Genomic DNA, 55,577 nt, shown 5'->3' with positions numbered 1-55,577 from the left:
GTCCCCCTCACGCCTACCGAATATGGCATCTGCGAGTTTCTCGCCAAGCATCCCGGTCGCGCCTACAGCCGGTCGCAGATTCGCGAGGCGGTGCGGGGCTGGGAGAGCGAGGCGGATGACGCGGCCGTCTCGGTCCACGTGGGCAAGGCGCGTGCCAAGCTCCGGGCTGCGGGCGTCGACCCCATCGCCACCGTGTGGGGTGTCGGATATAAGTGGGAGGCGGGGAGATGAGCCGTCTTCGCGGTTTGGACGGCCGCATTCGCGTCCCGCTTGCCCTCGTAGTCGGTCGCTACTTCGTCCTCGTCCTGTTCGGGGCGCTGCTGACCGTGGGCGGACCTTGGGCACTGTTCTTCGGCGCGATGGCGCGCGGCGAGGTGCTCCCGGCGGACTGGGGCTCGACCCATGCGGACGAGACTGTCGGCGACATCGCTTCGGCGGGTCATCTTGATCCCGACTCGCTCTCCACCGCATACCGCGGGGCGCAGCTTTCGGCCGTGGGCAGCGTCCTCTTCTCGAACATGGGGGAGGAGGCACTCGCCAGCGCCCAGACGTCGGTCTCTTCCGCAGCTGCCGCCGGTGAGACGTCCGCCCGCCCCGGCCCCGACGTCTCGTCCGGCTCGTACGAGCAGGTGGCGGCCGTGAAGCTCGCCGATGGTACCTGGGCGGCAATCTCCTGGGACATGATGCCCCACTGGGCCGACCGCGCACGGGACGCGTCCTGGCCGAACCCCCAGGACCTCTGGCTCGCCTCGACCATCATCGGCACGGTTCTCATGGTCGTTCTCGTCGCCCTGCGCGCCGCCCGCGTGCTCACGCGCAAGATGGAGCCGCTCGTGGCGGCGGCAAATGCCGTTGCCGCCGACGACCTCGACAAGCCCGCCGGCACGAGCGACGTGGCCGAGGTCGACGACGTGCTCGTCGCGATGGAGCGCATGCGAGTCTCGCTGAAGCGGTCCCTTGAGGAGCAGATGACGGCTGAGGAGGCCCGGCACAAGCGCATAGAGACGCTCGCCCACGAGCTCAAGACCCCGCTCACCCTCGTCCAGGGCAACGCCGAGCTCCTCGCCGCAGATCTCGAAGAGGAGAGGCTCCAAGGCGAGCAGGCCGACGAGGCCCGCGCCATCCTCGATGCCACGCATCGGCTTGATGTGGCCCTCATCGACATCATCTCCGCCTGGCAGGAGGGTGAGCGGGACGGCGAGGGGCGGTTGGAACCCGATGCGGATTCGCGAGGCTAAGCTCGAAGTGCGCAACAGTGAAATAGAACCAATTGACGGGGATGCCTGACTGTCCCAGCCGACTCTTCATCCATATTGGATGTGGGTGTGCGCAGCGAGGGGACTTTACACCCTTGTCTCCCCGTCTTACCATAAACGTACGTAAAAGCGTACGCTTTTGGGAAGGGAGGCCGCATGACTTCTATTACGGCAACGGCGGCACGCAAGGACCTGTACAACGTTATCACGCGCGTCAACGAGGACTGCGCTCCGGTGGTCATCACGAACAGTCGCGGTAAGGGTGCTGTGCTCGTCGGAGAGGATGAGTGGGCCTCTATCGAGGAGACGCTCTATCTCATGGGTATTCCCGGCGTTGCCGAGTCGATTGTTGCGGGGAAGGCGGAGCCGGTCGAGATTTGCGCCACCGAAGACGCGCTGGACTGGTAGCCATGTGGCTTGTCGTGTTCACCAAGCAGGCCCAGAAGGATGCAAGGCAACTCAAGGCGGCGGGGCTTGCCGGCAAGGCGAAGGCGCTTGTCGCGGCGGTGCGGGAGGATCCCTTCAAGGTTCCTCCGCGCTATGAGGCCCTCGTTGGCAATCTATCTGGCCTCTACTCCCGTCGCATCAGCCTGCAACACCGCTTCGTTTACGAGACGATCAAAGGGGAGATTGAGAGGGGCGGCACTCTCTATGAGGGAACGGTCAAGGTCGTTCGCATGTGGACGCATTATGACGGGGTGCGGTAACGGTTGGACGCTGGACGCGACCCTCATCGACATCATCGACGCTTGGCGAGAGGATGAGCGGGGCCACGCCTGACATTTTTGAGGCTTCTGCCGTTCCTGTGCGTGGGGCCTAGCTGCTCAAGCCAACAGGTTGTTTACGCCAAGCTGGTGACAGACAGGGAGCGCCCCGCCAAGCTGTGAGTTGTCTAGGCTTACGGCGGGGACCCTCCCATGTCCCAGCATCCCAGCGCAAGGCTCACGCCCAAGGGGCGGGAGCGCATGGTTGAGCGCATCGAGGCCGGCGAGCCGGTGTCCGAGGTCGCGCGCCAGGTTGGCGTGAGCAGGCGGACCGCCGGCAAATGGCTCGCGAGGGCGAGGGCCGGCGAGCCGATGGCCGACCGCCCGAGCCGCCCCCGCACGCTGGCGAAGCTCACCCCGCCCGACGTCGAGGACGGGGTCTGCGAGGCCCTCGCGGCGTCGGCGATCGCCTTCTCCGCCTCGCGCGGGGTGGCCGTCGAGCGCGTCGTGGCCGACAACGGGCCCGGCTACCGCAGCCGCCTCTTCAACGAGTCCCTGGAGGCCCGCGGCGTCAGGCACAAGCACACAAGGCCTTTCAGCCCCTGGCAGAACGGCAGGGTCGAGCGCATGAACCGGACGCTCGCGCGGGAGTGGCGGTACGCCCGGGCGTGGGGGAGCGAGGCCTCCAGGGCGGAGGCTCTGGGGGCCTGCATGGGCCACTGCAATTGGGGCAGGCCGCACGGCGCCTGCGGGGACCTGCCCCGAGTCACGGATCCACGGCGTAAACAACGTCATGGCACGCAACAGCTAGGTCTGAAATCCGCTGTCACCCTAAGGTGTCAACCGGCCCAGCGGCGCCGGCTCCGTGCCCCTTCCGTGAAAGAATGTAACCGCGCCGACAGAGACGGCGCGTGCGAACGCATTCACAAGAAGGGGACACGATATGACTTCTCAGGTACTGGAACGTCCGGCGGGGACGGTCGAGGGGGCGCCGGCGCCGGCCGCCTCGGGCGAGTCCCTCGCCGTATCCACCCGCGGGCTCACCAAGCGCTACGGCGACGCGACGGTCGTGGACGACATGGACCTCGAGGTGCCCGAGGGCGCGGTGTACGGCTTCCTCGGCCCCAACGGGGCGGGCAAGTCCACCACGATGAAGATGCTGCTCGGGCTCGTGCACGCATCAGGCGGCGAGGCCGTCGTGCTCGGGCGGGAGATGACCCCGGACAACCGCCTCGAGGTGCTGCGCGAAGTGGGCTCGCTCATCGAGGCCCCCAGCTGCTACCCGCACCTCACGGCGCGCGAGAACCTCGAGATCGTGCGGCGGCTGCGCGGGCTGCCCGAGAGCTGCATCGACGAGGCCCTCTCGGTCGTCCGCCTGGACGACGCGAAGACCCAGGGGAAGCTCGTCGGGCACTTCTCGCTCGGCATGAAGCAGCGACTGGGAATCGCCGTCGCGCTCATGGGCCGCCCGAGGCTGCTGCTCCTGGACGAGCCTACCAACGGCCTCGACCCCTCCGGCATCCACGAGATACGCCAGCTCATCCGCGAGATGCCCGAGCGCTTCGGCTGCACGGTCGTCGTGAGCAGCCACCTGCTCTCCGAGATAGACCAGATGGCCGACTACGTGGGCATCATCAACAAGGGGCGCATGGTCTGGCAGGGAAGCATGGCCGACCTGCACGCCCGCGCGCGGCGCTGGCTCGCGCTGCGCACCACGGACAACGCCGCGGCGGCGGGGGTGCTGCCGGGCACGGTGGCCGACGGGGAGTGGCTGCGCATAAAGGCCGTGGACGACGCGACTGCGGGGCAGGTGACGCTCGGGCTCGCCAGGCGCGGCATCGGCGTCGTGCGGCTGGAGGAGCGGAGCGAGAGCCTCGAGGACATATTCCTCAAGCTCACGGGGATGGAGGCGACGCTCTGATGGGAATCGCCACCAACGCCGGCCAGCCCGGCATCGCCGCGTCCGTCGCGCTCGAGTTCGCCAAGGCCCGTCGCAAGCACCTGTGGCTGGCGAGCCTGGGCCTGCTCGCGTTCCAGTTCGCCTGGCTCGTCGCGGGCGCCTCCAACACCGTGCGCCACAACCCTGACTTCGACGGCATCCTCTACATGCTGCCGCAGCTGAACGCCATCGTCCTGCCGCTGCTCTGCGCCATCGTGGCCTCCACCGTCACCGACGTGGAGAACCGGGCGAACATGTGGAAGCTGCTGCTCACCATGGAGGACGCCCGGCGCGTGGTCGCGGCCAAGTGGGCGGCGTGCCTCCTGATCCTCGCCGTGGTCGTGGGCGTCCAGACGGCGGGCGTGGCGGCGGTCGCGTACGGGATCGGGTTCCAACAGAACCTGCCGGGGCCGGCCCTGCTCGCCCGCTACGCGCTCAGCACGTTCGTCGTGTGCGCCATGCTCATCACCATCGTGCAGGCGGTCTGCCTCGCCACCGCCAACCAGTTCGCGCCGATGATCGTGGGCGTGGGCCTGTGCTTCCTCGGGCTCTTCATCGCCTACCTGCCTCCGGTGTTCAGCTGGTTCGTGCCGAGCGCGTACTTCTTCGTGTGTCGCCTCGTCGACGGCGCCTACGACGCCTCGCAGCACATGAGGTTCTGGGCGGCGCCGTTCCCGGCCGCGGGGCTCGCCGTCTGCGTCGCCGTGACCGTCGCCGCGTTCATCGCCTCCAGGCGCGCCTTCGCCGCCCGCGAGCTGTAGGGAGGTTTGATCATGCTTGCATCCTGCATATCCGCCGAGTTCATCAAGATGCGCCGGGCGCCCGTCTGGGCCGCCTTCGCCGCGCTGCCCGCCGTCTCCGCGCTCATCGGGAGCGCCAACTACGTGGCCAACCTCGACCTCCTCACGCCCGGCTGGGAGAACCTCTGGACCCAGCACACCCTGTTCATCTGCTACTTCTTCCTTCCGGCGCTCATCGGCGCGGGCGCGAGCTACCTGTGGCGGCTCGAGCACATGGGCTCCAACTGGAACGAGCTCATGGTCGCCCCGGTGCCCGCGCGCGACGTGTTCATCGCCAAGCTCGTCGTCCTCGCCCTCCTGGACCTCGTCGCGTTCGCCGCCATGACGGCGTTCTTCGTCGCGAGCGGCATCGTCCTGCGCGTGCCCGGCGCCTTCCCGGTGGCGTCGTTCGCCGAGCAGGTGGTGCTGGGCTGGATTGGGAGCCTCGCCATCTGCGGCATACAGCTCGTCGTTTCCATGCTCGTGCGCAACTTCGCCGTGCCGGTGGGCGTCGGGCTGGGTGGCGGGATCTTGGGGATCATGGCGGCGATGGGCGGCCTTGGCTACGTCTTCCCGTACGCGCTCATGCAGTCCGGGATGAACAGCAACGCCCTCGTGGTGCTCGACGCGCCGCACATCGCCCAGATCGCCGTGTTGAGCGTCGTCTACGTGGCCTGCTCGGTCGCCTTCGCTTCGGCCTGGCTCCGCACGCGCGACGTCGTCGCGGCAAAGTAGCGCCCGGCGTGCTCGTACAATGTGGTGTCGGGATGTGAGGTGATGGGATTGGACGTGAGGCCATGCGGGCCGGGCCTTTCCGGCGCCGCCGCGCCGTTGGACGCGTGGGACGACGCGCCCCTTCTGCGGCTCGCCGCGCCCGTGCTCTGCGTGGCGTGGGAGGCGGCGATGTTCGCCCGCGTGGTGTTCGCGGGGGCGGACCCCTCGCTGTCGGCGCCCTCGTCCCAGGCCGCCCTGTTCGTCCTCATGGCCGTCGGCTGCGCGGCGCTGTTCCTGCGCTACCGCCTTCCGGTCGTCTCTGTGCTCTTCGAGTCGGTCGTTGGCCTGCTGGCCTCGGTGATGGGCGCGCTCGCGTACGTGTACTTCCTCCCGCTCGTCGCGCTCTACGCCTGCGTGGCCCGCGCGCCCCGGCGCGAGGCGGCCGCGGGCGGCGTCGCCGCCGTTGCGACCGTCGCGCTCTCCGCCGTGGTCGACGGGTTCGCGGGTGCCTCCGCATCGCCCTCCCCCTCGCTTGCGATGTCGCTCGCCGGCATCGGGTACCCGCTCATGCTGGTGCTCGGGGCGGCGCTGCTCTCGCGCTTCCGCTTGCAGCGCCTCCGGGAGGCGGAGGCGGCCGCCCGCGCCGAGGCGGAGCGCGACCGCGCGCTCGCCAAGAGCCGCATCGCCGCCGAGCTGCACGACTCCGTGGGACACGACCTCACGGCCATCGTCGCGCTCTCGGAGGGGCTCGCCGGCGCGACCGGGGACGAGCAGCTCGACCGGGCCATCGCGAGCATCAACGAGCTGGCGCGCTCGGGGCTCGCCGACACGCGCCGCGCCGTGCGGGCGCTGGCGGGCGAGGCGAGGAGCACGGCGGCGCCATCCGCTCTGCCGGGTTCCGCGCCCACCGAGAAGCCGGCCGAGCGGCATCGCTGGGACGAGATCGCCGCTCTTCTTGGGTCCGTCCGCGCCGCCGGCGTCACGGCCGCCCTCACGGAGACGGGCGTGCGCCCGGACGACCCCTCCCAGGCCGGCCTCGCCTTCCGCGTCTGCCGCGAGGGCGTCACGAACGCGCTGCGCCACGCCGCGGGGCTCTCGCGGCTCACGGTCTCGGTGGACCACGGCGGGGATGGCTCTGCCGACGTCGCAATCCGCGACGATGGAACCCCTGGCGAGGGGGCCGGGGGTCCGGGCACCGGCATGGGCCTCTCCCGCCTGCGCAGAGAGGTCGGGGAATCGGGCGGAACCCTCTCCGCCGGTCCGGTCGGCGAGGGCGGCTGGTGCCTCAAGGCGCATCTGCCGTCATTGGTGGGGGCCGGCGAAGGGGAGGGGGAGCCCGATGGCGACGAATAGCGGCATCGCGGGAGCGGCCGCGTCCGCGCGCATCCCCGTCATGATCGTCGACGACCAGCCCGAGACCCGCCTGGGCCTCGCGCTCATGGTGCGGCGCGACCCGGGCCTCGCCATCGTGCTCGAGGCGGAGGACGGCCGTCAGGCCATCGACCGCATCGAGCGGGCCGAGGAGCTCGGGCGCGACCTGCCTCGCGTCGTCCTCATGGACGTGCGCATGCCCGTCCTCGACGGCATCGACGCCACCGCCGCCATCACCCGCCGCTGGCCGAACGTCTATGTGCTCATGCTTACCACCTACGACGAGGACGACTACGCCTTCGGCGGGCTCGAGGCGGGCGCCTCCGGCTTCCTCCTCAAGGACGTCCGCGCGGGCGAGCTCTGCCGCGCCGTCCGCTCGGTGGCCGACGGCGACGCCGTGCTCACGCCCCGCGTCACGCGCGAGGTCCTCGCCCGGAGCGTGCGCGCCTCCGGTCAGGATAAGCGCGCGGCCGAGCTGCGCAGCGCGTTCCGCCGGCTGACCGACCGCGAGCGCGAGGTCTGCGCCCTCGTCGCCGACGGCCTCTCCAACGCCGAGATCGCCGAGCGCCTCACCGTCCAGCCCGCGAGCGCCAAGCGCGCCGTCACGCGTATCCTCGCCAAACTGGGCCTGCGCGACCGCACCCAGATAGCCGTCAAGTGGTACCAGGCCGGGCTATGAGGTGGCGCTTGAAAGCGAAAGGCGGTGCAGGCGTGAAAGAACGCCCGCGGCAATCGCCGCGGGCGCCCCTCGTCATGGACGACTCTCTTTAGCGGGGTTCGAGCCGTCGCTCCTAGCTCGAGAACGTCACCTCCCCGCCGCCCTGGAGCTGGTCCTCGGGCACCTGATATGCGGTTTCACGAGTGAGTCACCGTCGCCTACCCCTCGCGCGACCCCCGCGACCCCATCCCGCTCCTCCACCACGCCACGGCGAGCTGAGTGCGGTCGCGCAGCCCGAGCTTGGCGAGCACGCGGCTCACGTTCCTCCGGGCGCTCGCGGGCTCCATCACCATGCGCGCGGCGACCTCCTCGTTCGAGAGCCCCTCGGCCACGAGGGACGCCGTCTCGAGCTCGCGGGGCGATAGCGAGGAGAGCGCCTCCAGGAGGCGGACCCGCTCGGGGTCCTCGGCGGCACCTGGGACGGCGCGGGCGACGACCTCCCGCGTCACGCGGGGCGTGAGCACGGCGCCGCCGGCGGCGAGCTCGCGGACGGCCCGGCACAGCTCGCGGGCGGTGGCGTCCTTGAGCAGGAACCCGGCCGCGCCGGCGGCGAGCCCGCCCAGCGCGTAGTCGTCCCTGTCGTAGGTCGTGAGCAAAAGCGTCCGCACGGAGGGGAAGCGCGAGGCGACCTCGCGGGCGAGCGTCACGCCGCCCGTCCCGGGCATGCGCACGTCCGAGACGACGACGTCGGGCAGGGGCTCGCCGGCATCCTTCCGGCGCGCGAGCTCCGCAAGCGCCGCCCCTCCGTCGTCGGCGGTGGCGATCACGGAGAGCCCCGGGTCGCGCCCCACCATCATGGATAGGCCCATCCTCGCCGAGGCCTGGTCGTCAACGACCACCACGCGTATCATCCCGGGCTCCCTCCGCCGTCATCATCGGGGGTCTGCCCCCGCGGGCCCCAGCCCGCTTCGATCGGCCCGCCGCCCGTCCTCTCCTCCGCGTCGGCGACGAGGCCGGCGAGCTCGCGCACCGTCTCGCGGGTTTGCGCGAGCCCCGCACGCGCCTCCGCGTTGATGGCGGCGACCGCCGCATCGACCCGCTCGTCTCCGGTGCCGCCTCCCAGCCCCTCGCAGAGCGTCACGATGGCGGTGAGCCGCTGGCCCACCGAGTCATGGAGCGAGGCGGCCATGCGGGCCTGCCGCTCGGCCTGGTCGCGGCGCGCCTCGGCGGCCATGGCGCGCGCCCTGGCCTCCCGGGCGTCGTGCGCGCCGCGCAGGGAGCCGCCCAGAAGGAAGGCTGAGCCCGCGGTGAGCTCGCGCGCCGCGATCTCGGCCACCAGCGCGGCGGGTCCCGACCCGTCCGCGGCCACGAGGGCGCTCACCGCCATGGCCGCGCAGGCGATTGCGAGCCCGGCGAGCGAGCGCGGGAAGGGCGCGTGCCGCCCGGCCGCGAACGCCGCCACGAGGAACGGGGCCACCGCGTAGCTGTCGAGGCCCGCCACCGTGGCGGCGACGAGGGCGGCCGACTCGAGCGCGAGCGTCCCCAGGGGCAGGGCCGTCCGCCAGAGCAGGGCTGCGGACGCGGCCGCCACGGCGAGCGCGAGGGTCGCCGGGCTCGCCGCCCGCTGCACGACGTCGCCGGGTATCGCCGGGGCGATCGTTGCCGTGATGACGGTCGCCTCCCCGTAGAGCAGGCACGCGAGGGGCGCCGCGAGCAGACGGGGCGCGAGGTGCGGCGCGAGGCGCCGCCCGGCCTTGTCGACAGCTCTCATTCCCGCGCCCCCTCGGTCACTCCGTTCGCGCATCCAGTTCTTGTACCCGTCGGGGCGGGGCCGTGACCTACCACCTGCCGGTGAGGAGGTGGGAGAGGGGCGCAACCCCAGCCACCACGAGCAGCGTGCAGGCGATGACGACGAGCGTCCACCATGCGGGCGACAGCACGTAGTCCAGCCCCGTCTCCGCAGGACGCGGTCCGTCCCGCCGGCTCCCCCGTGCCCTATGAGCACAGGCCCGCCGCCGGCGAGGAGCGGACGGCCCCGCGGACTTGCGCCCAGCGCGCCGCGAGCAGGACGGCCCAGACCACGGCGCCTGCGGCCAGCGCCTCTGGCAGCGGCGCGTATGCCGCGGGCGCTCCCCAGAACATCCAGGTGAGGGCAAACGCGGCGAAGGAGGAGCAGGCGATGGGCACGAGCGAGAGCAGCACGGCGCCCAGGGCGACGAGTGCCGACTGCCACGCGACCGCCGCCGCCACGCCCCGGGGCGTGAGGCCCAGCGTGCGCAGCAGCGCCTGGTGCCTCCCCTCGTCCCTTGCCGAGAGTGCGAGTACGGCGACCGCGGTGGCGAGCGCGAACCCCGCGGCGAGGCCGATCAGTGCGTAGGTGTCTGTCATGTCGAACGAGCCCGAGAACCCCAGGCGCCGCATGACGGCCTCGAGGGTGCGGGCGGTCGTGAGCAGGATACCCCCTGCCCCGCCCACCGCCGCGGCGAGCGGCACCATGGCCGAGGCGTTGCGCGAGGCGAGCTCGGTCGCCGCCCGCGCCGCGAGCCGGCCGACGGGCGAGCGCACCGCGGCGGGTAGCACGCCGGCGACACGCAGGGCGGCACGGACGCCGCGCGCCCCGAAGGCCACCATCGCCAGCAACGAGAGGAGCCCGGCGAGGGCCACGAGGTTCGCCATGGCCTGGGAGAGCTGCCCGCCCGCTGATTCTGCCGCCGGGAGGCCGGCGAGGGGCGTTGCGAGGGCGCAGGCGACGAGTGCCCACCCGAGGATGGGGTGGCCGCCCCGCCCCCGCCTTCCTGCGCGGCCTCCCCGCAGCGAATCCACGGGCCTCACCCGTGCGGCGCGCACGGCGGCCGCGACGGAGCCGAGCATGCAGGTCGCGACGCTGAGTGCGAAGGAGAGGGCCCACGCGGCCGGGGAGGCGGAGAACGGCGGAGGCGTGAAGGAGCCGAGGCCGCCGCTGAAGCTCTCCGCCGCCATGCCGTCAAACGCGGGGACGAGCAGGGCGGAGAGCGGCACGGACGCGAGGCTCCCCGCGAGCGAGCCGACCGCCGAGGCGATGCCCACGAGCAGCAGGGCGGCGCGCCCCGCCTGCCCCGGCGTGGCGCCCATGAGCCGCCAGAGCGCGAACGTCGGGCGGCAGCGCTCCACCGTCGCGGCGCCCACCGCCGAGAGCGAGAAGAGGGCAAGCAGTGCCACCTCGGCGTACACGGTGACCGAGACCGCCTGGAACTCGAAGGCGGAGAGCCCCGCCGCGCCGGCGGCCGCGCCGAAGGCTTTCGACGACGTCCAGGCGAACTGGTTCGCGCACACGCCCACGAGGGCGGAGGTCGCGGCGATCACGAGCACGATCGGGACCCAGCTTGCGAGGTCCTCGCGGAATATCCTGAGCGCGTACCTACCCACGGCCGATCGCCCCTTCCCGCGTGCCGGCGAGCACCTGCTCGGGCGTGCAGTGGCCGGCCACGCGCGTCACCAGCCCGTCGCGGACGAACGCCACGCGGTCGGCCGTCGCCGCGGCGTCCACGTCGTGCGTGACCATGACCACGGTCGTGCCGGCGTCTGCCATCTCACGCAGGACGCCCAGGACGAGCGCGGTGTTCCTCGTGTCCAGGGCCCCCGTCGGCTCGTCGGCGAAGAGCACCGCCGGGCGGGAGAGCAGGGCGCGCACCAGGGCGGCGCGCTGCTGCTCGCCGCCGGACAGCCCTCCCGCGGGCGCCTTCGCGCGGTCGGCGAGGCCGAAGCGCCCGAGCAGGTCGCGGAGCCTCCCGCGGTCGACCTTCCCCCGCGCGAGGGCGATCGGCAGGGTCGCGTTCTCCTCCACCGTGAGGTAGGGGACGAGGTTGTAGCTCTGGAACACGAACGCCGCAGCCTGTCGCAGGAAGCGGGTGCGGGCGCCCTCGCCCATGGCGTACAGGTCGCGGCCCGCGACCAGCACACGACCCTCGTCCGGGGCGTCCAGCCCGCTCATGCAGTACAGGAGGCTCGTCTTGCCCGCCCCCGACGGCCCCACGATCGCCGTGAGCCCGCCCGCGGCCGCGAGCGAGCAGCCCCTGAGGACCGGGACGCGCTCCTCGCCCGTGTCGGCCCAGCGCTTGACGCCCTCGGCCCTCACCTCCGCCGCAGCCATGCGCGGCACCTCCCTTCGGGCGGGCGCTCCGCGCCCACCGACTCGTCCGTTCGACGCCACCCATGGAACCACCGCCCGTGCGCCCCGACGCCGCGCGCCAGTCGGTTGCCATCTCCAGATGGCAGTCTCGGTCTCGGTTCTGGTGCCACCACACCAGCGTGGGTGGGGGATACAGTTGCAAGTGGAGGTCATAAGCTGCGTCGAGGAAGGAGCCGAAAAATGAATCGCGCCGCATCTCCCTCGATTCTGAGAGCTTCTAGATTACAATGTTAAAAATTTGCATTAGATGAAGATCTTTCACATGGAGGCGTGATGATTATCCGTCAAAAGTACCTTGACCAGCTTCTCGCCTTTCGGGATCGAGACCTCGTCAAGGTCGTTACGGGGGTTCGTCGTTGCGGGAAGTCGACCCTTCTGGACATGATGCGCGAGCATCTGGCAAGGGAGGGCGTTTCCCGGGAGCGACTTCTCACGTTCAAGATGGAGTCCATGGAGTTTGATGGCTTGGATTATCGCGGGCTTTACCAGCTTGTTCGCAAACGGACAGAGGGAATCGTCCATCCCTATCTCTTTTTTGACGAGCTCCAAGAGATCGAGGGTTGGGAGCGCGCGATTAATTCCCTGCACGTTGACCTTGATTGCGATATGTATATCACGGGGTCCAACGCCTATCTGCTGTCGAGCGAGCTTGCCACGCTGCTCTCGGGGCGTTATGTGGAGGTCGAGATGCTGCCGCTCGTCTTCTCGGAGTTTCTCGATTTCCAGGGAGCGTCACTGTCCTCTCGCGCTGCGGCTGGGATGGATGTCTTCGAGTTGCCGGATGGTACGCTTACCACGGCTACCGGCCTGCTCGATCGCTATCGTCGTTACGGAGGGCTGCCATACCTGTCCCTGGGTGCGCCGGATGAGGCAGCGCATAGGGCCTACTGTAGATCCCTGTACGAGACGGTCGTCATCCGGGATATTCTCGAGCGCGATCGCAGGCGTGGCCGCAGACAGCTCACAAGCCCTGATTTGCTGGAGCGGACATGCCGCTTCCTTGCAGACAATATCGGTAACGAGAATTCGGTCAACAGTATTGCCGGAGCGTTGCGAGCTGACGGCATCAAGGCTGCGAACGGTACTGTTGACGCATACATGGGGGCGCTTGATGAGGCGTATCTCTTCTATCCTGTTCGGCGCTATGACATCAAGGGCAAGGATCTCCTGAAGACAGGTGGAAAGCGTTACATCGTGGACACGGGAATCCGCAACTATCTGCAGGGCTACCGTGATTCCGATCAGGGGCGTGTCTTTGAGAACATGGTCTACTTGCAGCTTCGCCACGAGGGTTTTGAGGTGAGCGTTGGAAAGCTGCGCTCAGGTGAGGTGGACTTCGTGGCGTCGGGGTCAGACGGGCGTGCGTACATTCAGGTAACCGAGGATATGACTGACTCGGCCACCATGGAGCGTGAGCTTAGGCCGCTGCGCGCCATACGGGATGCATATCCGAAATACGTAATTGCTGCCCGGGGGAGTTATCCAAGGGAGATTGACGGGATTCGTATCTTAGATGTTATGGATTTCTTTTTGCAAAGAAGGCCACTACTGGCCTAGAAGGAGTTTTTCATTAATCATAGAATCTAGCTATAAAGGAATCCCAATATGGTCATTTGCTTTTCCGGCGGCAGTAGGCAGTGGATATCTAGTTAGCTATGGAGATAATTACATCGTAGAGAATCGTTTCTCCGATTCGATATCAAAAACACAGTACAAATTCGTTCATGCTTTGATGTTATTAGCGTTTCTATGTCTATCTTCAATATTGGAATCAGGCTTCTTTCCGGAATCGGCGTTAACCGATACGGTGGACAGATCTCTTGGGTGCGCTGAAATCGGAGAATCGATTGGCTTGGTGCTTTTAGAGCGAAAGCTACTGAAGAAAACTCATGGCTCAATTTGAATGGGATAGAGATTCTGAGTTGCACACACTCAGTTTCATAATGGTCACTCGAGATACTGACGCTTTAGATTGAATGCTTGGGTCTATTTTGAAGGTCCCATGGCAACCATGTTGCCATGGGACCTGTTTTTTCAACTGGACGCCCTAGCTCGAGAACGTCACCTCCCCGCCGCCCAGGAGCTGGTCCTCGGGTACCTGTTTGGCGTCGGGCGGGATCTGCCCGGAGTCCGGGCCGCCGCCGACGGACTGGGTGTCGGTCACCTGGTCGCCGCCCGATCCCGTCGCGTCCCGGCTGGTGATGAACCATCCCGCGGCGACACCCCCGGCGACGAGCGCCAGGGCGACCAGCGCCGCGACCACGATTCTCTTTGCGTTGAACTTTCTCGTCCTCTCTTCCATTGCCTTTCCTCTCTCTCGTGAGTTCTTGTCCGAACTGTCCTGTCTATGTCATCCGGCCGCGCTGCCGGCTCGTCTTCCCGGCTGCGCTACCCGTGCCTGAGCGCCTCCACCGGCGAGAGCCTGGCGGCCCGCCAGGCCGGGTAGAGCCCGAAGACCACCCCGACTGCGGCCGACACCGCCACGGTGCTGCCGGCCACCGCCGCGGGCACCTGTGGCGTGATCGCCCCGGAGCCCGCCATCTGGGCCGCCATGCCGGCGAACCCCCAGGCGGCGGCGTAGCCCGCGGCCATGCCCGCCGCCCCGCCGGCGAGGCACACGAGCACCGCTTCGAGCAGGAACTGCGCCACAATGTCCGACCTCCTCGCGCCGAGAGCGCGGCGCAGGCCTATCTCGCGGGTGCGCTCCGTCACGCTCGTGAGCATCATGTTCATGATTCCGATACCGCCCACGAGTAGCGACACCCCCGCGATGCAGGTCAGCAGCAGCTGGAAGGAGCCCATGACGGCGTCGGACTGCTCCATGGCCGCCTTCATCGGCCACACCGAGGCCTTGCCCGACCCTCCCTTGCGCGCCTCGATGGCGGACGTGGCCTCGCGGGCGAGACCATCGACGTCCTCGCCCTCCCGCGCGAAGGCGAGGACGGAGGTGTAGAGGTCGGCACCTTCGGGCGATCCCACGCGCTGGCGCAGGGTGCGCAGCGGCATGATCGCCGACGAGAGCCCCGAGGCCGCGCCGGCGTCGGCGAGGACGCCCACCACCTCGAAGGGGGTGCCCGCGATGGTGACGCGGCGTCCCACGGCCGCGACCGGGTCGGCCGACTCGCCCTCCAGCTGTCTGAGCAGGCCGTCGGTGAGCACCACGACGCGCGAAGCCGACTCCCCGTCCGCCGCGTCGAGGAGCCTGCCCGCGGCGAGCCTCGCCGAGGCGGCCTCAAACCAGTCGGGGGAGACGCCGAGCACGCCCATGTCCTTCACGGCCTCGGTGCCCCACGTCGCAGAGGTCGTCGTGGAGACCGAGCCCGAGAGGATCTCGAAGCCCGGTACCGCCGCCTTGAGGGCGGCCACGTCGGCCTCGGTGAGCCCCAGGGCGTCGGCGCCCGCGTAGGCGATGGAGGCGGCGCGCGCCTGCGAGAGCCCGAGCCGCTCGGCCATGGCGGAGCGCACGCCCGTGACGAGCGCCGTCATGGCGATGACCGCGGCGATGCCGATCACCACACCGAGGGCCGTGAGCGCGGTGCGGCCCCGGTTGTGGGCGAGCGCGCGCACCGACTCGCGGCAGACGTCCGCGGGCCTCATCGCGGGCCCCTTTCCGCCGGCGAGGGCAGCGCCCGAAGCGCCTCCCTGCCATACGCGCGGCTGTCCGCGCCCCTGAGCCCCTCGGAGACCAGGCCGTCGCGCAGGGTGAGGGCCCGCCCGGCCCGCGCCGCCACGCCCGCGTCGTGCGTGATGAGCACGACGGTGCGGCCGGTGGCGGAGAGCACCTTGAACGTGCGCATGACGGCGTCTCCCGTGGCCGAGTCGAGGTTGCCCGTCGGCTCGTCGGCGAGCACGATCGCCGGGTCGGCCACGAGGGCCCGCGCGATGGCGACGCGCTGCATCTGGCCGCCCGAGAGCTCGCGGGCGAGATGCCCGGCGTAGCCCTCCGGCAGGCCCGCCGCCGCAATCGCGGCCATCGCCCGCTCCCGCCGCTCCCGCCGGGGCGCCCCGGCGTAGGCGAGCGGCAGGCAGACGTTGTCGAGGACGGTCTCGCGCGGCAGGAGGTTGAAGCTCTGGAACACGAAGCCGATGCGCCCGGCGCGCACCCAGGCGAGTTCCGCGTCCGTGAGCGACGACACGTCCGTACCCTCCAGCAGGTAGGTCCCCGCGTCCGTGCGGTCGAGCAGACCGAGCACGTTCATGAGGGTGGACTTGCCCGAGCCCGAGGGCCCCATGATCGCCACGAACTCGCCGGGCATGACCCTGAGGTCCACGCCGCGCAGCGCCCGGACGGGGCCGGCGGCGCTCGCGTAGGAGCGCGTCAGGCCGCGTGCCTCGATGGCCGGGACGGCCCCCGGCGCGGGGAGGTGCGCTGCGGCGGGCGCGCCGCTCGGGCGCGCCACCTCACTCGCCGCCCTTCGCTGCCGACGTGACCACCTGGTTGCCCTCCGTCAGGTCGCCCTCGACGGCCGCGCCGTCGTCGGTCTTCAGGAGGACCTTGACCTTGCGGGTCTCGGTCCTGCCCTCGGCACCGTCCTTGCCCGGCACCCACACCTCGACGGTCGAGTTCCCGTCCGCGTCGGTCCCGACCGCGCCCGCGGGGACGACGAGCGCGTCCTCCAGCGTCTGGACGGCGATGTCGGCGCTCGCGCTCATGCCGGGCTTGAGGCGCGGGTCGGGAGCGTCGACGAGCAGCCCCACGTCGTAGGTGACGACCGAGCCCGATTCCTTGCCCGCCGTCGCCTGCGTCGCCACGTCCGTCACCGTGCCCTCGAGCTTGAGTCCGTCGATGGCGGGGAACGTCACCTCCGCCTTCTGGCCCACGGCCACCTCCGGAACGTCCACCTCGTTGACGGCGAGGGAGACCCTGAGCTTGGTGAGGTCGCCGATCTCGGCGAGGGCCGTGCCGGACTGCGCCTGCACGGAGGTCCCGGGGGAGGCCGCGAGCGACATCACGGTGCCGGCGGCCGGCGCGCGCACCGTGCGGGCGTCGGCCTTGGCCCGCGCCGCCTCGAGCGCCTGCTCTGCGGCCGTCGTCTGGGCGTCCGCCTTCTCGCTGGCGGCGCGCGCCTGGTCGAGCGCGGCGGCGGACTCGTCGGTCCCGTCCTTGGCCGCGGCCCTGGCGCGCTTGAGGTCGCCCGCCGCGGCGCGCTGGTCGGCCTGGGCCGAGGCGAGCGCAGCCTGCGCGGCGTCGACGTCCTGGTCCAGCTGCGGGTTCGCGATGGTGAGCAGGACGTCGCCGGCGGAGACCTGCTGGCCCTCGGTCACCTTCACCTCGGCGACCGTCCCGTCCACGGGCGCCGTCACCGCCGCCGAGGACGCGGCGGCGAGCTTGCCCGTTCCCGTCACCGTCTCGGTGAGCGAGCCCCTCCTCGCCGCCTTCGTGTCGGGCGCCGCGCTGGCGTCGCTTGCCGGGAACAGCAGCGTGGCGGACAGCCACGCCGAGGCGCCGGCGACGGCCGCGGCCAGCGCGAGCGACGCCGCGACGCGGGCGGCCCGATGCCCGCGCGCCGCCGCCCCTCCCTTCCGAATCGTGTGCTCCATGTGCCGCGCCTTCCTTTCCTCTCGGCCTCGGTTGACGGCGGCCACTATGGGCGGGCAAGCTGAGACGAACCTTTGAGGGGCGTCTCAGCCCCGTCTCAGCGAGCCCGCGTAGCATCGCGGGCGCGCGGTTCCAAGCGGAAGGGGGAGGCATGAGGGTTCTCGTGGTCGAGGACGCGTGGCGGCTCGCCGAGGCGGTCGCCGAGATACTCAGGGGCGAGGGTTGGTCGGCCGACGTGGCCACGGACGGCGGGCGCGGCGCTGAGCTCGCCGCCGCGGGCGCCTACGACTGCGTGCTGCTCGACGTCATGCTGCCCGTCATGGGCGGCCTTGACGTGCTGCGCGGCATGCGGGAGGCCGGCGACGCGACCCCGGTGATTCTCGTCACCGCCCGCGACGCGGTGCCCGACCGGGTGGCCGGGCTCGACGCCGGAGCCGACGACTACCTCGTGAAGCCCTTCCACGCCGAGGAGCTGCTCGCCCGCGTCCGGGCCGTCTGCCGCCGGCCCCGGGCCATCGAGGAGGCGGGGCCGCTGCACGCCCTCGGCCTCGAGCTCGACGAGGGTTCGCTCGAGCTGCGCGCGGCGGGGGGCGCCGCCGTCGCGCTCAGGGCGCGCGAGTGCCAGCTGCTCGCCGAGCTCATGGCGAGGCCCGGGCGCGTCGTCGCCAAGCGCGACCTCATCGACCGCGTCTGGGGGCCGGGGACGGCCGGCGGAGGCAACCGCCTCGAGGTGCTCGTGCACGACCTGCGCCTGCGCCTCGCCGAGGCGGGGGCCACAGCGGAGGTCGCCACCGTGCGCGGCACCGGCTACGCCCTGCGGGAGGCTTCGGCCGGGGGCGCGCGGTGAGGGCGCGGGAGGGGCGGCGCGCCCTTCCTCCCGAGCTCGCGCGCCTGCGCCGCCGGATGGCCCTCGCCTCCTCGGCCCTCATGGCCCTCGTGCTCGCCGCGTCATTGGCCGGCGCGTGGCTCTGGTCGGCGCGCGGGTATGCCTCGGAGGCCGACGCGGCGCTTCAGCAGGCCGCGGGCGAGTCCCCGCTCGCCGGGGACGGGGCGGCCGCCGTGGCGGTGGCGGGCCCCTACCCGGTCGTGCGCCTCTCGCTGGCGGGCGGCTCGGCTGCCGACGCGACGGGGGGCCTTTCCGGCGCGGACGCCGCCGCCCTGGCCGCCGCCGTGCCGGAGGGTGCCGCCTCGGGGTCCGTCACGGCCCTGGGCCGGGAGTGGCGCTTCGAGCGCCTGGACACCGGATCCGTCGCGGGCGGGTCCGGCGCCGAGTCCTTCTCCGCCGGGGACGGCGCGGGCGGCACCGTCCTGCTCGTCGACGTGACCAAGGCCTCCTTCGCGCTGCGCTCGCTCGGCCTCGTGCTCGCCGCGGCGTGGCTCGCGGGATCCGCGCTCGCCGCCGTCGCGTGCCGCGCGCTCGCCTCGCGGGCCCTCGTCCCGGCGGCCGAGGCCTGGGAGCGCCAGGAGCGCTTCGTGGCCGACGCCTCCCACGAGCTCAAGACGCCGCTCGCCTCGATGTCGGCCACGCTCGACGCCCTCACGGCGAGCCCCGGCCGCACCGTCGGCGAGCAGGCGCGCTGGACGGGCTACCTGAGGCAGGACCTCGACGAGATGGACGGCCTCGTGCGCGGGCTGCTCGACGCGGCGCGCGGGCCGGCCGCGGACGGCGTCGGCACCTGCGACGCCTCCGCGGTCGCCTCGGGGCTCGTCGGGCGCGTCGCCGCCCGCGCGGCGACGCGCGGGGTGTCCCTCTCCGCGTCGGTCGCCCCCGGCACGGTCGTCGCGTGTGCGGAGGGCGACCTCTCGGCCGTGCTGGGTGAGCTCGTGGCCAACGCGGTCAAGTACGCCGACGAGGGCGGGTCGGTCGCCGTCTCCGCCGCCCGCCGTGGGCGGCGCGTCGCGGTCTCGGTGTCCAACACCGGCCCCGGGATCGCTCCGGCCGACGTGCCCCGCGTCTTCGACCGCCTCTGGCGCGGCGACGCCGCTCGTACGCGCGGCTCGGGCGCGGAGGGCTACGGCCTCGGACTCTCCATCGCCCGACGCCGCGCCGAGGCCCTCGGCGGCTCCATCTCCTGCGAGAGCGACCCCGGCCGCCTCACGACCTTCACCTTCGAGCTCCCGGCGAGGTGACAAACCGGTCAGGTCGATTTGTCATCTAAGGTGCACGTGCAGCCGAAGACGTCCGACCGGAATCTGAGAAGATATGTAGGCGGCCGCTCTCGGGGGCAGGTGCCTGGGCTCACCCCTACAATTGCCGATGAGACGTGCAATCGCTCTTGAGGTCCTGAGACAGAGGTTTCCAATGAGGGATATCGAGACATCTCGCCTGCTGCTGCGGGCGTGGCGCGTGAACGATGCCACGGAGGCAGCGTCGGTCTTCCGATACGCGTCAGATCCTCTGGTCGGCCCTCGCGCCGGCTGGCCTCCGCACGCGAGCGTCGATGAGAGTGCACGGATCGTCCGGGACGTCCTCGCCGTTGAGAACAACTGGGCGATCATCGTGAAGTTCGAAGGGGACGGTCCGGTCGGCAGCATCGCCCTCAAGCCGTTCAGCTCGCAGCTCCTGGACTGCTTTGACTCTGCTCCCGAGCTCCGGGAGCACTTCGGCAGGCTCGCGGGCGAGGGTGCGCTCGAGGTGGGCTACTGGATCGGTCGCTCCCTCTGGGGCAGGGGCTACATGACGGAGTCGCTCGGAGCGGTGCTCGAGTACGCATTCGGAACCTTGGGCGCCCCGGCCGTTTGGGGCCTGCACTTCGCCTCGAACGATGGTTCTGGTCGGGTGATGGAAAAGTGCGGTATGGCACCGGCGTTCGAACAGAGGGATGTGGCTTACCCGCTCGTGGGCGAGTCGCACGACACTGTCTGTCGCCTCGTCACCGCGGACCAGTGGGACTCGGTGCGGTAGCCTCGGGTTGAGCGCGAGTGGGCTGGTTTCTTCCGGCGTCTGGTTCCAGCAACTCCGTGACAATTCGACTTGATCGTGACAAATCGACCCGACCGATTTGTCACCCGAGCAACGGCATCAACCGCGCCCATGCCTCGTCGACGAACGTCGCTGCTGCACCATCCTCGCTCCCATGCACAAGCACCCACTCGAGCATGGTGAGCGCGCTTGAGGCGTAGAGCTTGGCGAGCAGCTCGACGGGCACGGTGGGCGTACCGTTCCCGGTGCCCCCACCGCCCACAAGCCGCTCCTCGAAGCCCTCCTCCAACAGGGCGCGGAACTGCGCCGCGAGGTCAGCCTCGGGGACGTGGATGGTCAGCAGGCAGGACAACTCGTCGCGCTCGCTCTCAAACCACGCGTACGCCCCGCCGACCACCGCCGCTACGTCCGAGGCCGCCGCGAACCGTTCCTCCATCATGGCCTGCGCTCGGGTCAAGACCTCCCCGACCAGGCAGCTGAGCAGCTCATACTTGTCCTCGTGGTGGTCGTAGAACGTCGAGCGTCCCACGCGGGCGCGGCGGCACAGTTCACCGACCGTCACGCGCTCGAATCCACGCTCGCGCACGAGCTCGAAAAATGCTGCGCGGATGGCCTCCTCCGACTTCTCCGTCCTTAGGTCTCCCACGCCTAGCCCCCATTCCAACCAATTTCGGACAAACTGTTCGATACCCTACATCCCATACGATACTGCTTGTGGCCAGCATGGCACTCCGGCACGAGAATCTCCCCGAAACCGAAACCGCCGGGAGGCATCATGTTCCACGCATACACCGGGGATGAGCAGTTCGATCTGCAGCTCAACCGCTTCACCCACCCCGAGCTCGACCCATCGGTCAAAGGCGACCTCGCCGAGGTCATCCCCCAGCTCCGCACCGCCGGGGACTGGTACCCCTGTTGGTCGGAGCTTGCCCGCCGGCGCGAGGTAGCCGGCGACCACGCCGTCGCCTCGGGCTACTGGGGCGCTGCGGCGTTCTACGAGCCGCTTGACTCCGAGACGAAGCGCACGGCCGTCGCGGGGTTCCGCCGCGAGTTCTACGCCGGGTGGGACGGCCCCGAGCTGGAGCGCCTGGAAGTCCCCTACGCGGGGTCGAGCCTGCCCGCCTTACGAATCCGCACCGCCGCCGAGCACTCGGCGGAGCCGCTCCTGCTGTTCGGCGGGTTCGACAGCTATATGGAGGAGATGGCGGGCTGGTTGCGCGCGCTGGGCGACTGCGGGCGCGACGTCGTCATCTTCGACGGGCCCGGCCAGGGGACGGCGCTCATGCGCGGCCTCGCCATGCCGCTCGCCTGGGAGCGCCCCGTGGGGGCAGTGCTTGACGCGCTGGAGATCGAGCGCTGCGCCGCGATGGGGATGTCGCTCGGCGGGCTGCTTGTGATGCGTGCGGCGGCGTTCGAGCCGCGCATCACGCGCGCCGTGGCGATGGACGTGTTCTATCGGATGTTTGACGCGCTGGAGATCCGCCTGCCCCGGCCCGCGGGCGTCGCGCTCGAGTCCCTCGTGTGGTGCCGCGCCTCAGGCGTACTCGATGCTGCCGTTAGCCGCCTCGCGGCGCGTGACCACGACATGGCATGGAAGCTACAGCAGGCCCTGGCCATCACGGGGACGGACAGCCCGCACGAGCTGCTCTACGAGCTCGAGCGCTGGAGCTTCGCGGGCCTGGGCCCGCTCGTGCGGCAGGACGTGCTGCTCTTCGCGGGCGAGCGCGACCAGTACGTGCCGCTTCGGCGGCTCGGCCAGGTGGCGCGCGAGCTCGTGAACGCCAACAGCGTGACGACGCGCGTCTTCACCGATGCCGAGCACGCGGCGGAGCACTGCCAGGTCGGAAACCTCCCGCTTGCCCTCGGCGTCGTGCGCGACTGGTTGGATGAGACGGAGGAGCGGCTGCCGTAGCGCTGTGGGCGACCTCTCGGCCGTGCTGGGCGAGCTGCTCGCCAACGCGGTCAAGTACGCCGACGAGGGCGGCTCGGGCGCGGAGGGCTACGGCCTCGGCCTCTCCATCGCCCGACGCCGCGCCGAGGCCCTCGGCGGCTCCATCTCCTGCGAGAGCGACCCCGGCCGCCTCACGACCTTCACCTTCGAGCTCCCAGCGGGGTAGGGGCAGCGTCTTCCGACCCCGGGAGAGTTCGCGTCCCAATCAGCTAATGACTTTCATCTTTCTCATATACCTGTTGACACAACACACTACATAACGCATAGTATAAGACAGCGACGGGTATTACAGCGAATGAGATGAGGTGACGCGATGGACCCGCAGATGAAGCGCGGCTTCGTGGAGGCGTGCGTGCTTGCCTCGGTATGCGGGGGAGAGTCGTACGGCTACGAGATCATCCGTAACGTGCCCCAGGCGCTGGGGCTCACGGAGTCGACGCTCTACCCGGTGCTCAAGCGCCTTGAGAGGGCCGGCCAGGTATCCGTTCGCTCGTCTGAGCACAACGGGAGGCTCCGCAAGTACTACCTGGCCACGGAGGCTGGGCGCGAGGCGCTCGAGCGGTTCCGGGCGGAGCGCGCAGAGGTCCGGGCGGTCTACGACTACATCGAGACGGCAATCACGACTGATGGAACGGGGAAGCAATCATGACGAAGGACGAGTATCTCTCCGAGCTGAGGGTGGGGCTTGCCGCGTTCTCAAAGGACGAGGTTGATCGTGCTGTCTCCTTCTACGAGGAGATGGTCGACGATCGCGTCGAGGCGGGTGTCTCCGAGGAGGAGGCCGTTGGGTCGCTCGAGCCCCCGGCGGAGGCCGCGGCGCGCATCATCTCCGAGATGCCCGCCGTCCCGCGGGCGGCGGCGCGGCTCAGGTCGCCCAAGACCCCGAGGTCGTGGTTTGTGGCGTTCGTCGTGGCCGCCGTGATCGGTTCGCCCGTGTGGATTCCCCTGACCCTCGGCGTGATCATAGCGGTCATCGGATGCTTCATTGGCCTCTTCGGTCTGCTTGTGGCTGTATGGGCTATTGCCGCGTCGATGCTACTCGGGGCTCCCATCGGCCTCCTGTACCTTGTGGCGGGCGTCAAGGCGGGGAGCGTCGCCGGCGCGCTGATGGGGCTTGGCTGTGGCGTCGCCGTTGCCGGCGTGGGGGTGTTCGGCATCCATCTGGCCGTTGCCGCTTCGAAGCTGCTGGTCAGGGCAATCGTCTGGTGCGCTCGCGCCGTCGCGTCCCCCTTCGTTCGCTCCGAGGTGCCCCGGTGGGAGTGGGGTTCCATGCATCCCACTTGGAATCTCGTGCACCTCGTGGCGGCTGTCATGATCGGTGCGGGGCTCGTGCTGGGCCTTGCCGGTTGGGGCTGCACGGGGTTCGACTCGGCGTTGGCCTCGTTTGAGATGGCGCGGACGACGGCGTCGGCCAACGAGTTCACGAATCCTCTTGGCTTGCAGTTGTTCTACGCTGGTGCCGAGCCGGACAATTTGCGGAGCTAGTCATCGCGTGGCGGGAGGGGGTGTCTCCTTAGTCCTTGTCAAGTAAGGCCTGGATTGTCGGGGCCGCCGTCGCGGCATGCTTCGCCCGTCCGGCGGGCGCACCTTCCGACTCCCCCCCGTCGCCCCGGCTATGTCCCGGGCCGCTCCTCGTAGGGTCTCGGCCTCCTCATGATCGAGTAGATGGCCTTGAGACGCTTCCTGGCTACGGCCTTCAGCGCCTTGTTGTGCCGCATGCCGCGGGCCCCGCACTCCTCGGAGTGGCGCCCGAAGCGGTTCTTCGTGCCCACCAGGCCGTTGCAGGAGAACATCAGCACTCACCGGCAGGTACGTTGAGCTTCATGTGCTGTCCCTCTCCTTTGCGGAATATCGTTCGGCGTTTCCGGAGGTTCCGGCAGATAGCCTGTTCAACCGCTACCTTGCCTATGGTGGCCTGCCCTACACGGTGAAGTTGGATGATCCGCAAGACCTGGCTGACTATCTGGGTGGCGCGTTCCCCAGCCGAGGAGGCCATCGAGTCGGTTCGACCTACCGCCCCCCACCGTCGATGACGGTGAACGGCAATAGATTGAGGAAGCCTTGAGAATGCGTGCATGGTTGTTTACCCAGTACTTGCCCCATACATACTGAAGAATAGGTTTGCCGTCGTCGCTGATAACGGTTCCATCTTCTCCTCGAAGTATACGAATCCCATCAAACAGATAACCTCCTCGTCGAGGGCTACATCCAGCACAACACCGGCATCGCCGATGGGCTCTCCAACGCGCCTCGTCAACGCAGCTTGGACGCTCGAGCGTCTTCGGCGGCGTTGGCGAGAGGTGTTGGGGGATCTGCTGTAGCGGGTTCAGATTGGAAGCCGACCCTCTCCATATCAAGCGGCATGCGTCGTCATTCGAAAACCGCGTAACGAATCATTCGAAAAACGCGTAAAATGAAATTAACTAGAGGAAGCGCAGGGTGTATATTGCACAACTGACAGATAAGCTTCTACGAGATAATTTGGAAACCTTTGGTGCCGTTTTAGTTGAAGGCCCAAAGTGGTGCGGAAAGTCGACGTCTGCCGCGCGCGGCAAAATCGGAATTGTATATTGCCGATCCAACCGGTGGATATCGGAACAAGCGACTTGCTGAGCTTGATGTTACTTCTGCGCTGGCGGGAGAGCGCCCGCGTTTGATTGATGAATGGCAGGAAGTGCCGTCCCTATGGGATGCCGTTCGTTACGAATGTGACAGAGCCCGGGGTGAAGCTGGTCAATTTCTCCTCACCGGCTCTGCGACGCCGCTCGACCTAAATAAGCCATTGCACAGCGGAGCGGGAAGAATTGGACGCGTGCGGATGGATACGCTCACGCAGTTCGAGCTTGGAAAAAGCAGCGGGGGCACTTCTTTACGTGCATTGTTTGAAGGAGCCAAACCAGAAGGGCTTTCGTCGGGAACAGTTTTGGATATCGCTTCAGTGGTGTGCCGGGGTGGATGGCCGGTCGCCGCAAGGCTTACGGATCGCCAAGCGATGATGATTGCGTCATCGTATATTGATGCCGTGGCGAGCGAGGATTTGAGCCGGATAGACGGTCGGACGCGCAAACCAGAGATGGTCCGGAGGCTCATCAGCGCGCTGGCTCGCAATGAGGCAACGCTGGCGGCGAAGAGGACGGTGGTGGCAGATACCGGAATGGCTGGACTGGCGCCGATCTCTACTTCAACGGTTTCCAGCTATATCGATGCGTTGACGAGGGTATTCTTCGTTGATGATATTTCCGCATGGAATCCCGCGCTAAGATCGCCGGTACGAATCAGGTCGGCAAAGAAGCACCACATTGTTGATCCATCATTGGCGGCGGCGGCGTTGGGAGCGACGCCGGAAGCCCTTGTGTCTGACCTAAAGACGCTCGGATTTATGTTTGAATCGCTTGTGACGCATGACATGTTGGTATATGCACGCCTCATGGGCGCCGAGGTCATGCATTATCGGGACGACTCCAATCTCGAGGTCGATCTGATTGTCCAACGTAAAGACGGTGCCTGGGGTGCGTTTGAGGTGAAACTCGGCTACATGCAGGAAGACCAAGCGGCTTCAAGTCTTCTAGCGCTTGAACGCAAGATGACGGAGCGCGGAGAAAAGCCCCCGGCAGTCAAGGCTGTCATTGTAGGCGTCGGTGGGATAGCTCGTATGAGATCTGATGGCGTTGTAGTTGTTCCCTTCGATACTTTAGGAGCATAGGGAGACGTAACGAACAAATAAGGCGACCCAGCTGGAACAGCGGGGCCGCCTTGCGTGCGTTGCTGCGTTAGTGGTGCCGTATTGGATGGACGCTTGGCGCGCGGGGGTTGTTATGCGTTCTGCTCGAACCAGGCGATGATGTCGCTGGACTCGTACAGCGGCTTGCCGTCAATGAACAGGCACGGCACCTGGCGCTTGCCGCCCTTTGCCTGCTCGGCATAGGCGCCGCCTGCCTCGCGCTCGCCCAGCTCTGCCAAGCCGGCAAAGAGAAGCGGCAGGCGGACCCTTCGCTAGGCCCCGGCCCGATTGTTGCCCGCAACGAGGCGTTGCGGCAAGCAACGGAAAGCGACATCGGAGCAAAGGCGGACGAAATCGCATCGAACTCCCAGTCTTTAGTCATCGGGGACGTTCTTTATCGACTAGTCAAAAGGGACACTCTTTCGGTACTTAGGGACGTTCCTTTTCTGCCGGCACTCGGGGACAGCCGCCTACACTCATATTGGCGTTCGCCCTCGCGCTGCTGTGCGCGGTCCCGGTCGTGCGCGTCGCGGATCGGTTCGAGGCGTAGGGGAGCAGGCTTGCCGCGTCTGGGCGAGTGCATCTCAGACGCGGCCTTCGTCGATATTGCCAGGGCACCCTCTCCATCTTGCGGACAGCTCTTAGCAATGCTCCAGTGCGCCGCTGGAGAAGAGCCTCCACGCCTTCCGAAACGACACGAGCCCGCCGCGCTGCGTCTCGGCGTTTTCATTCCCGCCGTAGACCACGGCGCGAGCAGAGGGGTCCAGACCGAGGTCGCGCTCTGATATGCCGGCCAGCGCGTCGAAGTACTTCGGCTTGTACGTGGCAGAGGATTTGATCTCCACGGCCTCCACGGCCCTGAGACCGCGCTGGACGAGGAGGTCGATCTCGTTCTTATTGCCGTCGCGCCAGAACGAGAGCTGCGGCGTCCCGCCTTCCGCATAGAAGGTCTTGAGCGCCTCGTCGATGATGGCGGCCTCGAACAGCGCCCCGTACTGCGGGCTCGTCATCAGCTCTTTCGGGCTGTCGATGCCTATGAGGTTGCAGGCGAGGCCCGTGTCGAGGAAGTAGAGCTTCGGCGTCTTGATGAGCCGCTTTCGCGCATTCGAGAAATAGGGCTCGAGCAGGTAGACGATGTGGCTCGTCTCGAGTATCGAGAGCCAGTCGCGCGCCGTCTTCGTGTCAACGCCGCAGCCTCTACTACCTGATTAACATAGATGCTACTCCCCGATTAACTTGAAGTCTACTACCTGATCTGCATGCGTCGTAGCGGCAAGTCGCCGGTGCTCAAGATGTTCCAGGACCGCCTGGTGCGAGGGAGCATCAACCCGTAAATTAGTCATCGGGGACGTTCTTTAACGACTAGCCAAAAGGGACACCCTTCCGGCACTTGGGGTGCAGTTCACTCGTCTGGCTGCGAAGACTGTCCCCGACGGCTAGTCGTTTAAGAACGTCCAACGACTACCCACATTCGCCGCAGAGCTCTTTGGCGACATCACCGCTCAGCGTGCCGGCGATGCGCGTCCTAGCACTGCAGCGAAGGCGCAGTCTCACCTGCTTGGAAAGCGAGATAAAGTAGGGATTGGTATTTCTAGCAGCAAGCCACTACGGGCGGCAGTTTGCTCGAGTCGAAGGTCTTGATCTGGTAGGTCATTTCCAGGTTGAGCCAGAACTCCGGGGTGGTCCCAAGGGCCTGCGAAAGAAGCCATGCCATTTCGGTCGTAATGGAGCGACGACCGTGAACGATGTCCGAAATCGCGGACTGTGGCTTATGGATGGCCTTGGCCAGACGGTATTGAGATATCCCCATGGGCTCGAGGAACTCCTCGACGAGGATCTCGCCAGGCGTGGAGATGTAGCTATTGATGGTAGTCACAGAACTCAATCCTCTCGGGTCCTTTATCGGTCCAAGCAAAACAGAGGCGCCATTGAGAGTTGACCCTGATGCTGTACTGTCCCGCCCGGTCGCCCTTCAGCTTCTCCAGCCTGTTATTCGGAGGAATTCGGAGATCCCTAAGATCGCAGGCGGCGTCAAGGATCTGGAGTTTCCTGTACAGAGCTTTCCGGCAGTCTGGCGGGACGCGACGAGGAGTGAAGCGTTCGGGATCTATCCAAAAGAGCTCGATGTCGGAGTCTTTGAATTTCATGGCATCTGATACTTCTGTCAAGCAGAAGTATACTCCTTTCCCTGGCGGTTTCAAAGAGGTGGGAGAGTATTTGCGTTTCCTTAGATCGAGGATGATCCCTATTTCGATTGTAGCGCCAAACGAGTAAAAACACAAACACATGTTCGAATTTACGATTAGTCATCGGGGATGTTTTTTAACGACTAATCAAAAGGTACACTCTTTCGGCGCTTAGGGACGTTCCTTTCCTGCCGGCACTTGGGGACGCAGTTCACTCGCCCGGCTGTGAAGACTGTCCCCGACGGCTAGCCGTTTAAGAACGTCCCCGATGGCAACCTGAGTCCTCAACGAAATTTGCTTGACGGGCCCCGCTATTGTCTTACTGTACTATCTAAGTAATACAATAAGACAAGGAGGTGATGCCTGTGCCATGGGACTTTGCGGACGGTTTGCCCATCTGGCGCCAGATTGCCGTGCGCATCAAGTCTGACGTTGCGGGCGGCAGACTCGTCCCGGGAGAGAAGATCGCTTCGGTGCGCGACCTGGCCGTTCAAGCGGGGGTGAACCCCAACACGATGCAGCGCGCCCTCGCACAGCTCGAGCAGGAGGGCATCCTGCGCACCGAGCGCACGAGCGGCAGGTACGTGACGGAAGATGCCGCAGTGCTCGAGGTCCTACGCGGGCAGCTCGCATCGGGGATCATTGCCGACCTCTACTGCAAGCTGCGCGCGATTGGTATGGATGACGATCAGATTGTGGCGGCGGTTGCCGCCTGGAAGGATGAAGGATAATGGCGCTTCTGGAATGCAAGACGCTGGCAAAGCGATACGGGGAGGTTGCGGCGCTCGACGGCATCGACCTCTCGCTCGAGGCGGGCAAGGTGATTGGCCTTTTGGGGCCGAACGGCTCAGGCAAGACGACACTCATCAAGCTTGCAAACGGCCTTATCAAGCCGACGTCGGGACAGGTCCTCATAGAGGGCATGGCTCCGTGCGTAAAGACCAAGGCCAAGGTGGCCTACCTGCCCGACCGCGACTTTTTGCCCGAGTACATGAGCACAGCGCAGCTGCTCGACTACTACGAGGACTTCTTCGCGGACTTTGACCGCGAGCGTGCTCTGGGCATGCTCGCGGACCTGGGGCTCGACGCATCGGGCCGCCTCAAGGAGCTGTCCCGGGGTACGCGCGAGAAGGTCCAGCTCATCCTCACGATGAGCCGACGCGCCCATGCATACCTGCTTGACGAGCCCATCGCGGGCGTCGACCCCGCGGCGCGCGACTACATTCTGCGCACGATCATCTCCAATTACTCGCCAGACTCGCTCGTGCTCATCTCAACGCACCTCATCGCCGACATCGAAAGTGTGCTCGACGACGTCGTCTTCCTCAAGCAGGGTCATGTGGTGCTTCACGAGTCTGCCGAAGACCTGCGCGAGCGCACCGGCAAGAGCGTAGACAGTCTTTTCAGGGAGGTATTCGCATGCTAGGCACACTCTTCAAGTACGACTTCCGCGAGGTCGGAAGAACCATGGGTCCACTCTATGCCGCGCTTGTCGCGCTGTCCGTTGTCATGGGGGCACTTCTTGGCGTGAAGGGAAACAAGGTCTACACCGCAGATGACGCTCTTTCTGTCGTCTTGATGGTCATGATGACTGCCTGGCTTCTCCTGTTCGTGGCGATAAGCGTCATAATGCTGATGCTCGTGGCGCACAACTACCGCGACACGCTCTTTGGGAGCCGTGGCTATCTCACCAACGTCCTGCCGGCACGTGCTGCTGAACATGTGGCCGACAAGACCATCAACGGGCTCATTTGGGCAACGTTCACCGCGTTTATGAGTATCGTCGCGTTCGCGATGTTCTTCATAACCGTCGTCATAACTGTCGTCCTCATTAACCCTGCTGCCAGACAGTCTCTTCTCGAGGGCCTCGGGTCGATCTCGCTCGGATCAGTCTTCTCGGCGCAGTCGGGGATGCTGGGGGTGGCAAAGTGCGCCGGCGTGGCAGCCATCTCCTTTCTCGTCTTCTCCGCTTCAGCCGTGTCATGGCTTTTTGCGGGCATTTCACTGGGCAGCATGGCGAGGAAGCACCCAGGACTAGCCAAGGCCGCCGCCTTCGCGACGCTCGCCCTCGTATGGCTGCTCGTGGCAAATGTGCTGGCCACAACGTATACACTCCTCCTGCTCGTGCAGGTGGCATTCACGGTTGTCTTCAGTGCGATGTCGGTGTACGTCTTGGATCGACATCTCGACTTGGAATAGCTCCATCCCGTGCGAATCCCCATGACCAACTCGCGAGGAGAGGGTGACTGCGTCGCGCGCATCCTGGTTGAGTTCGGCTAGGCCAGGGAGCTCGACGAGGGGTGCAGCGCATATACGACGAGATGGCGAGTTTCTTCCTGCATGAGCCCGTCTTCTCGGAGTCGAACGGCGCCTCGGTGCGCTCACGCTCGAGAACAGCGCAATCTCATGCGTTCTGCGCCGGGGGCGCCCCAGCTGAGGAGGCCATCGAGTCGGTTCGACCTACCGCCCCCCGCCGTCGATGACGGTGAACGGCGATGGCGTGCGCGCTTCCTCCACGCGCTTGCCCATGGCCCATCCGGGGGCGAGGAGGCCTCTGAAGTACCCGCATTCGTCGCAGAGCTCTTTGGCAACATCACCGCTCAGCGTGCCGTCGATGCGCGTCTTCGCACCGCAGCGAGGGCACAGTCTCATCTGCTTGGAAAGCGAGATGAAGTAGGGATTGGTGAGGGGGAGCCAGAAGTTCGCATCGGAATAGCGCCCGGCCCGCCGCCCGATCGCACGGCGCCCGGCCGATTCGATCGCCCTCCGATACGACGGCGCGCCATCCGAAAACCGAACGGTAGACTATGGGAAAACACACAATTCTGAGGAAGCACCAGGCCAGATGCTTCCGCTCTCAACTCGGGAAAGGTGGCCTTCATGCGCGCATTCATAGCACTCGAGCTACCCGAGTCGCTCACCGATGAGCTCGCGGCGTGCTCCCGCGAGCTGGCTGCATATGTGACGGGGCGCTTCGTGCCCCGCTTGAACTACCACGTCACCCTCGCCTTTCTCGGTGAGGTGGACGAGGCGGGTGCTGCGGCGGCGGTAGCGGCGTTGGACGATGCCTGCCAGGGGCTCGCTCCCATCGAGCTGACGCCACGGGGCCTCGGTAGCTTCGGCCATGGTCGCACCGCCACGCTCTGGATGGGGGTCGCAGAAACGCCGCAGATCAGCGATCTGTCCCGCCGTGTGCGCGAGCAGCTTTCCCAGCGTGGCCTTGCGTTCGATGAGAAACCCTTCCGGCCGCACGTGACCCTCGCGCGCCGCGTTCGATTCCAGCGGGAAACACTGCCCACCCTGCCGTTTCCGGCACCTGCCAAGGCGTCACGCGTATGCTGTTCAAGAGCACGCTAACCAAGGACGGCGCCCTGTATAAGCCGCTGTACACCATGGAGCTGGAGCAACGTCCCGCTGCGCCCGCACCAAGATGAGCGAATCGTTTGCTAGGATGGTCCATATTTCCATGAGAGCGGTCCGGGGGCGCAATGCAGAACGATAGTGGCTTTGACCTGCCAGAAGGCTTGGAGCTCCGACGCGAGCAAGACGGTCTGACGCTCGCGGGGTCTGGCATGGAGCTTCGTCAGGATTTTCGCGAGATGCTGCCGCGCGTTCGGCGGAACCGCCTTGGTCGCGAGCTGCTGGTCCGTGCGGCGCGGGTACGTAGCCTGGAGGGGGCACCAACATGCATGGACGCCACGGCGGGCTTGGGGGAGGACTCATTTTTGCTCGCCGCAGCCGGCTTTGAGGTGACGCTGCGCGAGCGCGACCCGGTGATCGCCGCTCTGCTGGAAGACGCGCTCGCCCGCGCGCTCGATGATCCGGACCTCGCCGATATCGCCGCCCGTATGCACGTGCGCGCGGGCGATAGCATCGAGGCCCTGCGCGCCCTCGCCACGCCGCCCGACGTCGTCTATCTGGACCCGATGTTCCCCGAGCGCCGAAAGAGCGCGGCGGTGAAGAAGAAGTTCCAGCTGCTCCACCGCCTGGAGCGGCCGTGCGAGGATAGCGAGGGGGAGGAGCTGCTCGCCGCCGCCATCGCCGCCCGTCCGCGCAAGGTGGTGGTGAAACGCCCGGTCAAGGGTCCGTATCTGGCAAACGTCAAGCCGAGTCATAGCGTTGCCGGCAAGGCCGTGCGCTACGACGTCATCGTGCCCGCACCGTGCTGCTAGCTCCCGCAGCGCAGCTCCCGCCCCGGCGGCGCCGAACCGGTCCAGCAACGCGCCGTCGTGGGGCGCCGCTTCGACGCGCCCCTGTGTGTCCGTGCGAGGGGTTATGCTTGCCCAATACGGATTGCGCGACGAACGCCGCTTGAAAGGAAGCTTCTATGAACGAGATTAAATGCCCCCACTGCGGTCAGGTGTTCCAGGTGGATGAATCCGGCTATGCAGACATTGCCAAGCAGGTCCGCGACCGTGAGTTCGCGCGCCAGCTGCACGAGCGCGAGGAGCATATGAAGCTCGAGAAGGAGCAGGCGCTCGAGCTCGCCCGCGCCGCCGCGCGAGAGAGCGCCCAGCGGGCCGCGGCGGATGCGGAGCGCGAACTCAAGGATGCAACCGCCACGCGGGACCAGAAGATCGCCGAGCTCACCGCCCGGCTCGATGCCGCCGAGCGCGAGCGCGACCTTACGGGCGAGAAAGCCGCTGCCGAGACCAAGCAGCAGCTCCAGGCTGACCTCGCCGCCCGCGATACCCAGATCGCCGCGCTCAAGGCCCAGCTCGACGCCGCCGACAACGAGTTCCGTACCGCCATGGAGAAGACGGTGCTCGAGGCCCGCCAGGAGGAGCGCGAGCGCGCGGAGGAAGCGCGTCGGCAAGCGGACGAGCTACGCCTCAAGCTGCGCGAGCAGGAGAGCGTCGCGGAGGCCGCCCGCGTGCGCGCCGTGGCCGCCGCCGAGCACGAGCGCGACGAGGCGCGCTCCAAGCTCGCGCAAGAGATCGCCGTGCGCACGGCGCGCGAGCAGGAGACCGCGGCGAGCCACGCCCTCGAGCTCGAGCAGGCCAAGAAGGCGAGCGACGAGCTCATCCGCTACAAGGACGAGGAGATCGAACGCCTGCGCGACATGAAGGTTCGCCTTTCCACCAAGATGGTGGGCGAGACGCTCGAGCAGCACTGCGAGACGGAGTTCAACCGCCTGCGTATGACGGCGTTCCCCAATGCGTACTTTGAGAAGGACAACGACGCGAGCGAGGGCAGCAAGGGCGACTTCATCTTCCGCGAGGAGCGCGACGGCGCCGAGGTCATCTCCATCATGTTCGAGATGAAGAACGAGAACGACACCACGGCGACCAAGCACAAGAACGAGGACTTCTTCAAGAAGCTCGATCACGACCGCACCGCCAAGGGCTGCGAGTATGCGGTGCTGGTCACGCTGCTCGAGCCGGAGAGCGAGCTCTACAACCAGGGCATCGTGGACGTGAGCTACCGCTACCCCAAGATGTACGTCATCCGTCCGCAGTTCTTCATCCCCATGATCACCCTGCTGCGCAACGCGGCCCTGGGCACGCTCGCGTACAAGCAGGAGCTCGTGGCCATGCGCCAGCAGAACATCGACGTCACGAACTTCGAGCGTAAGATGGAGGACTTCAAGACCGGCTTCGCCAAGAACTACGCCACGGCGAGCAAGAAGTTCAACGAGGCCATCAGCGAGATCGACACCACGATCCGTCATCTGGAAAAGGTCAAGGCCGCGCTCGTCTCTTCCGAGAACCAGCTTAGGTTGGCGAACGACAAGGCAGATGACCTCACCATTCGCCGGCTCACTTGGGGTAACAAGACCATGAAGGCCAAGTTCGACGAGGCGCGCGAGCAGGCAGCGGCCGCCGAGCATCCCGAGGCGGTGGAGCCCGCGGACGGATCGGATGCGGTTCCCGCCGATAGCTACGAGGTGGGAGACGATCAGGACTAGGATGGCGTGCCCGCACGCTTCCGGCCGAACCCGACCGCTTGCCGCAGCGGGTGCCGTTTGGGCTATACTCACACGCCAACGGTTCGCGGGAACTCGGAGGGGGATGGCCCATGAAGCGCGAGGAGCAACAGATGCAGGAGGTAGGGCATCGCCCCCTGATCGGCATCATGCCCTCGCTTAGGCCGGACGATGGCGCGCTCCACGTGGCCGGACGCTACGAGAACGCCATCGCCGCGATGGGCGGCGCCCCCGTCATGCTCCCGCTCGTCGATGACATCGAGGTCTTTCGCACGGTCCTGCCCCTGATGGACGGCTTTCTGCTCTCCGGCGGCAACGACGTGGACCCTGCCCAGTATGGTGAGGACGCCGAGTACGAGAAGCTTTCGTTCCTCACGCCCCGCCGCGACGCCATCGAGCGGCTCGTGCTCGCCTATGCTTTCGCGAACGACCTGCCGGTGCTCGGCATCTGCCGCGGTATGCAGATGCTGAACGTCTTTCTGGGCGGTACGCTCTACCTGGACCTGCGCGACCAGTTCCAGCCCGTCTCGGGTTCGCCTATCGGCATCACGCATGCGCAGCCCGCCGACTTTGGCACGTCCATCCACACGGTGCGGCTGGAGCACGGCACCCGGCTCTACCGTGCCCTTCACACGGATGTGCTCGAGGTGAACTCCATGCACCATCAGGGTGTGCGGCGTCTGAGCCCGTTGCTGGTTGCGAGCGCGTACAGTCCCGACGGGCTCATCGAGGGCATCGAGGCGCCTGAGCGCTCCTTCATGGTCGGCGTGCAGTGGCATCCCGAGTTCTTCCCCGGCCGGGAGCAGATGGGGACGATCTTCGCCGCCTTGGTAGACGAGGCGGGCATGGCGCGCGGCCTTCATCGGGCGGGGCGGCCCCTTGCCTTCAACAGCTTGGACCAGGCGGGCTGCTTCAACATGGAGATCTAACCAGAACCAAGTGCTTCATTAGCTCTACCTGCTATGTCACCGAACGGAAACAAATCAGGTTGACTTCACTTTGCTAAAGCGCAAAACTATGTCGCGTCCTACAAGGGAACCGCTACCGCGGCTCCAAAACGGGGGAGTATCTCATGCGCACCATCTGCATCAACATTGCGAGCATTATCAGCTAGCAGCGAGCTGCAGATGTTTGGCAGCTCGCTTCTTTGCGAGCGGCCATCGAAACCCGGGGGTCGCGACTGCGGCTCCCGGGTTTTTTATTCGCGCCGAGGTTCTCTCCGAACACGAAAGGAAGCACATCATGTCTTTCACCCTCACCCCGCGCCAGAACGAGCTCGCCGAGGCCCTCTACCACGCCTATGCCAAGAACGATGCGGGCGAGAACGAGCCCCTCACCATGGCGGATTGGACCGATGCCGTGGATGACGTCGAGGTTGCCTACGCCGTGCAGGACAAGGTCATGGCGAGCAAGGGCAAGGCGGTGGGCGGCTACAAGGTCTCGCTCACCAGCGAGGAGACCCAGAAGATGTTCGAGTCCGACTGCCCGCTCTACGGCGCCCAGCTCGCCGAGCGCTTCCACGCCGCGCCCTACACCGTGGACCTGGGCCGTCTGAACGAGCCGCTGGTGGAGGTGGAGTTCTGCTTCAAGGCCAAGGAGGACCTCTCCGCCGAGGACACGCTGGAGCAGCTGCTCGCCAAGTGCACCGTTGCCGGCGATATGGAGGTGCCCGACGCCCGCTTTAATGACTGGTTCCCCACGCTGCCCAAGTATCTGGTCGTCTCCGACTGCGCCGTGGGCGGCTGCGTGGTGTACGGCAAGGAGGTGGACGGCTCCGAGCTCACCGTGGACGGTCTCGCGGGCTATCACGCCAAGTGCTTCCACGACGGCGAGTTCGTGAAGGAGGGGGATACGTCCGAGATCCTCGGTAACCCGGTGAAGTCGCTCCAGTGGCTCGTGGGCAAGCTGGAGAGCCAGGGCAAGAAGTTCACCGCCGGTATGCGCGCCTCCGTGGGCACCGTCTTCGTGCCCGTGCACCTCACCAAGGGCACGTGGAAGGTCGAGTTCGACGGCCCGTTCGGCAGCTTCGAGGTCACGGCTGAGTAGCCTTCTCGGCAGCATCCATTCGCGCCGATGATGCGCCCCATGGCCCCAAACGCAGTAGGTAGGTTTGGGGCCATGGGGCTTTTGCTTGCGCCTGCGCGCCTGTGTACTTGCTGCGCGCTCGGAAGGAGTAGCTGCTGGTTGGTCCCGCCATAGGGCAAACACCAAACGGGAATATGATGAGGACTGCGCCGTTCGCGACGCAGCCCTCTGTTTTGTACGAGAAAGGAAGATCGCATGAAATACGCGGTGATCGGTGCCGGTGCTATGGGCCTTCGCTATGGCGTGCACCTGAAGGAGTACGCGGGCAAGGACGTCGACTTCATCGATACCTGGAAGCCCAACGTCGAGAAGATTCGCGAGCAGGGCGGCGTCTACGTTGCCCGCGACCACGAGAACCGCCATCTGGTGCCCATCGACGTCTACTATCCCGAGGAGTACACGGGCAAGCCCGATTGCTGGATCGTCTTCATGAAGCAGATGCAGCTCGACGGCATGCTCGAGCGTTGCGCCCCGCTCTTCAAGAAGGGCCAGCTCTGCTTTACCGCCATGAACGGCATGGGGCACTACGAGAAGCTGCTCAAGTACTTCGATCCTGCGCACCTCTTCGGCGGCACGGCCGTCATCGCCACCGTGCTGCCCGGTCCCGGCGACGTGGACTTCATGGGTGCCCTCGGTAAGGAGTACATGCACGTGTGCGCCTACGACAACGAGCGCACCGCGAAGGGCGACGAGCTGTTCGCCGACTTCACCGCGGCAAAGCTCGGTCCGGAGTGGAGCCCCGACATCATGAGCATGTCCATGGCGAAGGTCATGCTCAATTCCGTCTGCAACACGCTCTGCACCATGTTCGAGATCCAGATGGGCCCGATCGGCGCGGACGAGCATATGCGCCACGTTTGCACGCAGCTGGTGAACGAGGGCTTCGACGTCTGCGAGCTCGCGGGCATCGACCTCGGCATCAGCCGTGAGCAGGAGGTTGACGCCATTATGCAGAGCTTCGTCGACCTCAAGTACCACTATCCCAGCATGTGCCAGGACATGTTCAAGGGCCGTCCCACCGAGGTGGATTACATCAACGGCTACATCGTGAAGCTTGGGCGCGAGCATGGCTACGAGGCCGTGCGCCACGAGCTGCTCTGCAACGAGGTGCATTTTGCCGAGACCGCGCATCGTTGGCGCGCGGAGCAGGCGTCCTAGCGCCTGGATCGTCGCCCGAGAGAACGAAAAATGGACCCGAGACGATGCCGTCGCGGGTCCATTTTGTTGCCTGTTTGAGGCGAGGGGAGTTGGGGCTTAGCCGAAGTAACGCTTCAGCAGACCGGCGAACGCGCGGCCATGACGGGCCTCGTCACGCGCCATCTCGTGCACGGTGTCGTGGATGGCGTCCAGGCCAGCGGCCTTGGCGCGCTTGGCGAGGTCGGTCTTGCCGGCGGTGGCGCCGTTCTCGGCCTCAACGCGCATCTCGAGGTTCTTCTTGGTGGAGTCGGTCACGACCTCGCCCAGCAGCTCGGCGAACTTGGCGGCGTGCTCGGCCTCCTCGTGAGCGGCCTTCTCCCAGTACAGGCCGATCTCGGGGTAGCCCTCGCGGAAGGCCACGCGGCTCATGGCCAGATACATGCCGACCTCGGAGCACTCGCCGTTGAAGTTGGCGCGCAGGTCCTCGATGATGTCCTCGGAGACGTTGCCCTCATGGGCGATGCCGACGACATGCTCGGCGGCCCAGTTCATCGCGCTCTCCTCCTGCTTGGTGAACTTGGAGCCGGGGCAGCCGCACTGGGGGCACTTGTAGTCGGCGGGCAGCTCGTCGCCGTCGAACTCCTCAACGTAACCGCACACGGGGCATACGAACTTCATGGTGCACTCCTTCGCTTGAGGCGATTTTCGCGACGCGCCGGTCCCGTTCGGGTCCCTCTCCGACTTGTCGCGACTGAACAACGTTCAGTGTATGCGCGCGGGCGGACATCCGGCCCCTGCGGGAGTCGCTCCGTAAAATGCCCAAGATAAGTCATGTAGCGGTAACTTTTTGGACCCATCGCGGCTGCAGCCGGGCGCCCGTCCTGGGCTACAATAGCGGGCGCAACCGATTGAAAGGGACCCCCATGATTCGCGAACTGATTCACGACGACGCCATCCTCTCCACGCCGTGCGAGCCCGCTACGGCGGAGGACGCCCCGGTCATCCAGGATGTGCTGGACACCTTGGCCTCGCTTTCCGACGCCGGGTGCCTGGCAGCCAACCAGATCGGCGTGACGAAGGCGATCTGCGCCGTGGAGGGGGACGACGGCAAGCCGTTCGTCATGCTGAACCCCAAGCTCGTGTTCGGCCTGGGTCCGCAGCGCGTGCAGGAGAGCTGCCTCACCCGCGAGGGCGTGGTGAACGTCAAGCGCCACATCAAGATCAAGGTGGACTTCGACGAGCTGGTCGACGGCGAGCTCCGTCATCGCCGTCGCGAGTACGCCGGCTTTACCGCGCAGATGATCCAGCACATGATCGACCACTGCAACGGCAAGCTGGTGTAGGTCTCGCCTCGTCGCTAACCCTCGTTGTACGTCACGCCGAGGATGGCGCAGAGGATGCTCACGATGATCGCGCCGACAAACGCCGAGCCAAAGCTCGCGATGCTGATACCCGCACCCAGAAAGCTCACCGAGAGCCAGCTGGCGAGTTCGAGCATGAACGTGTTGATGATGAGCTGGAACACGCCGAGCGAGAAGAAGGTTATGGGCAGCGAGATGATGCTCAAAAACGGCTTCACGAGCGTGTTGACGATGCCGAGGAAGAGGCTCACGAAGAGAAAGCAGAGCCATGGCTCGGCGCCGAACGCACTGAGGCCCGGTATGAACCAGACGGCGATGGCGAGCGCGATGGCGGTCATGATCCAGTTGAGCAGAAAGCGCATGGCAGGCTCCTTAGGCTTCTTATAATGAACTTCAAACCGGGGAGAGTATTCCCCATGCGGCGCGGGGATTTCCCCGCGCCTTGTTTGGGAGGGATTATGGCGCAGCAAGGCTACACGTACGGCGATCCGCTCACCGCCCGGCCGTGGACGGCGGCGGACGGTTCGCGGGCCATCTCGTTCTTCATCTTCAACACCGACGTGCACGTGCATGCCTACGCTTCGGCCGAGGTTGCCGACCCGGCCCTGCTGGCGCTGCGGGACCGGTGCGTGTTCTTTGAGCACGCGCTTTCGCGCACACGCTCCGATTCCGATATCGCGCGCGCCCACGCCGCATCGCCGGAGCCGGTTGCCATCGCTCCCGAGACGGCCGAGCTCGTGCGCTTGGCCCTGGGCTATTGCGAGCGGAGCCAGGGGCTGTTCGACATCACCATGGGCACGGTCACGTCGCTCTGGAACTTCCATACGGGGGTGGTGCCGAGCAAGTTGGCCCTCTCCCGCGCACTCCCGCACGTGGGATATCGGAATATCGCGCTGGGTTGGGTTAGCGCCGGTGCCCCCACCCTCGCCATAACGGACCCCGAGACAGTGCTCGACCTGGGCGGCGTGGCCAAGGGCTACATTGCGGACGACCTTGCGGCCGGTCTGGTGGCGCACGGGGTGGATCGCTTCGTTATCAACTTGGGCGGCAACGTGCTCGTGCGCGGTGGCCGGCCGGCGGACGAGACCTCGCTTCCGCCCGTGCACGCTGGCGATCCATGGCGCATCGGCATCCAGAACCCGCTCGACGAGGCCCATAGCCGCGCGATCGTGGAAGTGCGGGACGGCTCGGTGGTGACGAGCGGCGTGGCGGAGCGGCGCTTCACACGCGGCGGCGTCACCTACCACCACATCCTCGACCCCAAGACGGGCATGCCCGCGCAGACGGACGTGGCGAGCGCGACCATCGTGGCCGCTTGCTCGCTTGATTGCGACGGGTGGTCCACCACCGCGCTCATGCTGGGCGCCGAGCGGGCGATCGACTTCATCGAGGGGATCAGCGGGATCGAGGCCGTTATCATCACGGATCGCGACGAGGTGCTCTGGACCGAGGGGATGGCGGAGCGGCTCTCGCTCGTGCCCACGCTGCCACGGTTGTAGCGCCGAGTCGGGCTGCGCGGGCCGGCACGCCTAGTGCGGGGCGGCAACCGAACCAGGCCTGCTGCAAGGGCCGCCCATCCGCCGATGCGCCGCAACCGGCGGCGGTTGTTGACTTGGTGTGCTCGAGCGCTTTAGCGTAGTGGTGTGATACACTTCCGCGAGCAGATTGGCAGTGAATAGAAGACCGGTTCTCTGGTCTTCTTGAGTATCGGTCTTGCCGTTTTCGAGGGAGTCTGGTGGTGTCTTGTGAATATCGAGAAGATGTTTGATCAGGCCGACGTGCAGCAGCTGGTCGATGCGTTCCTGACCCTTGAGGACGCCGACGACGTTCGCGCGTTCCTCACCGACCTCTGCACTCCGCGCGAGATCTGCGACTTTGCCCAGCGTCTCCAGGTGGCGCGCTATCTGGACGGGGGGGATCCCTATGTTGAGGTACAGGCGCGCACCGGCGCCTCGTCCACCACGGTCAGCCGCGTCTCCAAAGCCCTGAACGGCGAGTGGGGCGGTTACCGTCGCGTCCTCATAGAACTCGCCGACCGCGCGTAGCCGCGGCTGCAGCCGTATCGTTTCAAACAAGGCCCCGTGCCTCCAAGCATGAATGACATGGTTGGAGGCACGGGGCCGCTTCATTGCCGCGGGGCAGGACGCTTACATCAGCCTGAATAAATACCACACGATGCGGAACGGCAGCGTCATGATGCACCAAATGGTATAGAGAACAACAATCATACCGGTACCTCCTTATGACGTTGAGGGCTTATGTAAACGCCCTTCTGCTGGTTCGCAGCATAGCATGCGGCGCGGACGCCACTTCTGCGTGGTTGGATAGACGGTCAGTCAGCGCCGCTCCGGTACGCCCGCTCGAGAAAAACCGTCAATCTCGTCAGGTTCTGAGCGACTCGCTCGTGTTGAAGGTGAAGGGGGAGAGGGACGAGCCCTCTCCAATCCAACCGAGAGCGAGGCTACCATGCAGTATGCAACGGCGCGTAAGTACGAGGGGGTGAGGGGCGTGGACGATACGGCGGCACCCGCCGGGAGCGAGCGAACGGCACCCGCGACGCCGGCGTTCATCGAGTCCGAGATTGACCGCCTGGTCGAGGCCTATGCGGACCTCATCACCCGCGTGAGCTACACCTACCTGGGCTCGCGCGCGGACGCGGAGGACATCTGCCAGACGGTCTTTCTCAAGCTGTTCGACCTCATGGGCAGCGGCACCCGCCGGTTCACCAGCGCGGAGCACGAGAAGGCCTGGATCATCCGCGCCACCATCAACGCGTGCAAGGACGTGCTCAAGAGCGCGTACCGGCAGCGCACGGTGACGTTGGACGACGAGGCCGGCGTGCAGGCGACGGCGGTGCTCGAGACGCTTACGACCGAGGGTCCCGAAGCGGAAATCGCGGGCAGCGACTCGCCCGTGCTCGCCGCGGTGAACGCCTTGCCGGCACTCTATCGCGAGACCATCTACCTGTACTACTACGAGGGCTATTCGGCGCGCGAGATCTCCACCATCACCGGAGCGAGCGAGGTTGCCGTGAACGCCCGTTTGAGCCGCGGCCGCAAGACGCTGCGCGAGATGCTGAAAGGAGACGCACGATGAGCGAGCAGAAGATGAACGGGAACCAGCACGAGTTCAACGCCTTTGAGCGGGAGTTCCTCGCCGCGTACCAGGGCGAGCTCTCCGGGGCCGGCCTCTCCAACGACGCCAAGGCGCGTCTCAAGGGCAAGTTGCGCCAAGCGGTTGTAGCGAAGGCCGCGGCGCGGGCAGCCGAGGAAGCTGCAGCGGCGAAGGATGCAGAGGCGCCCCTCCATGTGCCGGCGCAGGTGCTCGAGATGCCGGCACGAGTGGCGGCGAACGCTGCTCCCGCCATGGCGGTAACGGGTTCCCAGTCCGTCGCGCCGCGCCGTCAACGCCCCAGCGCGCGCCGCCCCCGCACCCGCTGGGCCGTGGCGGCCGGTCTGGTGGCGGCGCTCCTGCTCGGTGGCGGCGGCACGGCGATCGCCTCGGGCGTCATCTCGGTTCCGCTTTCGCAGGCTGTCCAAGACCTGTTCGGCGGCAGCGTGGCGGACACCAAGATCGTCGACAAGGTCGGCCGTCCCGCGGGCGCTTCCGCAACCTCGAACGGTGTGACCGTCACCGCGGACGCCATCATCGGCGATGCCGCCAACGTAAAGATCGTCTACACGATCTCGCGCGATGACGGCAAGCCCTTCGATTTCTCCGGCGGCAATTACAGTGCCACCAGCATGGGCTTCGAATCCCCCGGCAGCTTCATCGACGGCACCCGCGGTATGGCTGGCGGTGCGTACTTCTACGATGCCGATCCCACCGACAACAAGGTGCAGTACGTTGAGGAGTGGAACGTCGACGTCGATGGCGGCGAATCGCTCATTGGCAAGACCATCCACGTGGATCTACGCGACCTTAAGGTGTATAGCGCCGACGAGGGCGTGAGTGCGGGCGATGCCACCTCGGGCGACCAGAGCGCGAACGCGGCGAATGCCGGCAAGCTGCTCGCCAAGGGTGAGTGGAAGCTCGATTTTAAGGTGAACTACGAGGATGCGGGCGTGTCCATCGGCGAGGGAACCAAGATCAAGCAGGGCGGCATGGATGCCACCATCGATAAGGCGACGATCAGCCCCGTGGCGTTCACCATCGAGTACTCGGTAAATGGCTTGCTTGAGGATTCCGGGAACGCGGAAAGCGGCCAGGAGACCGAAGAACGGCAAGGCGCGCTGGAGAGTTTCTGTAACCAGGACTATGTCTTCACGATGAAGGACGGCAGCAAGACCGAGGTGTCGAACGCGAGCAGCTCCATGAACAGGGACGAAGTCGGCGGCAGGGAGATTATCAAGCGCGGCTTCTTCTTCGACCAGATCATCGACGTGGACCAGGTGGCGAGCGTGACCGTCAACGGCACGGAGCTCATGGCAAAGTAGTCGCTTGATCCCGAGGGGCCATCCCCGCGGCTGTATCGCAACGCCCCCAATCCCAAACGGAACCGACGCGTTTGGGGTTGGGGGTTTCTCTGTGCGGGGGGGCTACCCCGTAGCAGCCCCCGCGTTCGTCGATTGTAAAAAGCCGGTTGCGTTGTCCCGTGCACGCACCGCAGTGCAACAAAGCGCTTACAGTCGACATATTGCATCTCGAGGATGGGGGACATGTGACCGATCTACGAATTGTGGACCTGGCGGGAGAGGCCCGGGCCTTCTCCGACGAGCTGGCGGACTGGCGCCATGAGCTGCACCGGATTCCCGAGCTTTCACTCAGCCTGCCGCAGACGAGCGCTTTTGTGCGGCAGCACCTGCAGGAGCTGGGGATTCCCTTCCGCACGGCGGTGGACGGCTCCTGCGTGATCGCGCTCATCGGCCGCGGCGCGCAAGCGGCTGCCGCGGGCGACGGCACGGCTACGGACGAGGAGGCCGGTCCCACCATCCTGCTTCGCGCGGACATGGACGCCCTGCCCGTTGCCGAGGAGTCCGGCGAGCCCTTCGCCGCCACCTGCGGGCGCATGCACGCCTGCGGGCACGACCTGCACGCCACCTCGCTGCTGGGTGCCGCTCGCCTGCTCAAGGCCCGCGAGGCCGAGATTGCAAAGCTCGGTACCGTCAAGCTCGTGTTCCAGCCGGGTGAGGAGACCTTCCTCGGTGCCCGCGCCGCCATCGAGGACGGCCTGCTCGAGGCCCCGAAGGTGGACGTGGCCTACGCTTCGCACGTGATCGCCGCCATGCCACTCGGGGTCGTCGCCCACGGCATCTCGGTGCTTTCGGGCGTCTACGGCTTCCGCATCGTGCTCACGGGCAAGGGCTGCCACGGATCCGCCCCCGAGACGGGTGTCGATCCCATCACCGCGGGCGTGCACGTGCACCTGGCGCTGCAGGAGCTCATCGCGCGCGAGGTGAGCGCCATGAAGGAGGTCGCGCTCACCATCGGCTCCTTCCAGGCGGGCGCCGCCGCCAATGTCATTCCCGACACCTGCGTGCTCGCGGGCACCATGCGCGTGTTCGAGCCCGCGCTCATGCGCGATCTGGTGGAGCGCATCGGCGAGCTGGTCCGGGGCGTGGCGGCCACGTATCGCTGCGATGCCCAGATCGAGGTCATCAACGACGTGCCGCCGCTGGTGCTCGACGAGGCCATGGTGGAGGCGTGCGAGGGCTACGTTGCCGCGGCGCTGCCCGATGCCCCGCAGGTGGGCGGCATGCACAACATGGCGTCCGAGGACTTCTCGCTCGTGTCTGAGCGCGTGCCCTCCGCATACTTCATGATCGGCGCCCAGCCCACGGACGTGGAACAGGGGCTTCCGCAGCACAACCCCGGCGTTCGCTTTGCCGACGAGGCACTGCCGCTCGCTGCCACCGCCTACGCCGCCGTGGCCCTGGGCTGGCTCGGCGACCAGGCGAGCGCCTAGCGTCTGGCGCCTAGCACCCAGCGCCCAGCACCAGCACCCGGCCGTGCCCACTCGGCATCGCCCGCTCTTGTTCCCGCCCTCAGAAGGAGGACCCATGGCATCCAAGACGTACAAGATCTTTCCCGGCTGGTTCGTGGTGGCCGCCGGCTTCCTCATCATGGCCACCTGCTACACCACGTTCATCAACTGTATCGCGCTCTTCCAGGCGTATATCGTCAAGGACCTGGGCCTCACCCTCTCGCAGTACAACCTCTCGAGTTCCATCTCCACGCTGATGAGCATCGTGGGCGCCGCCGCCGTGGGTATCCTGGCCGACCGCGTCTCGAGCCGGGTGCTCGGCTGCCTCTCGGTGGCCATCACCTCGCTCGTGCTCGTGGCCCTCTCGTTCATCACCGCGGCGTGGCAGCTCTACGTGCTCATCGCCATCGCCGGCGTGGTGGTGGTCGCCGGCACGCGCCTGCTCATCTCTCTCGTCTCGGCCAACTGGTTCACGGCCAAGCGCGGCCTTGCCATCTCCATCGCGCTCTCGGGCTCCGGCTTTGGCGGCGCGGTGCTCTCGCCCATCGTGAGCTCGATCATCATGAGCTACGGCTGGCGTCCGGCGCTCCTTGCGCTCGCGCTCATCTGCTTTGTGGCGAGCTTCCCCATCACCGCCTTCGCCTTTCACACCCGTCCCTCGGACATCGGGCTTGAGCCCTACGGCGCCAAGAAGATTGCCGAGGAGGCGGCCAAGGACGCTGCCTCTGCCGAGGAGTTCGCCGCCGCGCGCGATGGTGCCGGCTGGGACGTCGTTAAGCGTCATCCGTCTTTCTGGCTGCTCGTGGGTGCCTTCGTGCTCATGGGCGTCGTGAACCTGGCGGTGCTCGGCAACCAGGTGACCAACATGACGGGCGTGACCATCAACGGCGAGAAGATCGTCACGGGCGGCCACAGCCTTACCTGGGCGGGTACCGTCATGAGCGTCTACATGGTGACGGTGGTGATCGCCAAGATCTCGCTCGGCGCCATCTACGACAAGTTCGGCCTGAGGGCCGGTAACATCCTGGGTTCCGTTGCCTGCATCATCGCATGCGTGGGACTCTCGTTCCCGGCCACGGATTGGGGTCCCTACGTGGGCGGCATCGCCTTCGGCATCGGTACCTGCATGGGCACGGTGGCGCCCACGGTCGCTGCCTCCAAGCTCTACGGTATGCGCGACCTGGGTAAGATCTCGGGTTGGATCACGAGCCTCGAGATGGCCGGCGGCGTGGTGAGCTCGCTGCTCGCGGGTGCCATCTTCGACTCCGCGCATAGTTTCGTGCCGCTGTGGATCGTCTGCGGGGTGTGCTCCGCGCTGATGCTCGCGGGCCTGCTGGCCGCCGAGAACAGCGCCAAGAGCCTGGCGTAGCCAACGCGACGACGCTGAAAGGTCTCGTCCGGCCGGCCCCTGGGAGCTACGGTTCCCGGGGGCCGGCTGCATCGGCTCGTATGTGAACGAACGGGTCCGCGGCAGGCGTGTTCCGCCCGCGGGTGTAGACTTGCCCCCGAAATGCGCAAGGGGGCTTGTTACATGAATTTCTCGTTCGTGGCATTGCAGATGGTGACCGTTTCACTGCCCATTCTCGTGGGATGGGCGGCGCACAAGCTCGGCTTTATGGATGACGATTTCGACGTCCGCCTCTCCACGCTGGTCTTGAACGTGAGCATGCCGTGCATGATCCTGGCTTCGCTGGGATCGGCCGGCGGACTGCCCTCAACGGGCGAGATGCTCTGGATGCTCGCGGCCACGGCGACCATCCTCGTGGTGTCCGGCCTCTTGGGCTACGTGCTGGCGCTCCTGATGCGCGCACCCGTTGACGAGCGCGGCATCTACCAGTTCATCGTGATGTTCGGCAACTGCGGCTTCATCGGCTTCCCGGTGGTCCAGGCCATCCTCGGCAAGGGCTCGCTGCTGCTCGCCGCCATCGGCATCATCCCCTCCAACATCCTCATCTTCACCGCGGGCGTGATCATGGTCTCGGGCGAGGGCGGGGGATGGAAGCGCACGCTGAAGGACGTTGCGGCGTGCTTCAAGACGCCGGTGCTCATCTCGAGCTTGGTGGTAACGGCGTGCGTGGCGCTCGGCATCTCGGGCTTTGGCGTGGCGAGTGACGCGCTCACCATCGTGGGCGAGCTGACCACGCCGGCGGCCCTGCTGCTCACGGGTTCCTCCATCGCCCGCTACGAGCCGCTCTCCATGCTCGCCAACTGGCGGGCCTACGTGGCGGCTGCGGGCCGCCTGCTGGCGGGGCCTCTGCTCGGGCTGCTGCTGCTCCGCCTGCTGGGGCAATCGCTCGGATTTGCCTGCCCGGCGAACGTGCTCGCGATCGCGGTGCTCCAGATGGCCATGCCCGTGGCCTCCAACGGCGCGCTGTACTGCCTGGAGTACGGCAAGGACGCCCAGCCCATGATGCAGGGGACGTTCTTCTCCATCATCCTCTCCATCCTGACGATTCCGCTGGTCGTGCTGCTATCGCAGTAGGCTGCGGCAGGGTCATCGCGGGCGGGTGGCTCGCTGCTACCGCCCGGGCGGCGCGCGCCCTGCCGGAGAAACGGTGCTATCTACCGCTCGCGCGTGCAGCCGAACGGCTTTTGCGCCAAACTAAGATTATCTGTCAATTGAGGATGCGCGGAGGGTGTCGCTTTGTACCTGGAACGAATTTCGTCTCCTGCAGACGTGCAGGCACTCGACGCCTCGTTGCTGCCGTCGCTCTGCGCGGAGATTCGCCGCGCCATCGTCGACTCCTCTGCTGCGGCGGGCGGACACGTGGGGTCCAACCTCGCTGTGGTCGAGCTCACCGTCGCCCTGCATCGCGTCTTCAACTCGCCGGTCGACAAGATCGTCTTCGACGTCTCGCATCAGAGCTACGCGCACAAGATGCTGACCGGTCGCGCCGCCGCCTACCTGGATCCCGCACGCGCTGGCGAGGTTTCAGGCTTCAGCAATCCGGCGGAGTCCCCGCACGACCTCTTCTCGGTGGGCCATACGTCCACTTCGGTGAGTCTGGCCTGCGGTTTGGCCAAGGCACGCGATCTGGCGGGCGATACGTACAACGTGGTGGCCGTCATCGGCGACGGCTCGCTTTCGGGCGGGCTTGCGTTCGAGGGGCTGGACAACCTGGCCGAGCTCGGCTCCGGCGTCATCGTGATCGTGAACGACAACGGCTGGTCCATCGCCGAGGACCACGGCGGCATCTACGCCTCCTTGGCCGAACTCAGGCGCACCGCGGGCACATCCGAGCGGAATGTCTTTCGCGATATGGGGCTCGACTACCGCTTCTTGGCAGACGGGCACGATGTGGCCGCGCTGGTGGAGACGTTCTCCGAGCTGCGCGGGACCGACCATCCCGTGGTGCTGCATGTGTGCACGGTGAAGGGTCGGGGCTACGAGCCGGCCGAGGCGAACCCCGAGGCCTGGCACCATCCCAAGCCGTTCGACGTCGCCACGGGCCTGCCCCGCGCCGCGGCGGGCGCCCCCGGCTACGACGAGATCACCGGCTCCCACCTGCTCGAGCGCATGGCGGCGGACCCAAAGCTGGTGGCCATCTCGGCGGCGACGCCCTACATCATGGGGTTCACGCCCGCGCGCCGCGCCGCTGCGGGCAGACAGTTCGTGGACGTGGGTATTGCCGAGGAGCATGCCGTGACGTTCGCCACCGGTCTCGCCATGGCCGGCGCGCATCCGGTGCTCGGCATCTACGGCACGTTTCTGCAGCGCGCCTACGATGAGCTGTGGCACGACCTCTGCCTGAACGGGGCGCCGGCTACGCTGCTCGTGTTCGGCGGTTCCGTCTTCGGTGCAAACGATGCCACGCACCTGGGCTTCTTCGACATCCCCATGCTTGCGGCGCTTCCGGCTCTTACCTATCTGGCTCCTGTGTGCCGGGAGGAATACCTCGCCATGCTCGACTGGTCCCTGGGGTATACCGACGGACCCGTTGCCATCCGCGTGCCCGCGCACGGCGTGGTCTCCCGTCTCGATCTGGCACCGGCGGCGGGGGAGGACTTTGCGCGCCCTCGCTATCAGGTGGTTCGCTCCGGTTCCGATGTCGCGCTGCTCGCGCTGGGAACCTTTTTCGAGCTGGGTGAGCGTGTGGCGGATGCCCTAGCCCGGGTAGGGATTCGCGTGACGCTCGTGAACCCGCGCTCCGCCTCCGATCTGGACGAGGCGTGCCTGGACGAGCTTGCCTGCTCGCATCGCGTGGTCGTGACGCTCGAGGACGGGGCGCTTGCCGGCGGTTGGGGCGAGCGCGTAGCCGCCTACCTGGGTTCGCGGGACGTTCGCGTGCGTTGCTTCGGACTCGACAAGAGCTTCCCGAATCGCGTTCCGGCAGATGAGCTGCTCGCTGCGTGCGGTATCACCGTGCCGGCCATCGTCTCCGACGTGGAGGCTTTGCTTCGCTAGCTGCGCTCGCGGGACCGACTGTTCCCTTCCATGCCCCCAAACAGATCAGTTTTGTTTGGGGACATGATGCTATAACAACGAGAGCGAGGGGCTAGAGAAAGGAACTTTGCATGGCTGATTATCTTGATGCGGCGCGCGGCTTGGTCGACTTCACCGGCGCGTGTCCGAGCATGTTTCATACGACGGCGACGATCAGGCGCGAGCTCGACGAGGCGGGCTTCACCTATCTTCCCGAGACGGTGGCCTGGAACGTTTGCCCCGGTGGTTCCTATTACACGGTGCGGAACGGCTCGACCGTCATCGCGTGGGTCGTCGGCGCGGAGGTAGGTGCCGCGGTTTGCGGGGTTGATGACGCCGCCCTCCCGTACCATTTCCAGATCGCGGCCGCGCACGGCGACTCGCCGACCTTCAAGGTCAAATCGGTGCCCGAGTTCGCCGGTCCGGGCGAGTACCTGCGTCTGAACGTCGAGGCGTACGGTGGCATGATCGATTACACCTGGCTTGATCGCCCGCTCGGCCTCGCGGGGCGCGTACTCGTGCGCGAAGAGGGCGGCGAGGAGGACTGCGCCGGAGGCCGCGTGGAGAGCCGCCTGCTTGCCATCAATCGCCCCGTGGCGCTGATACCGAGCCTGGCCATCCATATGAACCGCGAGGTCAACAAGGGCTTTGCGCCCAACCGACAAGTGGATTTGTGCCCGCTCTTCTCCACCGGCGCCCTCAAGGCAGGCGCGTTCAACGCGTTGGTGGCCGCTGAGCTCGGCGTGCAGCCGAAGCAGGTTATCGCGCACGATCTCTTCCTCGTGAGCCTGGAGCGGCCGACGCTCTGGGGTGCTCGCGCGGATGCGCCGGAGTTCGTTTCTGCGCCCAAGCTGGACGACCTTATGTGCGCCTATACCGCGCTCCGGGCGTTCCTGGCGAGCGGCAATTCGCACGACATCTCGGTCTACTGCTGCTTCGACAACGAGGAGGTCGGCTCCAACACCAAACAGGGAGCGATGTCCACGGTGCTCGCCGACGCGCTCTCTCGCGTGAACGCCTCACTGGGCTTCGAGCCGGAGGCCCTGCAGCGCGCCCTGGCGGCATCGATGCTCGTGAGCTGTGATAACGCACATGCCGTGCACCCCAACCATCCGGAGTTCGCCGACGAGGGCAGCCGTCCGGTGCTGAACGGCGGGCTGGCGGTCAAGGAAGCGGCGAACCAGCACTACTGCACGGATGCCTTTAGCCGCGCGGCTGTCTGCGCGGTGCTCGATGCCGCTGGCGTGCCGCACCAGTCCTTTGCGAACCGCAGCGATATGGCGGGCGGTTCCACGCTCGGCAACCTTTCGAACATGCAGGTGAGCATGCACGCTGTGGACGTGGGATGCCCGCAGCTCGCCATGCACTCGAGCTACGAGACGGCGGGCGCGCGCGACGCCCAGCTCGCCATCGATGCGCTGACGGCCTTCTACAACGCCGATTTGCGGATAGAGAACTCAGACGCCTTCCAGGTGTAGGGGGACCGGCTTCTGCTGCAGCCGTGAACGAGCGATGTGATTTGGGTGCCAGTTTCCGGTTTTTCGAAAAAAATGCCAGAAATCGGTGGTTCGGGCGGGTTTCTGTAGAGCCGGGCCCGGGGCGCTGTGCCCCATGGCGTTCACATGGCAGCAAAAGCCCAGGAAACGGACGAGCGGATCGCCCCCCCTCTAGTGCCTGAGGCACCCGCAGACAATCAAACGGGCTCCAAACGGACCCTTGAATCCCTGTCGGCTCTACAAAAACCAACCAAAACCGCCAAAAAACCGCTTGAAATTGAAAAAAGCGCTTCTGCTACCCCGAACGTGTCATCGAACCCGGTTCCCTGACACCGGCTAGAGCATGACGAGGATGATACCGATGATGCATGCGGCAACGCCCGCGCCGCGCGCGAGCGTTATGTGCTCACGATAGAACGCGCAGCCTATAGCGACCAGCGCGATTGCTTGCAGCACGTACATGAGGAGCGTTCCGAGTGAAAGATCCCATCCTGCCCGGAAGAGCCAGAGCGTGCTGACGTCGAGCAGCACCAGGCATGCCCCAAATGCTGCAGCAGTCCAGTTGACCTTCTTAAACGACGCTCCGATACCCTTGCCTCGAACACTGAATACAAGCGCCACGCCAGCGCAAAAGAGACACGAGGCGTAGGCGACCATGACGGAGGCAAATGGATCAATTTCCAAAGGCGTTACCTTCTGCACGAGCATATAGACGAATCGCGCAACGAGCATGATGAGTATAGGGGAATAGAATCGGATCCGATTGCGAAGACCATAGAGTCCCATCCGACCTGTTCCAGCTTCGGTATGCTTGCGCTCTTCAGAGATGCTCGTTGCTGTCACACCGGCAAGGCAGAACACGATTCCTATGATCATGACGAACGTGAGAGACTCACTCCAGAAAACGATGCCAGCGATAACGGAGAGCACCGAGACACCGATATTGACCACGAGTGTTCCGACGCTAATATCCCAGCCAACGCGGTATACCATGATGACGGAGACGTCTATGAGCACAATAGTGATGCCAAGGGCAAACGATGCCCAGTTAAGCCCGGAGAGCGCAGACAGAAGCGATGCATGAGGGGACACGGCAAAGAAGAGGACCGTCGATGCGATAAGGCTCACCAGATACGTGATGATGAGCGTTGCGAAGGGATTCGCTTCATCGGGCACAGCCTTCCCCACGACGTTGTACAGTACGTTGCCAACAACGATAAGGATGAGCGGAGCGTAGTAGAGCATGGATTCGGACATAGATCCCTCCCTTGGACGGTTCCGCTTCTTCAGGATCCTTTCTCGGTTGTTGTGCTAGCAGGCGATGGCTGGTCTGGCAGATGGTTGAAACGACGCTGATATTATTAGAAAGAAAAGCAGTAAGCTCTTATAAGGCATATCAGCAAACGGTCTAATACATCATGTTAGCGGCTAGTTTATACCGTTCACTATGCAACTACAAAATTTAGCAATAACGAATATTTACAACAACAAAAATCAGAAATACACTTGCACCAGTGCACTACCATCTGCTCCCACGCTATGGAAGGAGACGCATGGAAACCATCCTGTTCTACGTCCCGCTCGCCGTTGGTGTGCTTGGAAACATCCTTTACAACCTTTTTGCAAAAGCGACGCCCGAAGACGCCAACACGTTTGCATCGCTCACGCTCACCTATCTGGCGGGCATGATCGCAACGTTCGTCCTCTACCTCGCAACGACTGGTGGAGGCGATATCATCGCTGAATTTGCAAAGGCCAACTGGGCATCCTATGCACTCGGCCTGTGTATCGTTGGTTGCGATGTGGCCATCATCCTGTTGTACCGCGCAGGATGGGATCTGAGCGTCGGCACGCTTGTAGCCAACATCTCTGTTTCGCTTGGCTTGGCCGTCCTCGGTGTCATGTTCTGGCAGGAATCACTCGGCCCCATCAAGGTCATCGGCATTCTCGTGTGCATCGCGGGCCTCTATATAGTGAACCGTCCCCAGAAGGACAAGGGCATACCGGGAATTACCGAGCTTACGCCCTAAATCTCGCATGCCGTCAACTCCTATGAGAGGGAGCAATTATGGGTGACATCGCAATCATGAGTGACATCGCAATCATGAGTGACATCGATAACAAGATCGACCGGGTTATCATCGCCGATGCCATGTACCGTGGAATCGGCCGCGGCGACGAACCCGTTCCGGGCGGTATCGCAATATGCGGTGATACCATCGTCGCAATCGGTACCGAGGAAGACCTGAAGCCTCTGATCGGTTCGAATACGGATGTGCGCCGTTTTGGCGCTGATAAACTTCTCATCCCTGCAATCTGCGACGCCCATCTGCATCTTGAGAACACGGTGCTGTGCGAGAGCGGTCCCACGCTGCGATTCGTGACGTCCGAGGCGGAATGCGTGGCCAACGCGAAGGCATGGCACGAGGAAAACCCGGAATCGTACTGGGTCATAGGATTCGGTTGGCACCAGGCGAACTGGCCCGGTGCCCAGGTGCCCGATAAGAAGCTCCTTTCCGAGGCCCTGCCCGACAATCCTGCGTTCCTTATGGATATCGATACGCACTGTGCCTGGGTGAACCAGAAGTTCTTTGACGAGATGGGCATTACCGCCGAAACGCCGGACCCGGAGGGCGGTAGGATTTGGCGCTACGAGAATGGTGAGCCGTCCGGATATCTGGAGGAATCCGCCGCCATCGGTATCGAGCCCGATGTGCTGAAGCGTGCGATCTCCGATCCGTTGGCGCGCCGGGGTAAGCTCGCTCGTACTATCGAGATTCTAAACCGGCGCGGCGTCACGGAGGTTTTCGATGCGTTCGACACACCGCAGACTTGGTACGAGGCGGTCGAGGATCTGAAGTCCGAAGGCTTGCTCAACATCCGCTTGAACACCTCGGTGCTCATCAATGGTGTAGACGACTACATCGAAAAAGGCTTGGACCTCGCCAAACGCTATCCTAACCGCGAGGATTACATCACGTTCTGGGGATTCAAGGTGGTGGGCGATGGTGTGGGCGGCGCCCATACGGCTTGGATGACCGAACCGTATGCGGACGATCCAACGTGCTTTGGCGCGTGCCTCATGGATCCGGACGAGATGAAGCGTCGCGTGCTCGAGTGCCTGGGGACTGGACATCCTATCCATATCCACGCCTGTGGAACGGCGACGGTACACCATGCCCTCGATTGCATCGAGGAGGCCACGGCCCACGGTCTTACGCGAGGCGAGCGCAACGTCATCACGCATTGCGACACGGTGAACGCCGAGGACTTCGCTCGCTTCCGGACCCTCGGCATCGTAGCTGCCCTCCAGCCCGATATGATGGCTCCCACGCCAACGTACGAGACGGACTTCTACCGCCCCTTCTTTGGCGAGGAAGTCTACAAGCTCTCCTGGGCGAACCGCGCCATGTTCGATAACTGCGACTATATCTCGTTCAGCAGTGATTCTCCCGTCGGGTTCGCAGGCACGCTCCATCAGATCTTCCGTTCCACCGAGCGCGTCTTCAACGATGGGAAACCCGAAGGCGGAATCAATCCCGAGCAGAAGATCAGCGTCGCCGAGGCGCTGTGGGCTTACACCTGGGGCGGTGCATATCAGCTTGGCAAGGAGCAGCTGAAGGGCTCGATTGAGGTAGGCAAGCGCGCGGATATCGCCGTGCTCGACCACAACCTGTTTACCTGCAATGCGGATGAGATCGTGGGTACGGAGTCCGTGCTTACGCTCATCGACGGCCGTATCGCCTACGAGAAGCACGACTAGGGGAGGGGCATCATGGCAACTGCAGCTAAGAAGTCGGGAATGGCGTTCTATTACCCCGTCATTCTCATGATCATCGTCAATATCCTCTATAACGTGGCGGCCAAATCGACGCCTGCGGATATCGATTCGTTCGCCTCGGTTTTCCTGTCCTACTCTGCATGCTTCATCGCGTCGTTCGTGCTGTTCTTCGCGACGAGCAAAGATAAGAACTATCCACGAGCTCTGAAGAAGTGCAACTGGTCGGCGCCGGCCATGGGCCTTGCGCTCGTGCTGATGGAAGTGGCGATTCTGCTCCAGTACCGAGCAGGCTGGGATGTCAGCATTGCGTGCTTGGTGCTCTATGTCATTCTCGCCATCTGCCTGATGATTATCGGAGTGCTGGCGTTTAAGGAGCGCGTGAGCGTGTCGCGCATCGTCGGATGCTTCGTTTGCTTCGGTGGCCTCGTGCTGCTGATGATGTTCTAAGCGAGAGAGAAAACATGCCGACCCCGGGAATCTGTTAGGATGGGGGCGTGCATGACCGAGGGGACGGGGATTCTGTAAGGCTTCCCCGTCCCTTTGTGTGTAAAGAGCGAAAGGGGGATCCGTGGGATCCTATGCGGCGGGAGATGCCACGAAGGAGAGCATCAAGAACGCGGCGCGCAGGCTATTCTATGACAATGGCGTCGATGGCGTGTCGGACTCTGCCGTCTGCCGCGAGGCCGGTGTTCAGCGCGGACTGGTGAGCTACCATTTTGGTGACCGCGGGGGGCTGGTGGCCGCCATCTATCGCGAGTACGTTACCGCGCTTCGGGTTGCTGTTGCTCGGCGCTTTCCTGTCGATGACCCTGCCCTTGGCTACTGCCTGTTGGAATACCTACTGGTCGATCTTTTGTATCGTAATGCGAATATGCGTCGGTTCTACGTCGATATCCTTCGGTATCCGCAGGCCTCCGATGAAGAGGTGCGCGTCCAACACGAACAGATTGAGCGCATCTTTTCTTCGCGCGGCGGCGAGTATACGCAATCGCGCGTTCATATTGCCGTCGCGCTGTCGCAGGGTGTGTTCAACGAGATCGTTCGCTGCATCGATACCGGCTATCTCGAGGGGAAGGACATCGCCGAGGTTCTTGAGGCCGATCTGATGGTATCTATGTCCATCATGGGTTTAGAGGACTGGGAGGAGCAAGAGCTCGTAAGCCACGCCCATGAGATGGCGAGTGGCTGTCGCGTGGCGGTGGGTCGCACACTGAAGCCGCGCATCATTGCATCGCGCGATTCTAAGGTGTAAGAACGTGTCTGGTTCGCTCGTTCACTTCCGAGCGATGTGATTTGGGTGCCAGTTTCCGGTTTTTCGAAAAAAATGCCAGAAATCGGTGGTTCGGGCGGGTTTCTGTAGAGCCGGGCCCGGGGCGCTGTGCCCCATGGCGTTCACATGGCAGCAAAAGCCCAGGAAACGGACGAGCGGATCGCCCCCCCTCTAGTGCCTGAGGCACCCGCAGACAATCAAACGGGCTCCAAACGGACCCTTGAATCCCTGTCGGCTCTACAAAAACCAACCAAAACCGCCAAAAA

57 protein-coding genes and 3 pseudogenes (1 of these 60 running past the window's edge) are annotated in these 55,577 nt (G+C 65.7%); 42 read left to right on the top strand and 18 right to left on the bottom strand.

Annotated elements, in window-relative coordinates; genetic code table 11:
- The 10 genes and pseudogenes from GDJ97_RS07910 to GDJ97_RS07865 all read left to right on the top strand — a co-directional run.
- Positions 1–231 carry the final stretch of a response regulator transcription factor gene (locus GDJ97_RS07910; protein WP_152070752.1) on the top strand. It extends 456 nt beyond the left edge of the window, so only the last 231 of its 687 coding nucleotides appear in the window; its start codon lies beyond the left edge, outside the window; it ends in the stop codon at positions 229–231.
- Positions 228–1,238, top strand: a complete 1,011-nt coding sequence (locus GDJ97_RS07905; RefSeq protein WP_152070751.1) for a histidine kinase dimerization/phospho-acceptor domain-containing protein — start codon at positions 228–230, stop codon at positions 1,236–1,238. Before GDJ97_RS07910 ends, GDJ97_RS07905 begins: the two co-directional genes overlap by 4 nt.
- Before the next feature lie 174 nt (positions 1,239–1,412).
- Positions 1,413–1,664 carry a type II toxin-antitoxin system Phd/YefM family antitoxin gene (locus GDJ97_RS07900; RefSeq protein ID WP_152070750.1) on the top strand — a complete coding sequence of 84 codons (252 nt, stop codon included), beginning with the start codon at positions 1,413–1,415 and terminating at the stop codon, positions 1,662–1,664.
- A gap of 2 nt (positions 1,665–1,666) precedes the next feature.
- Positions 1,667–1,963 carry a Txe/YoeB family addiction module toxin gene (locus GDJ97_RS07895; RefSeq protein ID WP_152070749.1) on the top strand — a complete coding sequence of 99 codons (297 nt, stop codon included), beginning with the start codon at positions 1,667–1,669 and terminating at the stop codon, positions 1,961–1,963.
- Positions 1,964–2,173: 210 nt separating this feature from the next.
- A pseudogene (locus tag GDJ97_RS09860) lies at positions 2,174–2,737 on the top strand (integrase core domain-containing protein); the annotation flags it as partial.
- A 166-nt stretch (positions 2,738–2,903) separates the two neighbouring features.
- A complete protein-coding gene (locus tag GDJ97_RS07885; RefSeq protein WP_152070748.1) occupies positions 2,904–3,881 on the top strand; it encodes an ATP-binding cassette domain-containing protein in 978 nt (325 codons plus the stop codon).
- On the top strand, positions 3,881–4,660 hold the full coding sequence (locus GDJ97_RS07880; protein ID WP_193221369.1) for an ABC transporter permease: 780 nt from the start codon (positions 3,881–3,883) through the stop codon (positions 4,658–4,660). Before GDJ97_RS07885 ends, GDJ97_RS07880 begins: the two co-directional genes overlap by 1 nt.
- Before the next feature lie 12 nt (positions 4,661–4,672).
- Positions 4,673–5,413: an ABC transporter permease gene (locus tag GDJ97_RS07875; protein ID WP_152070747.1), complete on the top strand. Its 741-nt coding sequence runs from the start codon at positions 4,673–4,675 to the stop codon at positions 5,411–5,413.
- Between the two features lie 54 nt (positions 5,414–5,467).
- Positions 5,468–6,745 (top strand): sensor histidine kinase, encoded by a 1,278-nt coding sequence (locus tag GDJ97_RS07870; protein WP_193221360.1) that lies wholly within the window; start codon positions 5,468–5,470, stop codon positions 6,743–6,745.
- Entirely contained in the window at positions 6,732–7,442 is a 711-nt protein-coding gene (locus GDJ97_RS07865) for a response regulator transcription factor (RefSeq protein ID WP_226808928.1), read from the top strand. Before GDJ97_RS07870 ends, GDJ97_RS07865 begins: the two co-directional genes overlap by 14 nt.
- A gap of 197 nt (positions 7,443–7,639) precedes the next feature.
- Here GDJ97_RS07865 and GDJ97_RS07860 read toward each other — a convergent pair whose 3' ends face one another.
- From GDJ97_RS07860 to GDJ97_RS07845, 4 genes are all read right to left on the bottom strand, one after another.
- Complete coding sequence (locus tag GDJ97_RS07860; protein ID WP_152070745.1) at positions 7,640–8,332, bottom strand: response regulator transcription factor; 693 nt, start codon at positions 8,330–8,332, stop codon at positions 7,640–7,642.
- Positions 8,329–9,192: a histidine kinase dimerization/phosphoacceptor domain-containing protein gene (locus tag GDJ97_RS07855; RefSeq protein ID WP_193221359.1), complete on the bottom strand. Its 864-nt coding sequence runs from the start codon at positions 9,190–9,192 to the stop codon at positions 8,329–8,331. The genes GDJ97_RS07860 and GDJ97_RS07855 overlap by 4 nt, the downstream gene beginning before the upstream one ends.
- A 224-nt stretch (positions 9,193–9,416) precedes the next feature.
- Complete coding sequence (locus GDJ97_RS07850; protein WP_152070743.1) at positions 9,417–10,826, bottom strand: FtsX-like permease family protein; 1,410 nt, start codon at positions 10,824–10,826, stop codon at positions 9,417–9,419.
- A complete protein-coding gene (locus GDJ97_RS07845; RefSeq protein ID WP_118335736.1) occupies positions 10,819–11,550 on the bottom strand; it encodes an ABC transporter ATP-binding protein in 732 nt (243 codons plus the stop codon). The genes GDJ97_RS07850 and GDJ97_RS07845 overlap by 8 nt, the downstream gene beginning before the upstream one ends.
- A 312-nt stretch (positions 11,551–11,862) precedes the next feature.
- Here GDJ97_RS07845 and GDJ97_RS07840 point away from each other — a divergent pair, with 312 nt between their 5' ends.
- A complete protein-coding gene (locus GDJ97_RS07840) occupies positions 11,863–13,146 on the top strand; it encodes an ATP-binding protein (protein WP_152070742.1) in 1,284 nt (427 codons plus the stop codon).
- Positions 13,147–13,636: 490 nt separating this feature from the next.
- On the opposite strand, the gene GDJ97_RS07835 is transcribed toward GDJ97_RS07840, so the two are convergent.
- The 4 genes from GDJ97_RS07835 to GDJ97_RS07820 all read right to left on the bottom strand — a co-directional run bounded on the left by GDJ97_RS07835 (position 13,637) and on the right by GDJ97_RS07820 (position 17,130).
- Complete coding sequence (locus GDJ97_RS07835) at positions 13,637–13,891, bottom strand: hypothetical protein (protein WP_152070741.1); 255 nt, start codon at positions 13,889–13,891, stop codon at positions 13,637–13,639.
- An 86-nt stretch (positions 13,892–13,977) separates the two neighbouring features.
- Positions 13,978–15,186, bottom strand: a complete 1,209-nt coding sequence (locus GDJ97_RS07830) for an ABC transporter permease (protein WP_152070740.1) — start codon at positions 15,184–15,186, stop codon at positions 13,978–13,980.
- The gene (locus GDJ97_RS07825; protein WP_152070739.1) at positions 15,183–15,989 is read right to left on the bottom strand and encodes an ABC transporter ATP-binding protein; all 807 of its coding nucleotides are present in this window, start codon (positions 15,987–15,989) and stop codon (positions 15,183–15,185) included. The genes GDJ97_RS07830 and GDJ97_RS07825 overlap by 4 nt, the downstream gene beginning before the upstream one ends.
- 1 nt (position 15,990) lies before the next feature.
- Entirely contained in the window at positions 15,991–17,130 is a 1,140-nt protein-coding gene (locus GDJ97_RS07820; RefSeq protein ID WP_152070738.1) for an efflux RND transporter periplasmic adaptor subunit, read from the bottom strand.
- 149 nt (positions 17,131–17,279) lie between these two features.
- On the opposite strand from GDJ97_RS07820, the gene GDJ97_RS07815 reads away from it, so the two are divergent.
- From GDJ97_RS07815 to GDJ97_RS07805, 3 genes are all read left to right on the top strand, one after another.
- On the top strand, positions 17,280–17,975 hold the full coding sequence (locus tag GDJ97_RS07815) for a response regulator transcription factor (RefSeq protein ID WP_152070737.1): 696 nt from the start codon (positions 17,280–17,282) through the stop codon (positions 17,973–17,975).
- Positions 17,972–19,258 (top strand): HAMP domain-containing sensor histidine kinase, encoded by a 1,287-nt coding sequence (locus GDJ97_RS07810; RefSeq protein ID WP_152070736.1) that lies wholly within the window; start codon positions 17,972–17,974, stop codon positions 19,256–19,258. Before GDJ97_RS07815 ends, GDJ97_RS07810 begins: the two co-directional genes overlap by 4 nt.
- Positions 19,259–19,430: 172 nt before the next feature.
- Positions 19,431–20,033 carry a GNAT family N-acetyltransferase gene (locus GDJ97_RS07805; RefSeq protein ID WP_152070735.1) on the top strand — a complete coding sequence of 201 codons (603 nt, stop codon included), beginning with the start codon at positions 19,431–19,433 and terminating at the stop codon, positions 20,031–20,033.
- A 100-nt stretch (positions 20,034–20,133) separates the two neighbouring features.
- Here the strand turns inward: GDJ97_RS07805 and GDJ97_RS07800 are convergent, their stop codons facing one another.
- On the bottom strand, positions 20,134–20,697 hold the full coding sequence (locus GDJ97_RS07800; RefSeq protein WP_152073132.1) for a TetR/AcrR family transcriptional regulator: 564 nt from the start codon (positions 20,695–20,697) through the stop codon (positions 20,134–20,136).
- 129 nt (positions 20,698–20,826) lie between these two features.
- Here GDJ97_RS07800 and GDJ97_RS07795 point away from each other — a divergent pair, with 129 nt between their 5' ends.
- From GDJ97_RS07795 to GDJ97_RS07780, 4 genes are all read left to right on the top strand, one after another.
- Positions 20,827–21,963, top strand: a complete 1,137-nt coding sequence (locus GDJ97_RS07795) for an alpha/beta fold hydrolase (RefSeq protein WP_152070733.1) — start codon at positions 20,827–20,829, stop codon at positions 21,961–21,963.
- 4 nt (positions 21,964–21,967) lie between these two features.
- Positions 21,968–22,168 carry an ATP-binding protein gene (locus GDJ97_RS07790; protein ID WP_226808926.1) on the top strand — a complete coding sequence of 67 codons (201 nt, stop codon included), beginning with the start codon at positions 21,968–21,970 and terminating at the stop codon, positions 22,166–22,168.
- A gap of 147 nt (positions 22,169–22,315) precedes the next feature.
- Entirely contained in the window at positions 22,316–22,651 is a 336-nt protein-coding gene (locus GDJ97_RS07785) for a PadR family transcriptional regulator (RefSeq protein WP_193221358.1), read from the top strand.
- Positions 22,648–23,487, top strand: coding sequence for a DUF1700 domain-containing protein (locus GDJ97_RS07780; RefSeq protein ID WP_152070731.1), 840 nt, complete (start codon positions 22,648–22,650; stop codon positions 23,485–23,487). The genes GDJ97_RS07785 and GDJ97_RS07780 overlap by 4 nt, the downstream gene beginning before the upstream one ends.
- 128 nt (positions 23,488–23,615) lie before the next feature.
- Here the strand turns inward: GDJ97_RS07780 and GDJ97_RS07775 are convergent, their stop codons facing one another.
- Positions 23,616–23,795, bottom strand: coding sequence for a hypothetical protein (locus tag GDJ97_RS07775; protein ID WP_152070730.1), 180 nt, complete (start codon positions 23,793–23,795; stop codon positions 23,616–23,618).
- Between the two features lie 713 nt (positions 23,796–24,508).
- Here GDJ97_RS07775 and GDJ97_RS07765 point away from each other — a divergent pair.
- Positions 24,509–25,705, top strand: coding sequence for an ATP-binding protein (locus GDJ97_RS07765; RefSeq protein WP_152070729.1), 1,197 nt, complete (start codon positions 24,509–24,511; stop codon positions 25,703–25,705).
- A gap of 110 nt (positions 25,706–25,815) precedes the next feature.
- Here the strand turns inward: GDJ97_RS07765 and GDJ97_RS09580 are convergent.
- From GDJ97_RS09580 to GDJ97_RS07745, 4 genes and pseudogenes are all read right to left on the bottom strand, one after another.
- A pseudogene (locus GDJ97_RS09580) lies at positions 25,816–25,914 on the bottom strand (glutathione S-transferase N-terminal domain-containing protein); the annotation flags it as partial.
- Positions 25,915–26,364: 450 nt separating this feature from the next.
- Positions 26,365–26,910, bottom strand: a pseudogene (locus GDJ97_RS07755) (DUF4143 domain-containing protein); the annotation flags it as partial.
- Between the two features lie 404 nt (positions 26,911–27,314).
- Complete coding sequence (locus GDJ97_RS07750) at positions 27,315–27,599, bottom strand: HigA family addiction module antitoxin (protein ID WP_226808924.1); 285 nt, start codon at positions 27,597–27,599, stop codon at positions 27,315–27,317.
- Positions 27,583–27,891, bottom strand: a complete 309-nt coding sequence (locus tag GDJ97_RS07745; RefSeq protein ID WP_304515499.1) for a type II toxin-antitoxin system RelE/ParE family toxin — start codon at positions 27,889–27,891, stop codon at positions 27,583–27,585. The genes GDJ97_RS07750 and GDJ97_RS07745 overlap by 17 nt, the downstream gene beginning before the upstream one ends.
- Before the next feature lie 377 nt (positions 27,892–28,268).
- Between GDJ97_RS07745 and GDJ97_RS07740 the strand changes: the two genes are divergently transcribed.
- Genes GDJ97_RS07740 through GDJ97_RS07730 form a run of 3 tightly spaced genes read left to right on the top strand, consistent with a single transcriptional unit; the run spans position 28,269 to position 30,108 of the window.
- Complete coding sequence (locus GDJ97_RS07740; protein ID WP_152070726.1) at positions 28,269–28,640, top strand: GntR family transcriptional regulator; 372 nt, start codon at positions 28,269–28,271, stop codon at positions 28,638–28,640.
- A complete protein-coding gene (locus GDJ97_RS07735; protein ID WP_152070725.1) occupies positions 28,640–29,335 on the top strand; it encodes an ABC transporter ATP-binding protein in 696 nt (231 codons plus the stop codon). Before GDJ97_RS07740 ends, GDJ97_RS07735 begins: the two co-directional genes overlap by 1 nt.
- Positions 29,329–30,108: a hypothetical protein gene (locus tag GDJ97_RS07730; RefSeq protein WP_152070724.1), complete on the top strand. Its 780-nt coding sequence runs from the start codon at positions 29,329–29,331 to the stop codon at positions 30,106–30,108. The genes GDJ97_RS07735 and GDJ97_RS07730 overlap by 7 nt, the downstream gene beginning before the upstream one ends.
- Before the next feature lie 261 nt (positions 30,109–30,369).
- Here the strand turns inward: GDJ97_RS07730 and GDJ97_RS07725 are convergent, their stop codons facing one another.
- Positions 30,370–30,561 carry a hypothetical protein gene (locus GDJ97_RS07725; protein WP_152070723.1) on the bottom strand — a complete coding sequence of 64 codons (192 nt, stop codon included), beginning with the start codon at positions 30,559–30,561 and terminating at the stop codon, positions 30,370–30,372.
- Between the two features lie 228 nt (positions 30,562–30,789).
- On the opposite strand from GDJ97_RS07725, the gene thpR reads away from it, so the two are divergent.
- From thpR to GDJ97_RS07695, 6 genes are all read left to right on the top strand, one after another.
- Complete coding sequence (thpR, locus tag GDJ97_RS07720) at positions 30,790–31,266, top strand: RNA 2',3'-cyclic phosphodiesterase (protein WP_226808921.1); 477 nt, start codon at positions 30,790–30,792, stop codon at positions 31,264–31,266.
- 131 nt (positions 31,267–31,397) lie between these two features.
- Positions 31,398–32,081, top strand: a complete 684-nt coding sequence (locus tag GDJ97_RS07715) for a class I SAM-dependent methyltransferase (protein ID WP_152070722.1) — start codon at positions 31,398–31,400, stop codon at positions 32,079–32,081.
- A 155-nt stretch (positions 32,082–32,236) separates the two neighbouring features.
- Positions 32,237–33,817, top strand: a complete 1,581-nt coding sequence (locus tag GDJ97_RS07710) for a DUF2130 domain-containing protein (RefSeq protein ID WP_152070721.1) — start codon at positions 32,237–32,239, stop codon at positions 33,815–33,817.
- A gap of 110 nt (positions 33,818–33,927) precedes the next feature.
- Complete coding sequence (locus tag GDJ97_RS07705) at positions 33,928–34,764, top strand: gamma-glutamyl-gamma-aminobutyrate hydrolase family protein (protein ID WP_152070720.1); 837 nt, start codon at positions 33,928–33,930, stop codon at positions 34,762–34,764.
- Positions 34,765–35,077: 313 nt separating this feature from the next.
- Positions 35,078–35,881, top strand: a complete 804-nt coding sequence (locus tag GDJ97_RS07700) for a 2-keto-4-pentenoate hydratase (protein WP_152070719.1) — start codon at positions 35,078–35,080, stop codon at positions 35,879–35,881.
- 234 nt (positions 35,882–36,115) lie between these two features.
- Complete coding sequence (locus GDJ97_RS07695) at positions 36,116–37,078, top strand: ketopantoate reductase family protein (protein ID WP_152070718.1); 963 nt, start codon at positions 36,116–36,118, stop codon at positions 37,076–37,078.
- Positions 37,079–37,174: 96 nt separating this feature from the next.
- On the opposite strand, the gene GDJ97_RS07690 is transcribed toward GDJ97_RS07695, so the two are convergent.
- Positions 37,175–37,735 carry a ferritin family protein gene (locus tag GDJ97_RS07690; RefSeq protein ID WP_152070717.1) on the bottom strand — a complete coding sequence of 187 codons (561 nt, stop codon included), beginning with the start codon at positions 37,733–37,735 and terminating at the stop codon, positions 37,175–37,177.
- 245 nt (positions 37,736–37,980) lie between these two features.
- On the opposite strand from GDJ97_RS07690, the gene GDJ97_RS07685 reads away from it, so the two are divergent.
- Positions 37,981–38,400, top strand: coding sequence for a peptide deformylase (locus GDJ97_RS07685; protein ID WP_152070716.1), 420 nt, complete (start codon positions 37,981–37,983; stop codon positions 38,398–38,400).
- 14 nt (positions 38,401–38,414) lie between these two features.
- On the opposite strand, the gene GDJ97_RS07680 is transcribed toward GDJ97_RS07685, so the two are convergent.
- On the bottom strand, positions 38,415–38,780 hold the full coding sequence (locus GDJ97_RS07680) for a phage holin family protein (RefSeq protein WP_152070715.1): 366 nt from the start codon (positions 38,778–38,780) through the stop codon (positions 38,415–38,417).
- Between the two features lie 96 nt (positions 38,781–38,876).
- Between GDJ97_RS07680 and GDJ97_RS07675 the strand changes: the two genes are divergently transcribed.
- The 9 genes from GDJ97_RS07675 (at position 38,877) to GDJ97_RS07635 (ending at position 50,242) form a co-directional block, all read left to right on the top strand.
- Complete coding sequence (locus GDJ97_RS07675; protein WP_152070714.1) at positions 38,877–39,917, top strand: FAD:protein FMN transferase; 1,041 nt, start codon at positions 38,877–38,879, stop codon at positions 39,915–39,917.
- A gap of 246 nt (positions 39,918–40,163) precedes the next feature.
- Entirely contained in the window at positions 40,164–40,463 is a 300-nt protein-coding gene (locus GDJ97_RS07670; protein ID WP_152070713.1) for a YerC/YecD family TrpR-related protein, read from the top strand.
- Positions 40,464–40,884: 421 nt separating this feature from the next.
- A complete protein-coding gene (locus tag GDJ97_RS07665; RefSeq protein WP_152070712.1) occupies positions 40,885–41,514 on the top strand; it encodes an RNA polymerase sigma factor in 630 nt (209 codons plus the stop codon).
- Complete coding sequence (locus tag GDJ97_RS07660) at positions 41,511–42,854, top strand: DUF4179 domain-containing protein (RefSeq protein WP_152070711.1); 1,344 nt, start codon at positions 41,511–41,513, stop codon at positions 42,852–42,854. The genes GDJ97_RS07665 and GDJ97_RS07660 overlap by 4 nt, the downstream gene beginning before the upstream one ends.
- Positions 42,855–43,078: 224 nt before the next feature.
- A complete protein-coding gene (locus GDJ97_RS07655) occupies positions 43,079–44,323 on the top strand; it encodes a M20 family metallopeptidase (protein WP_226808919.1) in 1,245 nt (414 codons plus the stop codon).
- 94 nt (positions 44,324–44,417) lie between these two features.
- Positions 44,418–45,710: an MFS transporter gene (locus tag GDJ97_RS07650; protein WP_152070710.1), complete on the top strand. Its 1,293-nt coding sequence runs from the start codon at positions 44,418–44,420 to the stop codon at positions 45,708–45,710.
- Between the two features lie 162 nt (positions 45,711–45,872).
- Positions 45,873–46,823 carry an AEC family transporter gene (locus GDJ97_RS07645; protein WP_193221357.1) on the top strand — a complete coding sequence of 317 codons (951 nt, stop codon included), beginning with the start codon at positions 45,873–45,875 and terminating at the stop codon, positions 46,821–46,823.
- Between the two features lie 162 nt (positions 46,824–46,985).
- Complete coding sequence (locus GDJ97_RS07640) at positions 46,986–48,746, top strand: 1-deoxy-D-xylulose-5-phosphate synthase (protein ID WP_152070708.1); 1,761 nt, start codon at positions 46,986–46,988, stop codon at positions 48,744–48,746.
- A 110-nt stretch (positions 48,747–48,856) separates the two neighbouring features.
- Positions 48,857–50,242 carry a M18 family aminopeptidase gene (locus GDJ97_RS07635; protein ID WP_152070707.1) on the top strand — a complete coding sequence of 462 codons (1,386 nt, stop codon included), beginning with the start codon at positions 48,857–48,859 and terminating at the stop codon, positions 50,240–50,242.
- A 354-nt stretch (positions 50,243–50,596) separates the two neighbouring features.
- On the opposite strand, the gene GDJ97_RS07630 is transcribed toward GDJ97_RS07635, so the two are convergent.
- Complete coding sequence (locus tag GDJ97_RS07630) at positions 50,597–51,517, bottom strand: hypothetical protein (RefSeq protein WP_152070706.1); 921 nt, start codon at positions 51,515–51,517, stop codon at positions 50,597–50,599.
- Positions 51,518–51,813: 296 nt separating this feature from the next.
- Between GDJ97_RS07630 and GDJ97_RS07625 the strand changes: the two genes are divergently transcribed.
- From GDJ97_RS07625 to GDJ97_RS07610, 4 genes are all read left to right on the top strand, one after another.
- Positions 51,814–52,290 carry an EamA family transporter gene (locus tag GDJ97_RS07625; RefSeq protein ID WP_152070705.1) on the top strand — a complete coding sequence of 159 codons (477 nt, stop codon included), beginning with the start codon at positions 51,814–51,816 and terminating at the stop codon, positions 52,288–52,290.
- 38 nt (positions 52,291–52,328) lie between these two features.
- Positions 52,329–54,023, top strand: coding sequence for an amidohydrolase (locus tag GDJ97_RS07620; RefSeq protein WP_152070704.1), 1,695 nt, complete (start codon positions 52,329–52,331; stop codon positions 54,021–54,023).
- A gap of 12 nt (positions 54,024–54,035) precedes the next feature.
- A complete protein-coding gene (locus GDJ97_RS07615; RefSeq protein ID WP_152070703.1) occupies positions 54,036–54,488 on the top strand; it encodes a hypothetical protein in 453 nt (150 codons plus the stop codon).
- Between the two features lie 121 nt (positions 54,489–54,609).
- Positions 54,610–55,293 carry a TetR/AcrR family transcriptional regulator gene (locus GDJ97_RS07610; protein ID WP_152070702.1) on the top strand — a complete coding sequence of 228 codons (684 nt, stop codon included), beginning with the start codon at positions 54,610–54,612 and terminating at the stop codon, positions 55,291–55,293.
- Positions 55,294–55,577: the final 284 nt, after the last annotated feature.

Origin of the sequence: Collinsella sp. AK_207A (genome assembly GCF_902501965.1) — a bacterium.
Classification (GTDB): Bacteria; Actinomycetota; Coriobacteriia; order Coriobacteriales; family Coriobacteriaceae; genus Collinsella.
Note: the sequence above shows the minus strand (reverse complement) of the source record. Positions and strands in the feature narration are given on the sequence as shown.

Coding starts and splice junctions, on each gene's coding strand:
- GDJ97_RS07905 (WP_152070751.1), top strand. CDS start 228: ATGAGCCGTCTTCGCGGTTTGGACGGCCGCATTCGCGTCCCGCTTGCC.
- GDJ97_RS07900 (WP_152070750.1), top strand. CDS start 1,413: ATGACTTCTATTACGGCAACGGCGGCACGCAAGGACCTGTACAACGTT.
- GDJ97_RS07895 (WP_152070749.1), top strand. CDS start 1,667: ATGTGGCTTGTCGTGTTCACCAAGCAGGCCCAGAAGGATGCAAGGCAA.
- GDJ97_RS07885 (WP_152070748.1), top strand. CDS start 2,904: ATGACTTCTCAGGTACTGGAACGTCCGGCGGGGACGGTCGAGGGGGCG.
- GDJ97_RS07880 (WP_193221369.1), top strand. CDS start 3,881: ATGGGAATCGCCACCAACGCCGGCCAGCCCGGCATCGCCGCGTCCGTC.
- GDJ97_RS07875 (WP_152070747.1), top strand. CDS start 4,673: ATGCTTGCATCCTGCATATCCGCCGAGTTCATCAAGATGCGCCGGGCG.
- GDJ97_RS07865 (WP_226808928.1), top strand. CDS start 6,732: ATGGCGACGAATAGCGGCATCGCGGGAGCGGCCGCGTCCGCGCGCATC.
- GDJ97_RS07860 (WP_152070745.1), bottom strand. CDS start 8,332: ATGATACGCGTGGTGGTCGTTGACGACCAGGCCTCGGCGAGGATGGGC.
- GDJ97_RS07855 (WP_193221359.1), bottom strand. CDS start 9,192: ATGAGAGCTGTCGACAAGGCCGGGCGGCGCCTCGCGCCGCACCTCGCG.
- GDJ97_RS07845 (WP_118335736.1), bottom strand. CDS start 11,550: ATGGCTGCGGCGGAGGTGAGGGCCGAGGGCGTCAAGCGCTGGGCCGAC.
- GDJ97_RS07840 (WP_152070742.1), top strand. CDS start 11,863: ATGATTATCCGTCAAAAGTACCTTGACCAGCTTCTCGCCTTTCGGGAT.
- GDJ97_RS07835 (WP_152070741.1), bottom strand. CDS start 13,891: ATGGAAGAGAGGACGAGAAAGTTCAACGCAAAGAGAATCGTGGTCGCG.
- GDJ97_RS07830 (WP_152070740.1), bottom strand. CDS start 15,186: ATGAGGCCCGCGGACGTCTGCCGCGAGTCGGTGCGCGCGCTCGCCCAC.
- GDJ97_RS07820 (WP_152070738.1), bottom strand. CDS start 17,130: ATGGAGCACACGATTCGGAAGGGAGGGGCGGCGGCGCGCGGGCATCGG.
- GDJ97_RS07815 (WP_152070737.1), top strand. CDS start 17,280: ATGAGGGTTCTCGTGGTCGAGGACGCGTGGCGGCTCGCCGAGGCGGTC.
- GDJ97_RS07805 (WP_152070735.1), top strand. CDS start 19,431: ATGAGGGATATCGAGACATCTCGCCTGCTGCTGCGGGCGTGGCGCGTG.
- GDJ97_RS07795 (WP_152070733.1), top strand. CDS start 20,827: ATGTTCCACGCATACACCGGGGATGAGCAGTTCGATCTGCAGCTCAAC.
- GDJ97_RS07785 (WP_193221358.1), top strand. CDS start 22,316: ATGGACCCGCAGATGAAGCGCGGCTTCGTGGAGGCGTGCGTGCTTGCC.
- GDJ97_RS07780 (WP_152070731.1), top strand. CDS start 22,648: ATGACGAAGGACGAGTATCTCTCCGAGCTGAGGGTGGGGCTTGCCGCG.
- GDJ97_RS07775 (WP_152070730.1), bottom strand. CDS start 23,795: ATGTTCTCCTGCAACGGCCTGGTGGGCACGAAGAACCGCTTCGGGCGC.
- GDJ97_RS07740 (WP_152070726.1), top strand. CDS start 28,269: ATGCCTGTGCCATGGGACTTTGCGGACGGTTTGCCCATCTGGCGCCAG.
- GDJ97_RS07735 (WP_152070725.1), top strand. CDS start 28,640: ATGGCGCTTCTGGAATGCAAGACGCTGGCAAAGCGATACGGGGAGGTT.
- GDJ97_RS07730 (WP_152070724.1), top strand. CDS start 29,329: ATGCTAGGCACACTCTTCAAGTACGACTTCCGCGAGGTCGGAAGAACC.
- GDJ97_RS07725 (WP_152070723.1), bottom strand. CDS start 30,561: ATGAGACTGTGCCCTCGCTGCGGTGCGAAGACGCGCATCGACGGCACG.
- thpR (WP_226808921.1), top strand. CDS start 30,790: ATGCGCGCATTCATAGCACTCGAGCTACCCGAGTCGCTCACCGATGAG.
- GDJ97_RS07715 (WP_152070722.1), top strand. CDS start 31,398: ATGCAGAACGATAGTGGCTTTGACCTGCCAGAAGGCTTGGAGCTCCGA.
- GDJ97_RS07710 (WP_152070721.1), top strand. CDS start 32,237: ATGAACGAGATTAAATGCCCCCACTGCGGTCAGGTGTTCCAGGTGGAT.
- GDJ97_RS07705 (WP_152070720.1), top strand. CDS start 33,928: ATGAAGCGCGAGGAGCAACAGATGCAGGAGGTAGGGCATCGCCCCCTG.
- GDJ97_RS07700 (WP_152070719.1), top strand. CDS start 35,078: ATGTCTTTCACCCTCACCCCGCGCCAGAACGAGCTCGCCGAGGCCCTC.
- GDJ97_RS07695 (WP_152070718.1), top strand. CDS start 36,116: ATGAAATACGCGGTGATCGGTGCCGGTGCTATGGGCCTTCGCTATGGC.
- GDJ97_RS07690 (WP_152070717.1), bottom strand. CDS start 37,735: ATGAAGTTCGTATGCCCCGTGTGCGGTTACGTTGAGGAGTTCGACGGC.
- GDJ97_RS07685 (WP_152070716.1), top strand. CDS start 37,981: ATGATTCGCGAACTGATTCACGACGACGCCATCCTCTCCACGCCGTGC.
- GDJ97_RS07680 (WP_152070715.1), bottom strand. CDS start 38,780: ATGCGCTTTCTGCTCAACTGGATCATGACCGCCATCGCGCTCGCCATC.
- GDJ97_RS07675 (WP_152070714.1), top strand. CDS start 38,877: ATGGCGCAGCAAGGCTACACGTACGGCGATCCGCTCACCGCCCGGCCG.
- GDJ97_RS07665 (WP_152070712.1), top strand. CDS start 40,885: ATGCAGTATGCAACGGCGCGTAAGTACGAGGGGGTGAGGGGCGTGGAC.
- GDJ97_RS07660 (WP_152070711.1), top strand. CDS start 41,511: ATGAGCGAGCAGAAGATGAACGGGAACCAGCACGAGTTCAACGCCTTT.
- GDJ97_RS07650 (WP_152070710.1), top strand. CDS start 44,418: ATGGCATCCAAGACGTACAAGATCTTTCCCGGCTGGTTCGTGGTGGCC.
- GDJ97_RS07645 (WP_193221357.1), top strand. CDS start 45,873: ATGAATTTCTCGTTCGTGGCATTGCAGATGGTGACCGTTTCACTGCCC.
- GDJ97_RS07635 (WP_152070707.1), top strand. CDS start 48,857: ATGGCTGATTATCTTGATGCGGCGCGCGGCTTGGTCGACTTCACCGGC.
- GDJ97_RS07630 (WP_152070706.1), bottom strand. CDS start 51,517: ATGTCCGAATCCATGCTCTACTACGCTCCGCTCATCCTTATCGTTGTT.
- GDJ97_RS07625 (WP_152070705.1), top strand. CDS start 51,814: ATGGAAACCATCCTGTTCTACGTCCCGCTCGCCGTTGGTGTGCTTGGA.
- GDJ97_RS07620 (WP_152070704.1), top strand. CDS start 52,329: ATGGGTGACATCGCAATCATGAGTGACATCGCAATCATGAGTGACATC.
- GDJ97_RS07615 (WP_152070703.1), top strand. CDS start 54,036: ATGGCAACTGCAGCTAAGAAGTCGGGAATGGCGTTCTATTACCCCGTC.